Origin of the sequence: Hymenobacter sp. 15J16-1T3B (genome assembly GCF_020711235.1) — a bacterium.
GTDB lineage: Bacteria > Bacteroidota > Bacteroidia > Cytophagales > Hymenobacteraceae > Solirubrum.
In genome coordinates, this window is sequence record NZ_JAJFAV010000025.1 from 1 (window position 1) to 57,671 (window position 57,671).

38 protein-coding genes (1 of these 38 running past the window's edge) are annotated in these 57,671 nt (G+C 65.7%); 17 read left to right on the top strand and 21 right to left on the bottom strand.

Annotation, left to right across the window (positions count from 1 at the left end; translation table 11 throughout):
* Positions 1–334 precede the first annotated feature (334 nt).
* The 4 genes from LJ737_RS25730 to LJ737_RS25755 all read left to right on the top strand — a co-directional run bounded on the left by LJ737_RS25730 (position 335) and on the right by LJ737_RS25755 (position 11,073).
* The gene (locus LJ737_RS25730; RefSeq protein WP_227769650.1) at positions 335–3,190 is read left to right on the top strand and encodes a substrate-binding domain-containing protein; all 2,856 of its coding nucleotides are present in this window, start codon (positions 335–337) and stop codon (positions 3,188–3,190) included.
* Positions 3,191–4,069: 879 nt separating this feature from the next.
* Positions 4,070–5,035, top strand: a complete 966-nt coding sequence (locus LJ737_RS25735; RefSeq protein WP_227769651.1) for a helix-turn-helix transcriptional regulator — start codon at positions 4,070–4,072, stop codon at positions 5,033–5,035.
* A gap of 781 nt (positions 5,036–5,816) precedes the next feature.
* Entirely contained in the window at positions 5,817–9,527 is a 3,711-nt protein-coding gene (locus LJ737_RS27230) for a PKD domain-containing protein (RefSeq protein WP_317206671.1), read from the top strand.
* A gap of 220 nt (positions 9,528–9,747) precedes the next feature.
* On the top strand, positions 9,748–11,073 hold the full coding sequence (locus tag LJ737_RS25755) for a glycoside hydrolase family 28 protein (protein WP_227769652.1): 1,326 nt from the start codon (positions 9,748–9,750) through the stop codon (positions 11,071–11,073).
* 177 nt (positions 11,074–11,250) lie between these two features.
* Here LJ737_RS25755 and LJ737_RS25760 read toward each other — a convergent pair whose 3' ends face one another.
* Positions 11,251–12,483: an NADP-dependent isocitrate dehydrogenase gene (locus LJ737_RS25760; protein ID WP_227769653.1), complete on the bottom strand. Its 1,233-nt coding sequence runs from the start codon at positions 12,481–12,483 to the stop codon at positions 11,251–11,253.
* 455 nt (positions 12,484–12,938) lie between these two features.
* On the opposite strand from LJ737_RS25760, the gene LJ737_RS25765 reads away from it, so the two are divergent.
* Together LJ737_RS25765 and LJ737_RS25770 are read left to right on the top strand one after the other, a co-directional pair.
* On the top strand, positions 12,939–14,993 hold the full coding sequence (locus LJ737_RS25765) for a HelD family protein (RefSeq protein ID WP_227769654.1): 2,055 nt from the start codon (positions 12,939–12,941) through the stop codon (positions 14,991–14,993).
* A 183-nt stretch (positions 14,994–15,176) separates the two neighbouring features.
* Positions 15,177–15,530, top strand: a complete 354-nt coding sequence (locus LJ737_RS25770; RefSeq protein WP_227769655.1) for a hypothetical protein — start codon at positions 15,177–15,179, stop codon at positions 15,528–15,530.
* Between the two features lie 128 nt (positions 15,531–15,658).
* Here the strand turns inward: LJ737_RS25770 and LJ737_RS25775 are convergent, their stop codons facing one another.
* On the bottom strand, positions 15,659–16,252 hold the full coding sequence (locus LJ737_RS25775; protein WP_227769656.1) for a glutathione peroxidase: 594 nt from the start codon (positions 16,250–16,252) through the stop codon (positions 15,659–15,661).
* 66 nt (positions 16,253–16,318) lie between these two features.
* Positions 16,319–17,440, bottom strand: a complete 1,122-nt coding sequence (locus tag LJ737_RS25780) for a hypothetical protein (protein ID WP_227769657.1) — start codon at positions 17,438–17,440, stop codon at positions 16,319–16,321.
* A gap of 142 nt (positions 17,441–17,582) precedes the next feature.
* Here LJ737_RS25780 and LJ737_RS25785 point away from each other — a divergent pair, with 142 nt between their 5' ends.
* Both LJ737_RS25785 and LJ737_RS25790 read left to right on the top strand, forming a co-directional pair.
* Positions 17,583–18,296, top strand: coding sequence for a 3'-5' exonuclease (locus tag LJ737_RS25785; RefSeq protein ID WP_227769658.1), 714 nt, complete (start codon positions 17,583–17,585; stop codon positions 18,294–18,296).
* Positions 18,281–20,188, top strand: a complete 1,908-nt coding sequence (locus tag LJ737_RS25790; RefSeq protein ID WP_227769659.1) for a DUF294 nucleotidyltransferase-like domain-containing protein — start codon at positions 18,281–18,283, stop codon at positions 20,186–20,188. The genes LJ737_RS25785 and LJ737_RS25790 overlap by 16 nt, the downstream gene beginning before the upstream one ends.
* A gap of 125 nt (positions 20,189–20,313) precedes the next feature.
* On the opposite strand, the gene LJ737_RS25795 is transcribed toward LJ737_RS25790, so the two are convergent.
* Together LJ737_RS25795 and LJ737_RS25800 are read right to left on the bottom strand one after the other, a co-directional pair.
* A complete protein-coding gene (locus LJ737_RS25795) occupies positions 20,314–20,727 on the bottom strand; it encodes a hypothetical protein (protein WP_227769660.1) in 414 nt (137 codons plus the stop codon).
* Positions 20,715–21,638 carry a S41 family peptidase gene (locus tag LJ737_RS25800; RefSeq protein WP_227769661.1) on the bottom strand — a complete coding sequence of 308 codons (924 nt, stop codon included), beginning with the start codon at positions 21,636–21,638 and terminating at the stop codon, positions 20,715–20,717. Before LJ737_RS25800 ends, LJ737_RS25795 begins: the two co-directional genes overlap by 13 nt.
* Positions 21,639–22,080: 442 nt before the next feature.
* Here LJ737_RS25800 and LJ737_RS25805 point away from each other — a divergent pair, with 442 nt between their 5' ends.
* Positions 22,081–23,328 carry a galactokinase gene (locus LJ737_RS25805; RefSeq protein WP_227769662.1) on the top strand — a complete coding sequence of 416 codons (1,248 nt, stop codon included), beginning with the start codon at positions 22,081–22,083 and terminating at the stop codon, positions 23,326–23,328.
* A gap of 132 nt (positions 23,329–23,460) precedes the next feature.
* Here the strand turns inward: LJ737_RS25805 and LJ737_RS25810 are convergent, their stop codons facing one another.
* Positions 23,461–23,877 carry an EamA family transporter gene (locus LJ737_RS25810; protein ID WP_227769663.1) on the bottom strand — a complete coding sequence of 139 codons (417 nt, stop codon included), beginning with the start codon at positions 23,875–23,877 and terminating at the stop codon, positions 23,461–23,463.
* Positions 23,878–23,970: 93 nt separating this feature from the next.
* Positions 23,971–24,567 carry an HD domain-containing protein gene (locus tag LJ737_RS25815; RefSeq protein WP_227769664.1) on the bottom strand — a complete coding sequence of 199 codons (597 nt, stop codon included), beginning with the start codon at positions 24,565–24,567 and terminating at the stop codon, positions 23,971–23,973.
* Between the two features lie 118 nt (positions 24,568–24,685).
* On the opposite strand from LJ737_RS25815, the gene LJ737_RS25820 reads away from it, so the two are divergent.
* Positions 24,686–27,445 carry a cyclic nucleotide-binding domain-containing protein gene (locus tag LJ737_RS25820; RefSeq protein WP_227769665.1) on the top strand — a complete coding sequence of 920 codons (2,760 nt, stop codon included), beginning with the start codon at positions 24,686–24,688 and terminating at the stop codon, positions 27,443–27,445.
* A gap of 297 nt (positions 27,446–27,742) precedes the next feature.
* Here LJ737_RS25820 and LJ737_RS25825 read toward each other — a convergent pair whose 3' ends face one another.
* The 7 genes from LJ737_RS25825 to gltB all read right to left on the bottom strand — a co-directional run bounded on the left by LJ737_RS25825 (position 27,743) and on the right by gltB (position 39,457).
* Positions 27,743–28,789 (bottom strand): adenylate/guanylate cyclase domain-containing protein, encoded by a 1,047-nt coding sequence (locus LJ737_RS25825; protein ID WP_227769666.1) that lies wholly within the window; start codon positions 28,787–28,789, stop codon positions 27,743–27,745.
* Positions 28,779–29,168, bottom strand: coding sequence for a response regulator (locus LJ737_RS25830; protein ID WP_227769667.1), 390 nt, complete (start codon positions 29,166–29,168; stop codon positions 28,779–28,781). The genes LJ737_RS25825 and LJ737_RS25830 overlap by 11 nt, the downstream gene beginning before the upstream one ends.
* Positions 29,169–29,209: 41 nt before the next feature.
* A complete protein-coding gene (locus tag LJ737_RS25835) occupies positions 29,210–31,378 on the bottom strand; it encodes an ATP-binding protein (RefSeq protein WP_227769668.1) in 2,169 nt (722 codons plus the stop codon).
* 8 nt (positions 31,379–31,386) lie between these two features.
* A complete protein-coding gene (locus tag LJ737_RS25840; RefSeq protein WP_227769669.1) occupies positions 31,387–32,757 on the bottom strand; it encodes an ATP-binding protein in 1,371 nt (456 codons plus the stop codon).
* A 24-nt stretch (positions 32,758–32,781) separates the two neighbouring features.
* The gene (locus tag LJ737_RS25845) at positions 32,782–33,084 is read right to left on the bottom strand and encodes a hypothetical protein (RefSeq protein ID WP_227769670.1); all 303 of its coding nucleotides are present in this window, start codon (positions 33,082–33,084) and stop codon (positions 32,782–32,784) included.
* A 140-nt stretch (positions 33,085–33,224) separates the two neighbouring features.
* Positions 33,225–34,697, bottom strand: coding sequence for a glutamate synthase subunit beta (locus LJ737_RS25850; RefSeq protein ID WP_227769671.1), 1,473 nt, complete (start codon positions 34,695–34,697; stop codon positions 33,225–33,227).
* Positions 34,698–34,933: 236 nt separating this feature from the next.
* Positions 34,934–39,457 carry a glutamate synthase large subunit gene (gene gltB, locus LJ737_RS25855; RefSeq protein WP_227769672.1) on the bottom strand — a complete coding sequence of 1,508 codons (4,524 nt, stop codon included), beginning with the start codon at positions 39,455–39,457 and terminating at the stop codon, positions 34,934–34,936.
* 288 nt (positions 39,458–39,745) lie between these two features.
* Here gltB and LJ737_RS25860 point away from each other — a divergent pair, with 288 nt between their 5' ends.
* From LJ737_RS25860 to preA, 7 genes are all read left to right on the top strand, one after another.
* The gene (locus LJ737_RS25860) at positions 39,746–41,218 is read left to right on the top strand and encodes a CoA-acylating methylmalonate-semialdehyde dehydrogenase (RefSeq protein ID WP_227769673.1); all 1,473 of its coding nucleotides are present in this window, start codon (positions 39,746–39,748) and stop codon (positions 41,216–41,218) included.
* A 207-nt stretch (positions 41,219–41,425) separates the two neighbouring features.
* Positions 41,426–42,778: an aminotransferase class III-fold pyridoxal phosphate-dependent enzyme gene (locus LJ737_RS25865; protein WP_227769674.1), complete on the top strand. Its 1,353-nt coding sequence runs from the start codon at positions 41,426–41,428 to the stop codon at positions 42,776–42,778.
* A gap of 206 nt (positions 42,779–42,984) precedes the next feature.
* A complete protein-coding gene (gene hydA, locus LJ737_RS25870) occupies positions 42,985–44,361 on the top strand; it encodes a dihydropyrimidinase (RefSeq protein WP_227769675.1) in 1,377 nt (458 codons plus the stop codon).
* A gap of 265 nt (positions 44,362–44,626) precedes the next feature.
* Positions 44,627–45,484 (top strand): nitrilase-related carbon-nitrogen hydrolase, encoded by an 858-nt coding sequence (locus LJ737_RS25875; RefSeq protein ID WP_227769676.1) that lies wholly within the window; start codon positions 44,627–44,629, stop codon positions 45,482–45,484.
* Positions 45,485–45,514: 30 nt separating this feature from the next.
* Positions 45,515–45,814 (top strand): hypothetical protein, encoded by a 300-nt coding sequence (locus tag LJ737_RS25880; protein WP_227769677.1) that lies wholly within the window; start codon positions 45,515–45,517, stop codon positions 45,812–45,814.
* 92 nt (positions 45,815–45,906) lie between these two features.
* On the top strand, positions 45,907–47,247 hold the full coding sequence (locus LJ737_RS25885) for an FAD-dependent oxidoreductase (RefSeq protein ID WP_227769678.1): 1,341 nt from the start codon (positions 45,907–45,909) through the stop codon (positions 47,245–47,247).
* A gap of 111 nt (positions 47,248–47,358) precedes the next feature.
* On the top strand, positions 47,359–48,771 hold the full coding sequence (gene preA / locus LJ737_RS25890) for an NAD-dependent dihydropyrimidine dehydrogenase subunit PreA (protein WP_227769679.1): 1,413 nt from the start codon (positions 47,359–47,361) through the stop codon (positions 48,769–48,771).
* A 152-nt stretch (positions 48,772–48,923) separates the two neighbouring features.
* Here preA and LJ737_RS25895 read toward each other — a convergent pair whose 3' ends face one another.
* The 7 genes from LJ737_RS25895 to LJ737_RS25925 all read right to left on the bottom strand — a co-directional run.
* Complete coding sequence (locus LJ737_RS25895; RefSeq protein ID WP_227769680.1) at positions 48,924–50,861, bottom strand: T9SS type B sorting domain-containing protein; 1,938 nt, start codon at positions 50,859–50,861, stop codon at positions 48,924–48,926.
* Positions 50,862–51,006: 145 nt separating this feature from the next.
* The gene (locus tag LJ737_RS25900; protein ID WP_227769681.1) at positions 51,007–51,177 is read right to left on the bottom strand and encodes a hypothetical protein; all 171 of its coding nucleotides are present in this window, start codon (positions 51,175–51,177) and stop codon (positions 51,007–51,009) included.
* 83 nt (positions 51,178–51,260) lie between these two features.
* Positions 51,261–52,454, bottom strand: coding sequence for a cytochrome-c peroxidase (locus tag LJ737_RS25905; protein ID WP_227769682.1), 1,194 nt, complete (start codon positions 52,452–52,454; stop codon positions 51,261–51,263).
* A 446-nt stretch (positions 52,455–52,900) separates the two neighbouring features.
* Positions 52,901–53,512, bottom strand: a complete 612-nt coding sequence (locus LJ737_RS25910) for a tetratricopeptide repeat protein (RefSeq protein WP_227769683.1) — start codon at positions 53,510–53,512, stop codon at positions 52,901–52,903.
* Positions 53,500–54,879 (bottom strand): tetratricopeptide repeat protein, encoded by a 1,380-nt coding sequence (locus LJ737_RS25915; RefSeq protein WP_227769684.1) that lies wholly within the window; start codon positions 54,877–54,879, stop codon positions 53,500–53,502. The genes LJ737_RS25910 and LJ737_RS25915 overlap by 13 nt, the downstream gene beginning before the upstream one ends.
* Positions 54,861–57,053, bottom strand: coding sequence for an urea transporter (locus LJ737_RS25920; protein WP_227769685.1), 2,193 nt, complete (start codon positions 57,051–57,053; stop codon positions 54,861–54,863). Before LJ737_RS25920 ends, LJ737_RS25915 begins: the two co-directional genes overlap by 19 nt.
* Positions 57,054–57,201: 148 nt before the next feature.
* Positions 57,202–57,671: the 3' portion of a type III PLP-dependent enzyme domain-containing protein gene (locus tag LJ737_RS25925; protein WP_227769686.1), read on the bottom strand. 937 nt of this gene lie beyond the right edge of the window; only the last 470 of its 1,407 coding nucleotides appear in the window; the start codon falls outside the window, past its right edge; its stop codon occupies positions 57,202–57,204.

Consider the following 57,671-nt stretch of genomic DNA (forward strand, 5'->3'; position numbering starts at 1 on the left):
CGAGCCTCCTGCATCAAGCGGCGGGTAGGCTCGCCGGCGGCGTGGCCGGGTTGCCGCCGGATGGTCACGCACAAGCGGTTGTGGCAGCACTATAAGGTAGCCGCCCGCATCGTGGAAGCTGCCAGCAAGGTCGCCACGAAATAAGCGGCCGCTGATTCGGCGTTGCCTTGGCAGTCGGCAAGGCCAGCAGGTAAGTTGTCTGTCATCCTTTGGCTAGCAGCGAAAGGGACTGGCCAAGCCGCTAATCACGCAGCCCTAACCCGCATTGGCTATATTTGGTAGGCAGGGCCAGTCGCTCAGTTGCCGAGTCGCGCCCCCTATTTTACTGGCAGAAATGGCTTTACCTCGCTTCTTGTGGTGCCTGGCACCCTTGCTGTTGTTGCTGCTGTCGGCTTGCAGCGGGCCGTCGACACCGCGCGTCTACCGCGTCGGGTTTGCGCAGTGCAGCACCGCGGGCACCTGGCGGCAGGCCGTGTCGGCGGGCATGGAGCGGGAGCTGAACTTTCACCCCGAGCTGCAGCTGCGGGTGATGGACGCGCGCGACAACAGCCAGCGGCAGCAGCAGCAGATTCGGCAGCTGCTGCGCGAGGGCATCGATTTGCTTATCGTCTCGCCCTACGAATCGGCCTCCCTGACCCCGGTTATCGAGGAGGTGTACCAGCGCGGCATCCCGGTGGTGCTGCTCGACCGGCGCATCAACTCCGACCACTACACCGCGTTTGTGGGCGGCGACAACCTCGACGTGGGGCGCACGGCTGCCCGGTACGCGGCGCGCCTGCTCCACGAGCGGGGCGGCGTCATCGAAATCCTGGGCGCGGCCCGCTCGCCAACGACGATAAACCGCCACAAAGGCTTCAGCCAGGCCCTGGCCGCGTTTCCCGCCATGCCCCTGGTGGCCCAAATCGACGGCGACTGGAACCAAAAGGGCCTGCAACTCCCGCTGGCCAAGGCCCTGCAGGCCCACCCCGAGACGACGCTCATCTTCGCCCACAACGACCGGATGGGCCAAGGCGCGGCCGAAGTGCTGCGGCGCCTGGGCCGCACCCGGCAAGTGCGCATCATCGGCGTCGACGGGCTCGAGCCGGTGCTGGTGCAGCAAGGCGAGCTGACGGCTTCGCTCTTGTTTCCGCCCGCGGGCGAAGACGCCATCCGCACGGCCGCCAGCATCCTGAACCACCAGCCCTTCAAGCGGGAAAACATCCTGGGCACCATGGTCATCGACTCGACCAACGCGGCGACGATGCGGCACCAAGTGGGGCGCATGATGAGCCAGCAGCACGACATCGAGCGGCAGCAGCAGCTGTTGCAGCGCCTGCAGCACACCTACGCCGCGCAGCAAACGGCCCTCTACGGCTTGCTGGCGTCGCTGATCGGGGCCCTGGCCCTGGGCGCAGTGGCTTGGCGCTCGGCCCGCCACAACCGGCAAATCAACCGCCAGCTGGCTCTGCAGAACGCGGAAAACGACAACATCAACCGGGAGCTGGCCAGCCAGAACCAGGAGAATGACCGCATCAACCGGCAGCTGGTCAGCCAGAACGCGGAAAACGACCGGATCAACCGCCAGCTGCTGCTGCAAAACGAGGAAATCCGGGCCCAGCGCAACCAGCTCGAAGCCCTGGCCCAGCAGGCGCAGGCCGACACGGAAGCCAAGCTGCGCTTCTTCACCAACCTGTCGCACGAGCTGCGCACCCCGCTGACCCTCATTCTGGGGCCGGTGGAAGAGCTGCTCACCAGCGGCGCCGTGCTCAGCGAGGCACAGCGCCAGGACCTGGCGCTAGTGCGCCGCAACACCCAGCGGCTGCTGCAACTGGTGGCGCAACTGCTGGACTTCCGCAAAATGGAAGTGGGCAAAACGGCCGTGCGCGCCACGCAGGGGGATTTGGTGGGCTTCGTGCGCGAGATTGTCGAGCTGTTCGAAAAGCCCGCCCAGCTGCGCGGCGTCGAGTTGCGGCTCGTCAGTCCCGAGCCGCAGCTCGTGGCTTGGTTCGACGGCAACATCCTGGACAAGGTGTTCTTCAACCTGCTCTCCAACGCCGTGAAATTCACCCCCGACCGCGGCACGATTACCATCAGCCTGCAGCCCGCCGAGGGCGGCCGGGCGGTGGCGGTGAGCATCGCCGACACCGGGCGCGGCATCTCGGAGCAGGACCGGGCGCACATTTTCGAGTGGTTTTACCAGGGCGAGCCGGCGGCCGGGGCCAAGGGCTCGGGCATCGGGCTGGCGCTGGCCCACGGGCTGGTGCGCCTTCACCAGGGCCAGCTCACGTTCAGCAGCCTGGCGGGCAAGGGCAGCACCTTCACCGTGACGCTGCCGCGCGAACTGCCCGCCGAGCTGCTGGCCAGCCACGCCACCGAGGCAGCGCCCGGGCTCCACGAACCGGCGGACGCGCTGGTGGAGCTGCTGCCGGCCGCCGAAACGCCGGCCAGCGCCGACAGTGAAACGCTGGTGCTCGTCATCGAAGACAACCAGGAAGTCAACGACTTTCTGGTGCGTAAGCTGGGCGCGGATTTCCGGGTGCAGAGCGCCACCGACGGCCACACGGGCTTCCGGCTGGCCACCGAGCTGCTGCCCGACCTGGTGGTGTGCGACGTGATGATGCCGGGCCTGAGCGGGCTGCAGGTGGTGCAGCAGTTGCGCGCCGATTGGCGCACCTCGCACATCCCGGTCATCCTGCTCACGGCGCGCGGCGCGGCCGAGCAGCAGGTGGAAGGCGTGCAGGCCGGCGCCGACGTGTACCTGACCAAGCCCTTCAACCCCGCCTTTTTGCTCGAAAGCGTGCGCACCTTGCTGGCCAACCGCGCCCGGCAGCGCGAGCATTTCCGCCGGGAGTTCCGCCTGGATGAGCCCGCCCTGACGCCCGATGAGCAGTTCGTCGTGAACCTGACGGCCACCGTGGAGGCGCACCTGAACGACGCCAGCCTGGGCGTGGAGGACGTGGCCCGCCTGCTGGGCCTGACGCGCATGCAGCTCTACCGCAAGGTGAAAGCCCTGCTGGGCACGGGCGTGACGGAGTTTATCCAAGGCCGGCGCCTGGTGAAGGCCGCGGAGCTGCTGCTCGACGAGTCCCGCTCCATCACCGACGTGGCCTACGAGCTGGGCTACTCCACGCCGTCGTATTTCTCCAGCAGCTTCCGGGCCCGCTACAACCTCTCGCCCTCTGAATACCGCTCCCAGCACACCGCCCAGTAACGCCAGTACGCGGAGCCGCTTGGGGCAAAGCCCGACTAGGCGCAGCAGTGGTCCGTCACTGGGATGGGGTAGTAGCCACAAGCTCAAACCACGGTTACATCGGCCCGGCCCCGCGGCAAAAGTGGCGCGGGGCCGGGCTGTTTGTTGACCCAGTAAGAACCGTTCACGACCAGCCGCGGCCAGGCGCCGTAGCGCCCGGGTGTCGTGCCCCGACGGGCTGCTGTATAGGTTTTTGAAACAGCACAGGTGCAGCGCCGCGCCTGTCTTGCGCGGCGCGGGGCACGCTCCACGACGAGACCTGCACATACGTTTCTGCATCAGGCCTGAGTCCGCCAGAATAGGCGGGGCAACGGCTGCTCACGCCAGCTGGTGCGGCCGTAGCTGGCCCCGGCACGAGGACGGGCATCGGTAAGCGGGGGTGGGAAGCCGGGGTTGTGTGATTGGGGCGTACGTGCGCTAAAAGTTTTGTGACAGTCTTGTTCTAAAAACGAAAACGGGTGCTTGGATGCACAAATGGTGTGGTTAGTAAACTACTGATTTGTAAAGCGCTACAAAATAAGTGGCGAATGAACGGCCTCTGTTGAAAATCAGAAAGAGGAATACCGGACCCGCTAAGACATTTGATAGGCTGGCACTTCGCCGATGCCACTCCAACACTTGGAAACCCCGGGCAGCAGCTAAGCCCGCCCGCGGTAACCCCAGCGACGTGGGCCGCAAGCAGGTAGCCGGGCTGGCTGCGCTACGCGGGCCCGAGTCACCAGTCAGGCCGACAGCATTCGGGCGCGGCAACCAGCTCCTGGAACGCCACCGCTGCCGGGTCGTGCTGGGCCCACCAACCCGAGCCCGCGCTTTCGTCTTCCATTTCCCACCCTTCCCTTGATGATGTATTCCGCTCTCGAAGCTCCCCGGGTGGCCTCGCTGCCGCCGCTTCGCTTTGCTCCGCACACTCTACCTGCCGTGGAGCCGCCGCACGGCCAGCCCGCGGCCGAAGTAGTTGAACTGCACCGGCACGCCGACTTCTTGCTGCGCTGGCAGGCGCTACCCAGCACCCGCCGCCCCCCGCTCTACCTGGTGTTTATGGTGACGGAAGGGGAGGGGCTGCACCGCATCGGCGGCGAAACCTTCTACGTGCGCGACCAGGCGCTCTGCTTTCTGGGCCCGGCGGCGCTGGCGACCTGGCAGCCGGGTCCGGCCGCCCGGCAGGGCTACTTCTGCGCGTTCACCGAGGCCTTTCTGCTGGCCGACCGCGAAGACAAAACCCTGCTGCGCAGCCTGCCTTTCTTCGCGGGCCCCAGCGCCGCCACGGCGCTGACCCTGCCCGCCGAGGCGGGGCGCTATTTTCTGGAGTTGTTCGAGCACATGGCCGACGATGCCCAAGCCGAGCCCGCCGAAGCGGCCCCCTTGCTGCGGGCGCAACTGAGCCTGTTGCTGCTGCGCGCGGCGTTCTTCTACCGCGAAGGCCTGCCGGCCGGCCCGCTGCACTCCGCCGGCCAGCGCCTGACGGCTGCTTTCCTGGCGCTGCTCGAGGAGGACCTGGCGCCGGCACGCGCGGGCGAGCCCGTCCGCCAGGGCAGCATCCGCGCCTACGCCCGCCGGCTGGGCGTGAGCCAGAACCACCTCAACGACGCGGTGCGCCGCCACACCGGCCGCTCGGCCGGCACCCTGGCCCACGACGCGCTGGCCCGCGCCGCCGCCGAGCTGCTGGCGCGCGACGGGCGGCCCGTGCACGCGCTGGCCCGCCTGCTCGGCTTCGCCAGCGCTACCTATTTCGCCCGCTTTTTCCGCCTCCGCACCGGGTACAGTCCCTCCCAGCAACGCCGTCACCTCAATCGAGAAACGGCGTGAGAGCGGCTGACAGCCGCGGATCAGGGAGGATTCCGCTGTACCCGCTCAGTTGCTCGTCCCCATGTGGTTAGCGCCAGCATGATTAAACACCCCATTTCTGCAGCAGAGATGGGGCGTTTTTTTGAGCCGAAGGATAGAAGAACACGCACCGAAGACTAGCGGCCAGGCTTTTGCTAGGTTGGGATTCAAGCAGACGAATAATGCGCGGCCCGATGGCGAGTGAGGAAAAGGCGGAGGGCTTGCAAGCGGGTCTGGTGAGCCAGAAACACCCCTTGCCTGGCCAGGCTGGTTGAATGCAGACGCAGAATACGTACACGGCTGGTTCCCAGGCAACTTCGGCGTGGAGCCTCTAGCTCAGCTTGTTGAGGGCCACGTGGTTTGCGTTTTGCAGGGAATGTGGCTGCCGGTTCGTGCGAAGTACGCTGTGCGGACGTTAGTGCTTCTTTGAATTATAAAATAATACGAATAAAAAATTATAAATAATCAAGGTATTCCGTCGGTGTTTTGATATCTTATCCCGCTCACTGCGGCGGCTTGTAGATGCTTGGCTTGGCCCCACTAGGAAGCCGTTGCTACAACCCGCTGCTATCTGGTTGCCCTCCACCGCCTCCAGATGATGCATCTGCGTTCTGTGCGTCCGGAAAAACGCAGGAACCAGGCTTGCGACGAGCAGAATACGCTTTGCCACCGATTTGCTGAATCGGAGGGTCGGTTCGTCAATGCCTTCTTGGGCTGCTGACGGCTTTGTGTTTGTGGAGTCTGACTTTTTACGGGAAACGCGATGAAACACACGTACTTGCTTTGCTTGTTACTGGGGTGTCTGCTGGCCGGGCGGGTGCCGCTGCGGGCCCAGGCGCCGCCCGCCGGGTTTGTTTCCACCACGGTATCCACCCAGTGGAACGAGGTGGTGGGCATGGCCTTCAATAACGCGGGCACGCAGATGTTTGTCTGGGAACGACCGGGCAAGGTGTGGGTGGTTGAAAACGGCCAGCGCCAGTTGCTGCTCGACATCAGCGAGGAGGTGGGCGGCTGGAACGACCACGGCCTGCTGGGCTTTGCCTTGCACCCGCAGTTCGACTCCAACGGCTACTTCTACCTGCTGTATCTGGTAGACCGGCACCACCTGATGAACTACGGCACCGCTGCCTACAGCCCGACCACCAACGACTACTTCAGTGCCACCATCGGCCGGCTCACGCGCTACACGGCCACGCGCACCACAGGCGGTTACACCGTCAATCCGGCCAGCCGCACCATTCTTATCGGCGCTACCAAAACCACCGGCATTCCGTCGACGGACCGCAGCCACGTTACCGGCTCGCTGGTGTTCGGCACCGACGGCACGCTGCTCATCTCCACCGGCGACGGGGCCTACGGCGGCGACACGGATTTTGGCAGCTACGGGGCCACGTCCTACGCCCAGGCCCTGGCCGACGGCATCATCCTGCCCCGCGAAAACGTGGGGTCGTTTCGGGCGCAGATGGTCACCTGCCTCAGCGGCAAAATCCTGCGCATCGACCCCCTCAGCGGCGCCGGCCTGCCCAGCAACCCGTTCTACGACGCGGCCGCGCCCAGCTCGCCCAAGTCGCGCGTCTGGGCGCTGGGGCTGCGCAACCCCTTCCGCATGAGTCTGAAGCCCGGCACCGGCAGCACCGACCCGACGGCCGGCAACCCCGGCATCCTCTACATCGGCGACGTGGGCTACCGGACCTGGGAGGAAATCAGCGTGGTGAGCCGCAAGGGCCAGAACCTGGGCTGGCCGCTCTTCGAGGGCCTCACCGAGCACACCCCGTTCATGAACCACCCCACCGCCAACCAGGAGGCGCCCAACCCCCTCTACAATACCGGCGGCTGCAATCAGCAATACTTCAACTTTCAGGACCTGATCAAGCAGGCCACCCCGACGGGTACGGCCACGTTTAGCAACCCGTGCAAACGGGCCCGAACCATTCCGTCCTCCATTCCCACCTTCGTGCACACCCGGCCGCTGATCGACTGGGGCCACACCGAAGGGCCTTCGCGCACGGGCATCTTCAGCGGCAGCACGGCCGCCACGGTTAACATCGGCGCGGCGGGCTCCCCGGTTACGGGGCCGCAATTCGGGGGCAGCGCCTCGGTGGGCGGCTTTTTTTACCCGTTCAGCAACTTCCCGGGCTACCAGAATACCTACTTTTTCGGGGACTACGTCAGCGGATGGATGCGCAACCTGACCGTGGACGGCGCCGACAACCCCACGGCGGTGCGGGACTTCGTCAACACCGGGGCCGTGGTGGTGGGCATGGCCGTGCACCCCACCGAGCAGGCCCTGTACTACGCCAACTTCCCCGATGAAATTCGGAAGATTACCTACAGCGCCACCAGCAACCGGGCGCCGCTGGCCGTGGCTACGGCCGACAAGCGCTACGGCCCCGCCCCGCTGAGCGTGGCGTTTCGCGGCGACACTTCGTCGGATCCGGACGGGCAGACCCTGAGCTACTTGTGGAACTTCGGCGACGGCAGCACCAGCACCCTGCAGAACCCCAGCCACGTCTTCTCGCCGGGCACCAGCGCGCCCACCAGCTACACCATCACGCTCACCGTGACCGATCCGCAGGGCGCCACCGGGCAGGCCACGCTAGCCGTGTCGGTGAACAACACCCCGCCGCAGGTGACCATCACCAGCCCGGCCAACAACACGCTGTATCCGCTTACCGGCCCCACCACCTACAACCTGCGCGCCACCGTGACCGATGCCGAGCACAGCGCCAGCCAGCTGAGCTACGCCTGGCAAACCTTTCTGCACCACGAAAGCCACGAGCACCCCGAGCCCATCGACACGGCGCCCCAAACCACGACGACCATCGAGCCGCTGGGCTGCGGGGCCGAGACGTACTACTACCGCATCGAGCTGACGGTGACCGACGCCGGCGGCCTCTCGACCAAGCAGGAAGTGCGCCTGAACCCCGACTGCAGCACGGTGCCGGCCTACACGTTTTACCGGGCCGTGAACCTGAACGGCGGCGCGCTGACGCTGGACGGCAACGCCTGGGCCGGCTCGACGGCGCCCAACTACACCACCAACGGCAGCACCTGGAGCAACCAATCGGTGACGCTGATACCGGCCACCGACGCGACGCGCGCCTCCATGATCCGCGACATGGTGTACCGCGCCGGCAGCCTCACCGCCTCGTTTACGGCCGTGCCGGCGGGCTCGTACCAGGCCTACGTGTACGTGTGGGAGGACAACAACCCGGAAGTGTTCAGCCTGGCCGTGAACGGGCAAACCGTGCTCAGCAACTACAACAGCGGCCCGGCCGGCACCTGGGCCCGGCTCGGGCCGTACCCGGTTACGCTCAGCGCCACCGGCGCGGTGCAGTTCACCGCCACCGGCGGCACGGCCAACTTCTCCGGCATGGAACTGTGGCAGCAGGGCGGCACGGCCCCAGCCAACCAGCCGCCGGTGCTGGCCGCCATCGGCAACCGAAGCGCCGTGGTGGGCCAGCCGCTCACCTTCACCGCCTCGGCCACCGACCCCGACGCCGGGCAGAGCCTGACGTACACCCTGACCGGCACGGTGCCCGCCGGGGCCAGCATCAACGCCAGCACCGGCGCCTTCAGCTGGACGCCCGCCGCTACGGGCAGCTTCCCGGTCACGGTGCGCGTGAGCGACAACGGCGCGCCCGTGCTGACCGATGAGGAAACCTTCACCGTGACCGTCACCTCGACGCCGCCCACCGGCAGCTACGTCTTCTACCGGGCGGTGAACCTGAACGGCTCGGCCATCACGCTGGACGGCAACGCCTGGGCCGGCTCGACGGCACCCAACTACTCGTACGTGGGCACGCCGCTGAGCACGCCTTCGGTGACGCTGATACCCGCCACCGACGCGACGCGGGCAGCCATGATCCGGTCGTTTGTGTACAACTACCCGGGCAGCGTGAGCGTGACGCTGACGGCCGTGCCCGCGGGCAATTACCAGGTGTACGCTTACGTGTTCGAGGACAACAACGCGGAGGTGTACTCGCTGCTGCTCAACGGGCAAACCGTGGTGAGCAACCGCAACAGCGGCCCGGCCGGCACCTGGGCCCGGCTCGGGCCCTGGCCGGTGGCCGTCGGCGGCGGGCAGGTGCAGCTGGCCAGCACCGGGGGCACGGCCAATATTTCGGGCATTGAACTCTGGCAGCAAAGCGCCGCCAACCGGGGCACCCAGCCGGCCGCCGGCACGACGGCCCGGGAAACGGGGCTGTCAGCCGAGGCCGGGCTACAGCTGTACCCCAATCCGTCCGCCGACGGGCGCTTCAGCTTGGTGCTGCCGCCGGCCTTTGCCGAGGACGTGCGCTACACCCTGGTGTCGGCCCTAGGCACCCAACTCGCCGCGGGCAAGCTTCCCCGCCGGCCGGCCGGCACCGTCGTGGCGCTGGACTTGGCGCCGCAGCTGCGCACGGCCGGCGTGTATTACCTGCGGCTGGAATGCGCTGGCCGGCCGCTGCACATCAAGTTGCTGCGCGAGTAGCTATTCAGAATAGGAAGGAACGGCCGCACCCGAGGAGTTTTGGGTAACTCCCTGGGTGCGGCCGTACGTGCAACTGGAGCCGTTAGCTGGCAGCGCTGTTGGGGCCGGCGGCACCCGCGCCGTCCGCAGCGCGTTTGGTTTTCGCTTCTGGCAGGTCAGTACAGAACAGTCGCGCGCGGCGAAACTGCTTTTTTGCGCCGTCCACCCACCGACCTGCGCCATGAAAGCACTGCTTGCCCTGTTCCCGCTGGCCCTCACGGCCTTTGCTCTGCCCTTCCGGCCCGACCTGCCGACCCCGACCGGCGCGGCTCCCAAAGACTACGTCATCACCAACTACGGGGCGGGCTCTGACAGCACCCAGCTCAGCACCGCCGCCATTCAGCGCGCCATCGACCAGGCCAGCGCCGGCGGCGGGGGCACGGTGGTGATTCCCAAGGGCGTGTTTCTCAGCGGGGCGTTGTTTTTCAAGCCCAACACCCAGCTGCGCCTGCAGGCCGGCGCCAAGCTCAAGGGCTCCGACAACATTGCCCACTACCCGCTGATTCCGTCGCGCATGGAGGGGCAGAGCCTGGATTACTACGCGGCGCTGGTCAACGCCTACAAGGTCAACAACTTCCGGGTGACGGGTCCGGGCACCATCGACGGCAACGGGCTGCGCTTTTGGAAAAACTTCTGGGCGCACCGCGACTCAATGAAGCAAGTCGGCAAGTCGTCGACCAACCTGGAAGTGCACCGCCCGCGCCTGCTCTTTATCTGGGGCTGCAAGGACGTCACCATCAAGGACGTGAAGCTGCACAACGCGGGCTTCTGGACCACCCACCTCTACCAGTGCACCAACGTGCTCGTGGAGGGCTGCGACATTCGCTCCCCGTTTCGGCCGGTGAAGGCCCCGAGTACCGACGCGGTGGACATCGACGCGTGCCGGAAAGTGACCGTGCGCAACTGCTACATTTCCGTCAACGACGACGGCATCGTGATGAAGGGCGGCAAAGGGCCCACGGCCCAGAAACTGCCGGAAAACGGGCCCGTCGAGGACGTGCTGATTGAGGGCTGCACCTTCGGGGAAGTGCACGCGGCCGTCACCTGCGGCAGCGAGTGTATCCACGCCAACCGCATCACCGTGCGCAACTGCAAGGTGGACAACGACCGGCCGCTGCTGCTCTTCAAAATGCGCCCCGATACCTACCAGCTCTACGAAAACATCACCGTGGACAACGTCACCGGCAAGTGCGGCACCATCGTCACGCTCTCGCCCTGGACGCAGTTTTTCGACATGAAAGGCAGCACGGAAAAGCCTTTCGGCACCATTCGCAACGTCAGCGTTTCCAACGTGAAGGTGCAGTGCAAGCAGTTCGCGGTGCTCAACGGCAACCCCGCCGATAAGGTCTCGAACATCAGCTTCAACCACGTGGACGCCACGGCCCAGACGGCGGCCTTCGTGAACAAGTACCCGCAGGTGAAATTCAACGACGTCACCCTCAACGGCGCGCCGCTCACGGCCGCCCCGGCCGAAGGCGCGGCCGTAACGCCCCTGAAGCCGGACTAGGGGCACCTCGCCCCCGGCCCCCTATCTGAAAAAGGAGAGGGGGCGCTTGGCGTCAGCACGCAAGAGTCCTCGACTGCGCTCGGAATGACGTTCCGGTAAACTGATTTGGTGCACCTCAAACCAAAAGCGGCCCACCCGATTACCGGGTGGGCCGCTTTTGGTTTGAGCGCCGGGGGCCTAGCGGCCGAGCTTGGCTTTCAGGTTGGTGTCCAGGGCTTCCAGGAACTCCTCGGTGTAGAGGTAGTCGCGACCGTGCTCCACTTTGTTGCCGTGGATGCAGACAGCCAGGTCCTTGGTCATCTTGCCGCTTTCCACGGTTTCGATGCACACTTGCTCCAGGGCGTGGCAGAAGTCGATGAGCTCCTGGTTGCCGTCGAGCTTGCCGCGGAACTCCAGGCCGCGCGTCCAGGCGAAGATGGAGGCAATCGGGTTGGTGGAGGTGGGCTTACCTTTCTGATGGTCGCGGTAGTGGCGCGTCACGGTGCCGTGGGCGGCTTCGGCTTCCATGGTCTTGCCGTCGGGCGTCACCAGCGTGGAGGTCATCAGGCCCAAGGAGCCGAAGCCCTGCGCCACGGTGTCGCTCTGCACGTCGCCGTCGTAGTTTTTGCAGGCCCACACGAAGTTGCCGTTCCACTTCAGCGCCGAGGCCACCATGTCGTCGATCAGGCGGTGCTCGTAGGTGATGCCGGCGGCCTTGAACTTCTCCTGGTAGTCCTGCTCGTAGATTTCCTGGAAGATGTCCTTGAAGCGGCCGTCGTACTTTTTCAGGATGGTGTTCTTGGTCGAGAGGTACAGGGGCCAGCCTTTCATCAGGGCCTGGTTGAAGCAGGCGTGCGCGAAGCCGCGGATGCTCTCGTCGGTGTTGTACATGGCCAGGGCCACGCCGTCGCCTTTGAAGTTGTACACCTCAAACGATTGCGCATCGCCGCCGTCCTCGGGCTGGAAGGTGATGGTGAGCTTGCCCTTGCCCTTGGTCACGAAGTCGGTGGCGCGGTACTGGTCGCCGAAGGCGTGGCGGCCGATGCAGATGGGGGCGGTCCAGTTCGGCACCAGGCGCGGCACGTTCTGCGTCACGATAGGCTCGCGGAACACGGTGCCGTCGAGGATGTTGCGGATGGTGCCGTTCGGCGACTTCCACATCTGCTTCAGGCCAAACTCCTTCACGCGCTCCTCGTCGGGGGTGATGGTGGCGCACTTGATGCCCACGCCGTACTGCTTGATGGCGTTGGCCGCGTCGATGGTTACTTGGTCGTTGGTTTCATCGCGGTACTCGATGCCCAGGTCGTAGTACTTGATGTCCAGGTCCAGGTACGGGGTAATCAGCTTGTCTTTGATGAATTTCCAGATGATGCGCGTCATTTCGTCGCCATCCAGTTCCACTACGGGGTTTGCAACCTTGATTTTGGACATGAGCTTTGAGCTGTGGCTGAGGTTCATCCCAACCGTTGAGTTTCGGTGAGCAGCGGCGCACGCGCCGTTTGCGGGGCTAAACTTAAGGCAGAATTGCCGCCCGACCGCGCCCGCGCGCACAATAGAAGCGCCAAGCCCTGATAGCCAACGTGCAAGCCGCGCGGCCGGATGTTAGGATAGGGTCTAGCCGGAAGCCTTAGAACGTCATGTTGAGCGAAGCCGAGACATCTCGCGTGTTTCATTGCGCCCAATGTGCGCCTCACCCCTGGCCCCCTCTCCGAAAAGAGAGGGGGAGCCGGACGAAGCGGTAGAGATGCTTCGACAAGCTCAGCAGGACGCCCTTATTATTGCGAGCGACTTTCCAGCTAACCGGCGAATCCGGCGCTGTCGGCACCAGTTGAGCGCCAAACGGCAATTTTGCGCCACCTTTGAGGTCCATTTCCTTAGCGTCACCCGTGCAACACGCCACCGAACCCGAAGAACGAGCCTACCTGGAAGAGGTCAAGGAAAGCATCACGCTGGCCATCCGCCGCGTCGACGACGCCGTGCGGCAGTTTTCCGACGAGCTGCGGCAGAAAAAGCAGTACCTGCACGAGCACCAGTCCAGCCTCGACGACGCGGACATGGTGGCCGCCGAGCAGTCCATCAACCGCATGGCCTACACCGGCGAGGGCGCCGTGGCCCGCAAGCGCCGCCTGCTCAAGCTGCTGCAGTCCCCGTACTTCGGCCGCGTCGACTTTGGCGCCCGGGGGCAGGCGGCCGCGCCGGTTTACATCGGCGTGCACTCCTTCCTCGACGAGACGCAGCGCCGCAACCTGATTTACGACTGGCGCGCCCCGATTTCCTCCCTGTTCTACGACTTCGAGCTGGGCGAGGCCTCGTTCACGTCGCCTTCGGGCGAGGTGCCGGGCCGCATCGAGCTGAAGCGGCAGTACAAGATCCGGGACGGCAAAATGGAGTTTATGCTCGACAGCGGCGTGAACATCCACGACGACGTGCTGCAGCGCGAGCTGGCCAAGGCCGCCGACGACAAGATGAAGACCATCGTGGCCACGATTCAGCGCGACCAGAACGCGGTGATTCGCAACGAAACGGCGCCGGTGATGGTCATTCAGGGCGTGGCCGGCTCGGGCAAGACCTCCATTGCCCTGCACCGCATTGCGTTTCTGCTCTACCGCTTCCGCGACACCATCCGGGCCCAGGACATTCTGATCATTTCTCCCAACAAGGTCTTCGCCGACTACATTTCCAACGTGCTGCCCGAGCTGGGTGAGGAGCACATTCCGGAAACGGGCATGGAGGAACTGGCGGCCGATTTGCTGGGGCCCCAGCAGCCGTTTCAGACCTTTTTCGAGCAGGTGACGTCCCTGCTGGAAACCCACGACGCGGCCTTTATCGAGCGGATGCAGTTTAAGTCCTCGTTTGAGTTTCTGGCCCAGCTCAACCAGTACCTGCTCCACATCGAAAACAACTACTTCAGCGTGGCCGACCTGCGGGTGGGCCGCACCGTGGTGCCGGGCGTGTTTATTCAGCAGAAGTTCAAGGCTTACCACCGCGTGCCGCTGCTGAAGCGCTTCGGGCAGGTGGCCAACGACGTGCGGGCCTACGTGCGCGACAAAGCCGACCGCAAGCTCACCGGCGGCGAAAAAGCCGCCATCGGGGAGGGCATTCCGCGCATGTTCCGCTTCAACAACGTGCTGGACTTCTACCGCGACTTTTACCGCTGGGTTGGCCGGCCCGAGCTGCTCAAATTCGACCACGGGCGGCCCCTGGAGTACGCCGACGTGTTTGCCTTGATCTACCTGCGCATCCGGCTGGAAGGCCTCAGCGGCTACGAGCACGTGAAGCACCTGCTGGTGGACGAAATGCAGGACTACACCCCGGTGCAGTACGCGGTGCTCTCGCGCCTCTTCCACTGCCGCAAGACCATCCTGGGCGACGTGAGCCAGACGGTGAACCCGTACAGCTCCTCGTCGGCCGAAACCATTGAGCGCGTGTTTCCGCAGGCCGAGGTGGTCAAGCTCTACCGCAGCTACCGATCCACGCTGGAAATTACAGCCTTTGCCCAGCGCATCACCCCGAACCCGCACATCATCCCGCTGGAGCGGCACGGCGCGGCGCCGGCCATGCGGGGCTTCGGCAGCCGCGAGGAAGAGGTGGCGGCCGTGCGGCAGCTCGTGGCCGACTTTGCCGGCTCGGGCAACCATTCCCTCGGTATCATCTGCAAAACCCTGCGGCAGGCTCGGCAGCTGCACCAGGCGCTGCAAGCCGACGACGTGCACCTGCTCACGGCCGACTCCACCTTGTTCAAGGAGGGCGCGGTCATCACCACGGCGCATTTGGCCAAGGGCCTGGAATTCGACGCGGTGGTGGTGCCCTTCGCGTCGGCCCGGAATTACCAGTCGGAAGTCGACCGGAGCATGCTCTACGTGGCCTGCACCCGCGCCATGCACCAGCTCACGCTGACGTACACGGGCGAGCTGACCGCGTTGTTGACGGCCGCCGGGTAGGGCCGGCGCGGGCCCCGGCAGTAGCCCGGGTGGCGGCGGGGCGGTCGGGGGCGCGGCAACCAAGGCGGCGGCGGGCGGCCGTGTAGCCAAGCTCGGCATTGGCCCGTATGAGGAGTACCGGCCGGGCGGTGTTGCCTCGGCAGCCGCCGGCGGTAGTTCTTCGTACCACACCCTCCTTCGCTCATGGCTACCACGCCCGATAACCCCCAGCCCACCCCGACCAACGAACCGCAGCGCGCCAACCCCCATAACAGCGGCGCCAACGATAACCCCGACGAGTTCAGCGAGTTTCGCAAGCCCAATGCCCCGCCCACCGAAAACTACGCCCAGGAAAGCCGGCAGGCCAACCCCGCCGAGCAGCCCGGCCACGTGGAGCAAAACCAGAACCCCGACGCCGTAGCCGCCGCCCAAAACGCCGATGACGACGAGCAGCGCGCCGCCTGGAAGTCTGACGACCCGCGCTACGGCAGCGGCCACCGCCCCGGCACCCAGCGCAGCCCCGCCGACGGCGGCGCTGACGCGGACGCCGAGCAGTAGACTCTCATAGCAGCGTTTTAGCACGTTGCCGATGCAGCCCGCCGCAGCCTGCGGCCCGGACTGAAAGCCAAAACGGCCCGCCGACAGCAAGTCGGCGGGCCGTTGTGCATGGGCGGCAAGCGGCGGAATCAGCGGGTCTTGAGGTGGCTGGTCACCTCCGGGCTCAGCGGCGACACGGCCGGGCCGAAGTAGTGGGTCAGGCGGCCGTCGGGCCCGACGAGGTACTTGGCGAAGTTCCAGTCGGGGGCCTGCTCGTTCCAGCCGTTGCGGCGGGCGTCGCTGAGCCACTGGTACACGGCGTTTTGCTGGGGCTGCTTCACCACCACGCTCTTCTTCATCAGCGGGAACGACACGCCGAAGTTGACTTGGCAAAACTGGTTGATGGCCTGGTCGTCGGCCTTTTCCTGCTCGGCAAAGTCGTTGGCCGGAAAGCCGAGCACTACGAGCTGGTCGGCGTACTGCTCCTGCAGCTGCTGCAGCTCCTCGTACTGCCCGGTGTAGCCGCAGTTCGAGGCCGTGTTCACCAGCAGGACCTGCTTGCCTTTCAGCTCGCGAAAGGGCAGGGGCTGGCCCGAGTTGAGCGTGCCGGCCAGGTCGTAGAACGAGGCCGGGGCCGCGGCGCCCTGCTTGTTTTCGAGCACCTTGCCGCGGCTGCTGGACTTGCTCAGGCGCATGATCAGGGGGTAGAGCAGCTTCAGGAGTTTTTGGCGGAACGTGGGCATGGCAAAATCAGAAGGTGTGGAAAAACCCTGCAAGGTACTGCCACCGCGCGGTCCGGGTTGCCCGCGCTACTGGTCGCGCTTGGGCGTCTGAAAGCTGGCCGTGTCGCGGTAGTAGAAGCCGGCCAGCGTGGTCACGAAGGCGTACTTGCCGCAGGTGTTGACGGAGGTAATCTGGTTGGTGGCCAGCCCGTCATTGTCCAGCTCCTTGAGCACGAGGCTGTTGGCGCTGAGCGTCACGCGCCAGAGCTGGGCCTGAAACGTGGCGTAAAGCGCCGCGCCCACGTTGTGGAAGGTGAGCAGGCCCAGGTTGGTGCCGCTCAGGTTCAGCAGCGGCGCCCAGGTTTCACCCTGGTCGTCGGAGACAAACAGCGTGGAGTTGCCCACGGCAAACAGCCGGTTTTGCAGGGTAAACATCTGCGTGACGTAGGCGTTGGTGCCGGGCACCGGGCTGTAGCCGAAGGCCTTGACGCGCCCGGTGGTATCGACCCGGAAAAACTGCCCGCCCATCGACACGAAGAACTTGTGGTGGTAGGCCGCCGCGAAGTAGCCCGCCTGCACAAACCGGGCCCCGGCCGGCGCGGGCGTCAGGGTAAACAGGCGGGTGTTTTTCAGCTCCAGCGACTCGCCGGGGCGGAAGCCCGCAATGGGGCCCACCCGCAGCACGCTGCCCAGCTGCCAGTAGCTGTTGCCCTCGGTCGGGGCCAGCACGTAGCGCCCGTCGACGACGGGGTAGCCGGAATTGCCCTGGATGGGCAGCGGAAAGGCCTTGTTGGTGTTCGGGTCGGTGGAATAAGTGGGGGCGTAGGTGAAGCGGCCGAAGTTGGAAATCGGCGAGGCCGTCAGGAATATGCCGAGGCGGTTGGCGTCGTAGAGAATGGTGCCCACGGCGGGGGTGATGGTGGGCGCCACCAGGTAGCCGTAGGTGGGAATGCCCTGCAGGAAGGCGCCGTTGATGCCGCGGTTGAGCCCACGGGGCCTTACATACCACAGCGCCGTGTTGCTGGCCACCACCAGGGTCGAGTCGTCTTGGCGGGCGGAGGTGAGCAGGATGCGGTTGTAGCTCGTCAGCGAGGAGTCCAGCGTCCAGGACCGGGCGCGGGCGGGCTCGGTCACGACCTTGATGCGTTCCTTGGTGCAGGCGCCGGCCAGCAGCGCGAGCAAAACCAATAGCCACGAAATGCGATGCATGCGAATCGGAGGTAAGGTGGTAAACGGATAGAAGCGGCCGCAATATCCACCCAAGCCGGCATTTTTAGACCCCGGCCGGGCGGGGCGGCCGCGCGGCGCGTACCTTTAGCCGGCCTGCCGACCGACTACCCCAGCTCCCTGCGTGGACGACTACCTGCTCTTCCTAGACACCGAAACCACCGGCCTGCCGCGCCGCTGGGACCAGCCCTACGCCGCGGGCCCGTGGCCCCACGTGGCGCAGTTGGCCTGGCAGGTCTACACCGGCGCGGGCGAGCTGGTGAAGGAGGAAAACCACTTCCTGCAGATTCCCGCGGGCTCGATGCCGGCGTCGGCGGTGGCCGTGCACGGCATCACGCCTGCGTTTCTGCGGCAGCACGGTCAGCCGCCCGGTCCGGTGCTGCAGCGCCTGCTGGCCGATTTGGCGCAATTTCAGCCGCGGGTCGTCGGCTACTTTCTGCAGCTCGATTTCCACGTCATCGGGGCCGCACTGCAGCGCGCTGGGCTGCCCAATCCACTGCCCGCGCTGCCGCAGTTTTGCACCATGAAAGTCAGCGGCCGACCCGACGACGGCACCCACCGCCGGTACCGCCGCCTCTCCGAGCTGCACGAGCAGCTGCTGGGCCAACCCTTGCCCCGCCTGCACGACGCCCGCGAAGACGCCGCCGCCACTGCCCGCTGCTTTTTCGAGCTGCGGCGCCTCGGCCGCATTCCGCCCGCCGTCCTCAGTGGCCAGCCGCCGCTGCGCCCGCCCACCGGACGGCGGCCCGCCGTCCGGCTGCCCCGCTCGTTGCTGTTGGCGGGCGGCGCCTTGCTTCTTGTTCTGCTCTTACTTGCCCTGCTATGGATACTCGTTTAGCCTTCCTGCGCACCGTGGAGCCCTTTGCCTTCCTGCCCGACGAGGTGCTGGCCGGCGTGGTGGAGCTCCTGGAAGAAGTGAAATACCCCCAGGAAACCCTGCTCTACCAGCAAGACGTGTCCAAGCTACGCCACCTCGACATCGTGGTGGAAGGCGCTTACGACACGTTTTTCCTCGACAGCGAGCAGCGCCAGCGCCTGCCCGAGGTCTACGGCCCGGGCACCTGCTACGGGGGCATGTCCATCTTGCTCAACAAAAAGCGCAGCCTGCGCACGGTGGTGGCCCGCGCCGGCACCCGGGTGCTGCAGCTGCCGCGCCGCGACTTCCGGGCCCTGTGCTTGGCCTACGAGCCGTTTTTCCAGTACTTCACCCACCGCTTCGGCCAGCGCATGCTCGACGACGAGTACGCGCACTTCGTCAAGCCCGCCTCGCCGCCGGAGGAAAACTTCCTCGTCGCCGACCAGCTCTTCTCGCGCCGCATCGACTCCTTGGAAGTACGGCCCATCGTGGCGGCGCCGGCCAGCACGCCCATTTTTCAGGCGGCCCGTCGCATGGGCACGGCCAAGGTCAGCTGCCTGTTTGTGACCGACGAAAGCGGCGACAACCTCGTCGGCTACTGCACCGACATCACCCTGCGCGACGCGGTGGTGGCCAAGTGCCTCGACGCGACGCGGCCGGTGGGGGAGGTGGCGGCCACGCCGCTGGTGTCCATTGCCAGCTCGGCCTACGTGCACGAGGCCATCCTGCTCATGTTTCAAACCAAGACGCGCTACCTGCTGGTGGAGCGCGAGGGGCGCTACGTGGGCTTTCTGAGCCGCAACAAGCTGCTTTCGGACCTGGCCCAGTCGCCGTTTATGTTCATTCAGGCCGTGAAGCTGGCCCAGAGCACCCGCGAGCTGAAGCGCCGCTGGGACATGGTGCCCGACATGGTGAACCAGCTGCTGACCCGCGGCGTGCGGCCCGAAATCGTTAACCAGGTCATCAGCACCGTGGCCGATACCATTGCCCTCAAGGTCATCGAGCACGTGCTGGAGGCCCAGGGCCCTGCCCCGGCGCGCTTCGCCTTCATGGTGCTCGGCAGCGAAGGCCGGCAGGAGCAGACCCTGGTGACCGACCAAGACAACGCCATCATCTACGAGGACAAGGCCAACGAGCAGCGCGAGAAGGTAAGGGCCTACTTCCTGCGCTTCGCCGAGGCCGTGTCCGACGAGCTGAACCACATCGGGCTGCACTACTGCACGGGCGGCTTCATGGCCAAGAATCCGAAGTGGACGCACTCCCTCTCGCACTGGAAGCGCAACTACCAGGCGTGGATCCGCGAGTCGGTGCCCGAGACGGTGATGCAGTTCGCCACCTTCTTCGATTGCCGCCACCTCTACGGCGACGCCTCGCTGGTGCAGGAGCTGCAGGCCTTCGTGCGCGACGAGCTGCAGGCCGGCAAGTCGGAGCGCTTCCTGTTTTTCATGGCCAAAAACGCCCTGCAGTACGAGCCCCCGCTGACCTTCTTCCGCGGCTTCCGCACCTTCGCCCAGGAAGGCCAGCAGGTGTTCGACCTGAAGAAAGCCATGACCCCGATCGTGGATTTGGTGCGCGTGTACGCCCTGCAGCGCCAGGTGCCGGGCACCAACACCGGCGAGCGGCTGGCCCGCCTGCGGGAACTGGGCGTGTTCAAGGAGCGCGAGTACGAAGAGCTATTGCAGGCCTACTACTACCTGATGGGCATGCGCCTCAAAAAGCAGGCCCGCCAGCTCATCTCGGACCGCCGCGCCGCCACCAACTACCTCGACCCCAAGGCACTGACGCAGGTGGAGCAGGTGACGCTCAAGGAAATCTTCAAGGTCATCGGCGACTTCCAGGTGAAAATAAAGGTGGCCTTCACCAAGGCGCTGTGAGGCGCTGGCGTCAGGGTGAAATATGCCATGCGGGCCCGGGGAAGCCAAGAAGCAGAATTGCTTGGACGAGAAGCACAAGGCTCTGCAGCCGCTTCCCAGCCAGCAAACCGGGAAGAGCTGTCGGGTTAGTTGGCCGCTTTCCTCCGTTCCTCAAATACATTTCCGTCGCTCACGTAGAGCTTAATCAGCGAATAAACGCCCCAGTTGTCCTTCAGGAATTCGACGTGCGCATTGTCATCCAGGACAAACCGATTGGGGGCAATCGGCGTGAGGCGAGTAATCAGATTGCCGGCGTCCTTATTCTTGCACAGCAGCTTGTTGTGGGCCACGTAAATCGTCAGCGGCCCGTACGTGCCGGTGTAGGGCTGTAGCAGGCGTAGCGGCGGGGGCGCTGTTGGCCGCTGCGCCGCCAGCTCATCCAGCAAGTAATCCAGCTGGCGTTTTTCTTGCTCACCGGCCGCCGTCTGGCGCTGTGCCTGCAAGGCCAGCTCCTGGGCTTTCGACAACGCCTGCTTGGCGGCCACTTTTACATCGGGCACGACCCCGGTGCCTTCCCGTCCGTGTGCGTGACCGGGTTCAGCGAGCGGGCAAACGGAATGGAAACGACGAAGCCCTGCCCCACCGATACGGGCTTGGTCGGGTGCGCGCCGCCCCCGGTGGCCTCGCCCACCACGACGGCGCGGTTGGCTGCCTGCATGGCGTACGCAAAGTCCTCGGCGCCGGAAAACGTCCCGCGGCTGGTCAGGATATAGAGGGGCATCGAGAGGGTAAGATGCCCCGCCTTGGCCGGGTCGGTGTAGAACACCGTGGTGTCGTTGGTCGACCGGTTAACCAAGTCGTTCATGTGCGTCTTTTCCTTGAAAAAGTAGCTTTCCAACAAATTCACCATGTCCGGGCTGCCGCCCATGTTGTCGCGCAAATCGATGACGAGGGCAGCCGTATTGGCCAGAAACTGCAGGCCCGCGCTGATGGTAGGTCGGGCGCCGGCCAGATCCGGCACGAAGCCCGTGAAGGGGAAGTAGCCGATATTGCCGGGCAGCACCTCGGCCTTCTTGAAGAGGTAGTTGTTGGCTATCCAGTACTTTTTGGCTTGGGCCATTTCTGCTGCGGTCGGCTGCGGGTTCAGCCGACTTTTTTGGGCCAGGGCCGGGTTGTACTCCACAAACAGGTGCGGGTCACGGTGAGCGGCCTGCAGGTCGGCCTGCAATTGCTTCACCAGCAGGGCCGGATTGGCGGTTAGCGCCGCGTAGGCGTGCTTGTCGGCCTGGGCTTGCACGTACGCGGCCATGCGGCGTGCTTCTTCTGGAAATAGGTAGTGCTGGTTCAGGCGCAGGGCCACCGAATCCACCAACTGGACGATATTCACCGGAGGAGTTGCCGTGCTTTGCGCCCGACAAAGCGCAGGAACAATAAAGGCCCATAGCAGAGCCAACAGGCGGAAATGTGTCATACTAGGATAACGCAAACTTGAGAGCTGCCTCCGAAGCAGCGCAGCATACGAATTATTTCGTAGTCGCAATCATACGAACTTATTCGTATATGTGGCCACTGTAGAATGAGTTGGCTGAGAAAAAAGGGTGGTTTTCCAGCGCTACCGAATTGGCAAACATGCCGGGAAGATGCTGCGCAGGTTCGCCTTAATTATTTCTTGATGACCACCGAGCCGTTAATAACCAGCATGTTGCGGCGCGGTAGTTTACCAAATTCATCAGCTTTTCGCCGTCGAGCTGTGCGCCGCACATAGCCGGCTACTGATTTTCTTGTTATTTTTCCCCTGGAGAGTTGCACAGCGCCCCGGCGGCGCTGCGCTGGCTGCTTCCTCGCGCCCCCTTCGTCCGAGCCCACCCCCGAAGGTTGTTACCGTCTCTTGTTCGGCTTTCAACCCCTTCGCCTTGCTGAGCAGCTGCGCCTTGCGCGCCGCCAGTACCGGCTTCGACTCCGACCTACTCATGGGTGTTACCTCGTTGGCCGCCGACCTGGCGGCCGATTTTCAACTGCACTTCGGCGCTGCGCCCGTGGTGGTGCGCGCCCCGGCCCGCGTGACGTTGCTCGGCAAGCACCTGGAGCACTACGAGGGCTGGGTGCTGCCCGCCGCCCTCGACCGCGAAGCGGTAGTAGCCGTGGCCCTGAACCCGACCGGCCGCGCCCGTCTCTATTCCTACGACTCCGACGTGGTGGTGGAAGCCCCGCTGGCCGCCACCGGCCCGCCCGGTGCTAAGTCGTGGATGTACCGCCTGCTGGGCGTGGCCGCCGGCTTCCAGCAGCTGGGCTACGCCTTGCCGGGTTTCGACTGCATGTTTGGCGGCAACATTCCGGTGGGGGCGGGCCTCTCGCCGGCCGCCGCCGTAGCCTGCGGCCTGGCCTACGCCCTGAATCAGCTGCTCGACGCCCGCCTCGACGGCCTGGCCCTGGCCCGCCTGGCCCAGCGCGCCGAGTACGCCGAAGTGGAGCACCCCGCCGGCCTAGTCGACTACGTAGCGGCGCTGTGCGGACAGCCGGGCTACCTGCCCCGCCTCGACTGCCGCAGCCTGCAGGTGGAACTGCTGCCCTTCGACGCCGCACAGTACCGCTTCGTGCTCTGCGACGCGGGCATTTCGCGCAGCCGGGCCAGCGCCGGCTACGCCGTGCGCCACGACGAATGCGCCCGCGGCCTGGCCGTGCTGCGCCGCCACTACCCCGAGCTGCGCAGCCTGCGCGACGTGACGCCCATGCAGCTGCACCGCTACCGCCAGGAAATGGGGGAATCGGTGTACCGGCGCTGCGCCTTCGTGCTGGCCGAACACCAACGCGCGGAGCTGGCCGCCATGCACCTGCAGGCCGGCAACGTGCGGGCCCTGGGGCAGCAGATGTACGCCGCCCACGCCGGGCTGCGCAACGATTACGCCGTGAGTTGCCCCGAGCTGGACGAGCTGGTGCTCATTGCCCAGGACTTCGCCGGCACGCTAGGTGCCTGCATGCTCGGCGGCCTGAGCAGCTGCACCCTGAACCTGCTGCCCGCCGCCGCCGCCGACGCCTTCGTGCGCCACGTGGGCGGGGCCTACCAGCAGCGCCGCGAAGGAGCCTTGGTAACCTACCAGGCCGGCATCAGCCCCGGCGTGGTGCGGGTAGATGAAGCCGAGCTGGCCGCGGCAGAACGCTGACCGAGGTTGGTTGCCGGCGGCCCCGGCGCCCGGCCTGGGTTTCCGGTTCGATACTGGAGCACGGGACGCAGGCATCCGGCGCCAGCAGCCGCTGCGCGTGGCCCGCGAAACCGTCGCTTGCCCCCTTCGGCCTCAGCCCCAGATCAGCACCACCGTGCCCGTGATGATGAGCCCCGCGCCCAGGCCCGCCTGCCAGCTCAGCCGCTCGCCCAGAAACACCACCGACAAGATGATGGCCAGGGCCACGCTCAGTTTGTCGACGGGGGCCACCTGCGTGACTCGGCCCAGCTGCAAGGCCCGGAAGTAGAAAATCCATGACAAGCCGGTGGCCAGACCCGAGAGGCCGAGGAACAGCAGGTTTTGGCGCGTGAGCGTGTGCACCTGCCCGAGGCCGCCGCGGAACAACACGATGCCCCAGGCCAGCACCAGCACCACCGCGGTGCGCACGGCCGTGGCCAGGTTGGAATCGACGCCCTTGATGCCGATTTTGGCCAGTACGGCGGTGAGGGCGGCGAAGAAAGCGGAGAGCAGGGCGTAGGTCCACCACATAGGTCAGGGCGCGAAAACGGGTACGGCAGGTGTGTACGGCCGCCGCGCGCCGGATGGTACTCAGCGGCCGGAGCGCGGCGGCGGTGGGGCGGCTCAGGAGGCGGTCAGTTGCGCCAGTTGCGCCCGCACTTCGGCCAGACGGGCCTGCTTCGGGGCTTCGCGCCGGGCGGTGGCGGCCGGCGTCCAGTAGCGGTGGCCGGTTAGAAACTCTTCCTGCAGCCGCAGCCAGGCCGCCTCGTCGTAGTGCTGCCCGCGGGCGGCCAGCTCGGCGCGCAGGGTCTGGCTGATGGGCCAGTAGTCGGGGCGGCCGAGGTAGTCCAAGTCGGCGTCGCAGAGGATGCGGGCCAGTGGCTCCTCGCCCGGCGCCTGGGGCATCTGCGTGGCCATGATCAGGCAGCAGATCCGCTCGACGTGGGCCTCGGCGTAGCCGAAGCCGGGCAGCACCCGGCGGGCCAGCGCGCAGCCGGCTTCTTCGTGGCCTTTGTAGGTCGTCAGAAAGCCCGCGTCGTGGTAGTGGGCGGCGGTCCGCAGCAGGGCCAGCTGCTCGGCGTCGGCAATGCCTTCCGCGGCGGCCAGGGCGGCGGCGGCCGTGACCACGTCGAGGGTGTGGTGCCGGCCGTGGTAGCTGAGGTCGGCGGGCAGGTGGCAAAGGAGGTCGAGCACGTGGGTTTCGGCGCGCGGGCAATCCATCGGCGGGAGAGGGGGCTAAACGGGCGTAATTACCGGAAAAATCCGCGCCGGGCCGCGCCAGCCGCTATCTTGCAGCTTTCATTGGGGACGTGAGCCCGCTTAGATTCAGCTACCCGGAATGACACTACTTGCACGCTGGCGCCAGTTGCTGGGCATTCGCGCCGAGGAAGGGCGCACGGTGGGCTTGTTCTTCCTGCACAACTTCCTGCTCGGCATCGGCACCATCTTGGTGTACGTGTCGGCCAACGTTATCCTGCTCGAAAACAACCCCGAGCGCAACCTGCCGCTGGCTTACGTAGCCGCCGCGGCGGCCATGATTGGGGCCGGCAAGGTCTACGCCCACTTCGAGCACCACCTTGGGCTGCAGCGCGTGGCCGTGCGGGTGCTGCTGGCCACCCTGGCGCTAACCGGGGTGCTGGCCGCGCTGGTCGTCTGGGGCCACTCGGTGGCCGCCGCGGTGGCCATCATGACGGGCTACCGCGTCATCTACCTGCTCACCAACCTGGAATTTTGGGGCGTGTCGGCAGTGGTGTTCGACGTGCGCCAGGGCCGGCGGCTCTTCGGCGTCATCAGCTCCGGCGACATGCCTGCCAAGGCCCTGGGCGCGGTGCTGGCCATTCTCATTCACCACCACTCCGAGCTGCTCTGGCTGCTGCTGACGGCCTTTGGCGCTTACCTGGGGGCCTTGCTGGTGCTGCAAGCCACCGGCCGCGGCCACGCTGTGGAAGTGCGCGAAGCCGCCCGCGCCGCCCGGCAGCAGGCCGTGGCGCCGGCCCTGCAGCGCTGGTTTGGTTCCAGCCGCCTCGTGCTGACGATGTGCCTGAGCATGCTGGCCATTGCAGCCGTCACCACCGGCATCGAGTACTCGTTTTTCGTCAACGTCAAGCACAAGTTCCACGACCAGGCCACGGTGATGCGCTACGTGGGTTCGGTGCTCGTCGTCACCTACCTGCTGGCCCTGGGCTTCAAGCTGCTGCTCTCGCGCGCCGCCACCGACCAGGTGGGCGTGCGCCGCATGCTGGTGGCCCTGCCCGGCGTGATGGCCGCGGGCATGCTGTTGGCCGGCTCGCTGTGGTACGTGCAGGCCGACGAAGAAACCCTGCTGCTCTACTTCTGCGGGCTGTTTCTGACCCTGGAAGTGCTGCGCCGCGCCCTGTTCGATCCGCTGTTCCTGACCTTGTTTCAGCCCCTCTCGCCGCCCGAGCGCCTGCAGGCCCACACCCTGGCCAAGGGCGTGTACGAGCCGCTGGGCCTGGGCCTGGCCGGGTTGCTGCTGCTGGTTCTGCACCTGCAGCCCGACCTCTCGGCCTGGGCGCCCTTCGCCTGGATGAGCCTGTTCGTGCTCGTGGCCTGGTACTTTCTGCACCGCACCCACGCGCACTACCTGGCCGAGCTGCAGCACGCGCTGAGCCGCCGCTTCTCCAGCAGCTCGGACACGGCCAGCTCCCTGCGCTGGGCCGATACCGTCGACGCCGGCGGCAGCGCCTACCCCGATTTCGATCCGGCGGCGTTTGACTCCAGCAGCTTCGCGCCCGCCGAACCCGGGCAGCTCATCGAGGCCCTGCGCGACAAAGCCACCCGGCCCGCGGCCACGCAGGCCCTGCTACAGCGCGGCCCCGCCGCCGTGCCGGCCCTGGCCAGCGCCCTGGACAGCCCCGACGCCGACGACGCCCTGGTGCGCCGCGTGGCCCTGCTCTGCGGCCGCTTGCCTTTGCCCGGCAGCCGGCAGGCCCTGGTAGCTCTGGCCTGGCAGCCCAACCTGTTCCGCCGCGAAACAGCCCTGCGCGCCCTGCGCAGCTTCGCGCCCGACGCGGCCGACGCGCCGGTGTTCGAGGCCCTGGTGCAGGAGGAGCTGGAGCTGGCCCGGCACTTGCTCACCGGCCTGACGGAGCTGGACCCCGCCGCGCCGCTGGCCCGCAGCCTGGAGTACGAGCTGACGCGGGTGCAGCAGCGCCTGTTCGGCCTGCTCTTGCAGCTCTACCCGCCCCAACTCATTGCCGATGCCCAGCGCGGCGTGGCTCAGGCCGCCCGCGAGCGGCAGGCCAACGCCCTCGAAATCCTCGACAACCTCATTCCGCAGCCCGTTTACCAGGCCCTGCAGGCGCTGCTGGAAGTGGCGCCGGCCGCCGCGCGCCTGCGCACCTTCGAGCGGCTGCTCTCCTACGACGAGCCCCTGGCCGACGTGGTGCCCACCGTAGTGCGCCGCGGCGAAGCGGCCTTCACCGACTGGACCATTGCCCAGGCCCTCGGCCAGTGGGAGCCCACCGCCGCCCTCGCCGACGCGGCCGCCCTGCTCGCCCGCCTCGGCAGCCCCAGCCCGCTGGTGCGCGAAGCCGCCGAGGCCCTGGCCCGGCGGCTGCAGCAGCAGGCGCCCGCGCTGTACCAGCAGCTGCAGGCCCACCAGCCCACCCTCGATTCCGTCCTCATGAGCCATTCTGCCCCCGAATCCCGCATTTCCGCCGCCGAGCGGGTGGCCCTGCTGAAGCACACCGCCCTCTTCGCCGCCACCCCCGAAAACGTGCTCAGCAGCATCGTGCCCATCATGAAAGAAGTGAGCTTTCCGGCCGGGGAGCAGATTTTTGCCAAGGGCGACCTGGGCACCTCGCTGTTCATCGTGCACGAGGGCGAAGTCGGCATCTTCTCCGGCCCGCAGCAGCTGGCCACTTTCGGCCCCGGCGACTTTTTCGGCGAGCTGGCCCTGCTCGACGCCGAGCCCCGCTCCGCCTCGGCCGTCACCCAGGTCCCCGTCACTGCCTTCCGCCTCGACCAGGACGACTTCTACGATGTGATGGAGGAGCGCCCCGAAGTGCTGCGCAACATTTTGCGGGTGCTTTGCCAACGCCTGCGCCGCCAAAACGAGAAGTCGGTGGTGCGGTAGGGGTTCGTTTAGCGTTGTTCGTCTTACCGGCTTCCCAGGTCGTCATCCTCATCTGGCGTACGCACAGGGAAGGACCTTCCTTAACCCCTGCACAAACTGAAAGCGCAGCCACCAGCGCCCAATCGCCCGGGCCGCGGTGGCTGCGCTTCAATGTTATTGGTAACACGTCTGTACTTCGTAGGCAGTGGCGGTGCAGGGTTCGAGGAAGGTCCTGAGCTGTGCGTACGCCAGATGAGGATGACGTTCTTTTTGTTGGTCGGCCGCTCGAAAAACAACCCACAACCAAAACCACTCCTCCTACGCCACGACCTCGTAGAGCATTACCGGCTGGGCCTTGTTCTTCAGCGTCACTTCGTGCAAGGGGCGGCACTGGAAGGATTCCTTCACCAGCTCGTAGGTCGATTCGGTGATGATGACCTGCCCGGGCTGGGCCACCGACTGCAGGCGCTGGCTCACGTTCACCGTGTCGCCGATGACGGTGTAATCCAGGCGCTTGAGCGAGGCCGAGCCGATGTTGCCGGACACCATTTCGCCGGTGTTCACGCCGATGCTCACCTGCGGCTGGTACCGCTTGCCGTCGGGCAGGGTGTACTCGTTGGCCTGCACGGTGGCGCGCACGGCCAAGGCCGCGTCGATGGCGCGGTCGAGGTGAAAGTCGCCGCGGAACACGGCCATGACGGCGTCGCCCATGAACTTGTCGACGCGGCCGCCCTGGGCAATGATTTCCTTCACCATCTGGTCGAAGTAGGTGTTGAGCATGCCCACGATGTCGGCCGGGGGCAGCACTTCCGACAGCGAAGTGAAGCCGCAGATGTCGACGAAGAGCACGCTGGCCTGCACCGTTTCGCTTACCATCAGCGTGTGCTCGAACTCGGGCCGGGCCATCACGTTGAGCACCGTCTCGTCCACGTACATCTTCAGGATGTTGTTTTCCTGGATGGCGCGCAGCGTTTCGCGCAGCTGCTGCACGTGCTGGGCGGTTTTCTCCATGGTGGTTTCCAGGTCGGTGAAGTCCACCGGCTTGGTCACGAAGTCGAAAGCCCCGCGGTTCATGGCCGTGCGGATGTTCTGCAGGTCGCCGTAGGCCGACACCATCACGGCCTTGACCACCGGGTTGGCCTCCTGCAGCTTCGAGAGCAGCGTGAGCCCGTCCATCACCGGCATGTTGATGTCGGAGAGGATGATGTCGGTATCGGGGTGCTGGGCCAGCACCGACAGGGCTTCCTGCCCGTTGCTGGCAAAGACGAACTCGTAGACGTTTTCGCGGATTTTGCGCCGAAACTTCTGCTTGATGAGCAGCTCCAGGTCCGCTTCGTCGTCGACGACGAGGATTTTAGTTTTCATGCGTTTCCATGGCGGCCAGCTTGGCCTTGAGAGCGACAAAGTCGACGGGCTTGGTCAGGAAATCGTCGGCGCCGAGGCGCAGGGCTTGGTCGTGGCTGTCCTGGTCGCCGTAGGCCGTAATCATCATCACCTGCGGGGGCGGCGGGGCGGGGTACTCCTCGCGGATGTGGCGCAGCAGCTCCAGGCCGCTCATGCCGGGCATGTTGATGTCGCTGAGAATCAGCACTACTTCGGAGGCGTGCGCGTGCAGGTAATCGAGGGCCTCTTCGCCGGAATACGCGAAGGAAAAGGAAAACTGCCCGTTGCGGATTTCGCGCCGGAAGCGCTGCTCGAAAAGCGTGCGCACGTCCATCTCGTCGTCGACTACTAGTATTTTCATCGTAAGCAAAGCTAAGGGAAAGCCCAGGCCCGGCGGCGGCCTCAGGCCGGCAAGGTGATAATAAATTCGGTGCCCTGGTTGACTTCGGAGTCGACGTCGAGCGTGCCGCCGTGGCCCTTGGTGACGATGTCGTAGCTGAGCGAGAGGCCCAGGCCGGTGCCCTCGCCGGTGGGCTTGGTGGTGAAGAAGGGCTGGAAGATCTTCTGCCGCACCTCCTCGGGAATGCCCGTCCCGTTGTCGCGCACCCGGATTTTGACCGCGCCCGCGGCCAGCCGGGTTGATACGCCAACCGTGGGCTGGTAGCCCGGCTCGGTGCCCCGCTGCTGGCGCTGCTGCACGGCGTAGAAGGCGTTGTTGAGCAGGTTCAGCAACACCCGGCCCAGGTCGGCGGCGCTGGCCGGCACCAGCGGCAGGCCCAGGGCCAAGTCCGTATCGAGCGTGGCATTGAAGGTCTTGTCCTTGGCGCGCAGACCGTGGTAGGCCAGGCGCAGGTATTCCTCGCAGAGCGCGTTGAGGTCCGTCGGGGCCCGTTCGCCCGAGCTCTGGCGGGAGTGCTCCAGCATGCCGCGCACAATGCCGGCCGCGCGCTGCCCGTGTTGGTGAATGCGGCCCAGGTTCTGCGCCAGGTCCTCGGCCAGGGCCTCCACTTCTTCGGCGTCGCCGGCGGCCTGGGCTTCTTTCAGCTCCTGCACCAGCTCCTGGCTTACATCGGCGAAGTTGTTGACGAAGTTGAGCGGGTTCTGGATTTCGTGGGCAATGCCGGCGGTCAGCTCGCCCAGGGAGGCCATCTTCTCGCTCTGGATCAGCTGGGCCTGGGTGGCGCGCAGCTCGGTGAGGGAGCGTTGCAGCGCGTCGGTGCGCTGCTGCACCTGGGTTTCGAGGGTTTCGTTCTGGCGCGCCAGCAGGGCCTGCTTTTCCTGCTCCTGCGCCAAGGTTTGGGCCGAGAGACGCTCCACTTCGCCAAGCTTGAGCTGCAGCAATCGGGCGTCGAGGGCAAACTCCCGGGCCAGGTACAGCGAGATGCCCAGCGCCGGGAAAAAGAACAGCAGCGACCCGGCAAAGGCGTTGGTAATGGCCGGCAGCTGCTGCGTCACGAAGACGGCCGAGAACAGGTAAAACAACAAGCAGAGCAGGCTCAGCGCAAAGCCGGCCCCAATCAGCCGGGCGCCGCGCCGGCGCCGGCGGGCGGCCTGCACCGTCAGCCGCAGCTGCTCGCCGCCGACCAGCACCACAAACGCCACCAGGCCCGCCGTGCCCCACGCCGAGCCCCGGGCGTACTCGGCCGTGATAAACGGCACCAGCAGCAGCGTAGCCGCCCAAAGGCTTTTGTACAACCAGCCGGGCCGGACTTCAAACAGGGCGTAGAGGGCGCGCAAGCCCCAGAGGCAGCCCGCGCACAAAAACACGTAGCTCAGGAAATACTCGCGCAGGGCGCCCCCGAGGTCCGGCGAAGTCAGGTTCAGGACGGGCAGGTAGCCGATGGCCAGCAGCAGGGCGTAGAGGGCGAAGTAGCGGTTGGCGGGCTGGGCCCGGTTGTAGCGGTAAAACGTGAGGTGCAGCAGCCCGAGCAGCAGAAACACCCCTCCTTGCACGGCGTAAATGGCCATGGACATGCTTTGGCCCACTTCCTGAAACCGGATACGCGGCTGCGGCAGCAGCGTCAGCTTCACGTTTAGCAGTCGGCTCTGGCTGATGTAGCGGGCCAGCGGCGCCGGCGGCTGCCAGGGCGCGAAGCGCACGGCCAGCAGCAACTCGCCCCGCTCGGCCACCGGCAAGTCCAGCGGGTCGGGCCTGAAGCCGCCGGGCCGCACCCGGGCTGGGTCGGCGCTGAGCGTGCCGTACTGGCCCAAGCGCCGGCCGTTGCAGTACACCTCGGCGGCGCCCAGCGCGCGGGCCATGACGCAGCCCAGGGCTTGGTAGCGCAGGCTGTCGGTCAGGCGCAGGCGCAGCCGAAACCAACCGATGCCGCCGAGGGCGCGGGTTGGCAGCGCCGCGCCCGGTCGGGCCACGCCGATGGTGTCCCAGGCGCGGTCGTCGAACTCCGGCCGGGCCCAGGCGGGGTTGTCGCCGGGGTGGTAGCGCCAGTCCTGCCGCAGCACTAGGCCGGCGGCCGGCAGGCGGCGCAGCGCCAGGGCCGCCGTATCGGGCACCTGCGCCGGGACCGGCCGTAGCCCGAACAAGAGGAAAAGCAGCGGGAGCAGGCGTCGCATAGGGCGGCCTAGCTGGGCAAGGTGATAATAAATTCGGTGCCCTGGTTGACTTCGGAGTCGACGTCGAGCGTGCCGCCGTGGCCCTTGGTGACGATGTCGTAGCTGAGCGAGAGGCCCAGGCCGGTGCCCTCGCCGGTGGGCTTGGTGGTGAAGAAGGGCTGGAAGATCTTCTGCCGCACCTCCTCGGCAATGCCCGTCCCGTTGTCGCGCACCCGGATTTCCACGTCGCCGGCCGCGTTGCGGCGCGTCGTCACCCCCACGGTGGGCACGAAGCCGGCGCCGGCCGTTTCCTGGCGCTTTTGCACGGCGTAAAAGGCGTTGGTAAACAGGTTCAGCAGCACTCGGCCCAGGTCCTGCGACACGGCCTCGATCTTGCCCACCGACGGGTCGAAGAAGGTATTGATGGTGGCGTTGAAGGCCTTGTTTTTGGCGCGCAGGCCGTGGTAGGCCAGGCGCAGGTACTCGTCGGCGAGGGTGTTGACGTCGGTGGGCTGCCGCTCGCCCGAGCTCTGGCGGGAGTGCTCCAGCATGCCGCGCACAATGCTGGCGGCCCGCTGCCCGTGGTGGGTAATCTTCTCCAGGTTCTGCTTGAGGTCGGCCAGCAATTCGGCTTCCAGGTCCGGGTCGCGGTCGGGGCGCTGCTGCTCCTCCAGCAGCTCCTGCACCAGCTCGGCCGACACGTCCGAGAAATTGGTGACGAAGTTGAGCGGATTCTGGATTTCGTGGGCAATACCGGCGGTCAGCTCGCCCAGCGAGGCCATCTTCTCGCTTTGGATGAGCTGGTCCTGGGTGGTTTTCAGCTCGTCGAGGGCGTGCTGCAGCTCCTGGGCCTGCTGGGTGAGCGTGGCGGTGCGCTCGGCCACCATGCGTTCGAGCTGGGAGTTTTCGGCCTCGATGCGGCGCTTTTCCTGCACCTCTTTCTCGCGCTCCAGCCGCTCCCGCTCCAGGTGTTTTTTCTGGTTGCGGGCAATGAGCACGAAGGTCACGAGCCAGATGATGGTAAAGCCTTGCGAAGTGTCAAACACCTCGTTGTAGCTCTTGAGCAGGCTTTTGCCGAAAAAAGCCACCAGCAATTCTATCAACGAATAGGCCACAAACGGCGCCAAAGCCAGCATCATGGTGCGGGCCGGGCGGTAGTCCTGGCAGCGCAGCAGCACGTAGAGCACCACCCCGAACACGAACAGCTGGTAGACCTCGTCGAGCAGGTTGGAGTCCCAGCCGTAGGAGAGGACCAGCAGGGCCACGCCCGGCGCCCAGATAAAGTCGAGCAGGCGGTTGAGCCTGGGCAGGCGGGTGGGCAGGTCCAGGAGCTGCCGCATCCAGCGCACGGCCAGCATGCTGAACGCAATGGGAATGATGAGGGAGGTGTTGACGTCCATACGAGCCGGGCAGGGGCGGGGAAGTTAGTCGTTTTTCGGGGCGGGAGCGGGTTTTTTGCTGGTCAGCAGCTGCGGCAGCGGCACGGTAAAGACCAGCACCGGGTTGTTGGTGCGCGGCGCGGTCTTCGCCGCGGCATCGGCCGGTTTATCGTCCTTGCTGAGCAGGCGCATGGCGTAGCCCACCGCCGTGGGCAGCGTGACGCGGAGCGTCATGACCTGCTGCGGCGCCGGCGCGGCAGCCGGCTCGGCTCGGGTTTGCGCTTGGGCCGCCGTGGCCGTCAGCGCAAGCAAGGTAAGCACTAGGAACAGGCGGAAACTAACGGGCATCAACAAGCAATTGGCGGCCAAAGATGCGACTAGAAGCGTAGCGGCACCAAAGCCGAAGCCCGGTGCCGCCAAATTAGATTCGAAACAGGGGCCCGCCGTTGCCTGGCCGCCGGGCCGATTCCGGCAATTGCGCCTTCGGCTTACGCCTCCCACATGGCCACCGCGTTTTTGCTCGGCAGCGCCGTTTTGCCGGTCAGCCACAGGTCCACCTGCCGGGCGGCTTCGCGGCCTTCCGAAATGGCCCACACCACCAAAGACTGCCCACGGCGCATGTCGCCGGCCACGAACACCTTGTCGACCGTGGTGCGGTAGTTGTGCTCCGCGGCCAGCACGTGGCCACGCTCGTCCAGCCCCACACCCAGCTGCGCGAGCAGGCCGCCCGGCTCCGGGCCGGTGAAGCCCAGGGCCAGCAGCACCCGCTGAGCCGGAATTTCGCGCTCCGAGCCCTCGATTTCCTGGTAGCCCAGGCGGCGGCCCAGCACGTCGGTTTCCCAGGTGATGTCCGACACCAACAGGGCACGTACCCGGCCTTCGGCGTCGCCCAGGAAGGCCTTGGTTTTGATGCCCCAGTAGCGCTGGCAGCCTTCCTCGTGCGAGGTGCTCGTGCGGAAAATGGCTGGTTCCAGCGGCCAAGGCGTGTGGGCGGGCCGCTCGGCGGTGGGTTCGTGCATCTGGGCAAACTGCGTGACCGAGCGCGCCCCTTGCCGGTTGGCCGTGCCTACGCAGTCGGAGCCCGTGTCGCCGCTGCCGATAACCACCACGTCTTCGCCCGTCACCAGCAGCTCTTCGCCCTCCAGGGGCAAGCCGGCCACGCGGCGGTTGTGCTGGGTGAGGTAGGGCATGGCGAAATGAACGCCGTGCAGCTCCCGGCCGGGCATGGGCAAATCCCGCGGGGCCAGGGCGCCGCCGGCCAGCACCACCGCGTCGAAGTCGCGGAGCAGCGCGTCGGCGGGCAGGTCGCGGCCGATTTCCACGCCGCAGCGAAACTGCACGCCGTCGGCTTCGAGCAGCTCGAGGCGGCGGTCAATCACCCACTTTTCGAGCTTGAAGTCGGGCACGCCGTAGCGCAGCAAGCCGCCGGGCCGCTCGTCGCGCTCAAACACCGTGACGGAGTGCCCGGCTTTGGCCAGCTGGGCCGCCGCGGCTAGCCCCGCCGGCCCCGAGCCCACCACCGCCACCGTCTTGCCCGACTTGAGCACTGGGGCCGTGGGCCGCACGTACCCCTTGGCGAAGGCCAGCTCGATGATGTGCTTCTCGATTTCCTCGATGGCCACCGGTGCCCGGTTGATGCTCAGCACGCAAGCCGCCTCGCAGGGCGCGGGGCAGATGCGGCCGGTGAATTCGGGGAAGTTGTTGGTGGAGGCCAGAATCTGGTAGGCCTGCTCCCAATCCTGCCGGTGCACGGCTTCGTTGAACTCCGGGATGATGTTGCCCAGCGGGCAGCCCGCGTGGCAGAACGGGATGCCGCAGTTCATGCAACGGGCCGCCTGCGTGGTGAGTTGGGCTTCGTCGTACATGCCCACAAACTCCTGGTTATGCCGCACGCGCTCCTGCGGCGCCGCCTTCGGGGGCAGCTGCCGCTCGTATTCCTTGAAACCGGTGATGTGTCCCATATGGTCGCCTCGTGTGCGCCTCGCCCCCCGGCCCCCTCTCCGAAAAAGGAGAGGGGGAGCCTGACGACTGCGGGCGGTTGGCTTTGATGCGTTGATAATTGTTTCTGGTTGGTTTGAATCCGCTCCTGCTGCCATCCTCTACTTTGCCTGCCGATACTACACGACGCCGTTGCTGACGCCAGGCTCCCCCTCTCCTTTTTCGAAGAGGGGGCCGGGGGTGAGGCGCCCGGCAGGCGCTACGTCCGAGCCGGCTCGAACCGCGCTGCCAGCAGCACCTTCTTGTACTCGGAGGGAAACACCTTCACGAAGCGCCCGGCTTCTTCGGCCCAGTTGTCGAGCAGGAAGGCGGCCAGCCGGGAGCCGGTGAGCTGTTGGTGCTGGTGCAACAAGGCGCGTATCTGGTCCTCGTCGTCGGCGGCTAGCGGGTCCAGTTCCACCATTTCCCGGTTGCAGTTGGCGGGGAAGGAGCCGTCCGGATCGTACACCCAGGCAATGCCCCCGCTCATGCCGGCGGCGAAGTTGCGCCCCGTGCGGCCCAGGATGAGGGCGCGGCCGCCGGTCATGTACTCGCAGCCGTGGTCCCCCACGCCCTCCACCACCGCCGTGGCGCCGGAGTTGCGCACCGCAAACCGCTCCCCGGCCTGCCCGCGCACGAACAGCTCGCCGGAGGTGGCGCCGTACAGGGCCACGTTGCCGATGATGATGTTCTGCTCGGGCACAAAGCGGGCTTCGGCGGCCGGGTAAATCACCAGCTGCGCCCCGCTCAGTCCCTTGCCGACGTAGTCATTGGCCTCGCCTTCGAGCTTGAATGCCAGGCCCTTCGCGCAAAACGCGCCAAAGCTCTGCCCGGCCGAGCCGCGGAAGGTAAAGTTGATGGTATCCGCGGGCAGGCCGGCGCCCTGGTAGCGCTTGGTCACCTCGTTGCTGAGCAAGGTGCCGATGGTGCGGTTGGTGTTGTGCACCGCGAAGGTGGCAAACACCGGCGTGCGCGCCTGCAGCGCCGGGCGGGCGTGCTTGACGAGCTGCCAGTCCAGGATTTGGCGCAGGCCGTGGTCTTGCTCCTCGCTCTGGTGCAGGGTGCCGCCCGAGGGGTTGGGCACGGGCTGCAGCAGGTCAGTCAGGTCCAGGGTGCGGGCTTTCCAGTGCGTGAGGTTGTCGCGCACCTTCAGAAACTGCGGCCGACCCACCATTTCACTGACCGTGCGGAAGCCCAGCCCGGCCATGATTTCGCGCAGCTCCTCCGCCAGGAAGCGGAACAGGTTCACGATGTGCTCGGGCTGTCCGGTGAACAGCTTGCGCAGTTCCGGGTCCTGCGTCGCCACGCCCACCGGGCAGGTGTTCAGGTGGCATTTGCGCATCAGGATGCAGCCGCCGGCAATGAGGGCGGCCGTGGCCACGCCCCATTCTTCGGCGCCGAGCAACGCGGCCACGGCCAGGTCGCGGCCGGTTTTCACCTGCCCGTCGGCCTGCAGCACGACGCGGCTGCGCAGCTGGTTGCGCACCAAAGTCTGGTGGGCTTCGGCCAGGCCCAGCTCCCAGGGCAGCCCGGCGTGCTTGATGGAGGAAATGGGGGAGGCGCCGGTGCCGCCGTCGTAGCCCGCAATGAGGATGACGTCGGCGTGGGCCTTGGCGACGCCCGCCGCAATGGTGCCCACCCCGGCCTTCGACACCAGCTTCACGCTGATGCGAGCCGCCCGGTTGGCGTTTTTCAGGTCGAAGATGAGCTGGGCCAGATCCTCGATGGAGTAGATGTCGTGGTGGGGCGGGGGCGAAATCAGCCCGACGCCGGGCGTGGCGTGGCGCACCCGGGCAATCCACTCGTCCACCTTGTGGCCCGGCAATTGGCCTCCTTCGCCCGGCTTGGCGCCCTGGGCCATCTTGATTTGCAGCTCGTCGGCGTTGGTCAGGTACTGGGCCGTCACGCCGAAGCGGGCCGAAGCCACCTGCTTGATGGCCGAGCGCATGGAGTCGCCGTTCGGCAGCCGTTCGTAGCGCATCGGGTCCTCGCCGCCCTCGCCGGTGTTGCTCTTGCCCCCGATGCGGTTCATGGCAATGGCCAGGGTGCTGTGCGCCTCGTGCGAGATGGAGCCGAACGACATGGCCCCGGTGGCAAAACGCCGCATGATGGTTTCGGCCGGCTCTACCTCTTCCAGCGGAATGGCCGGGCGGTGCCGGGCGAAGTCCAGCAGCCCGCGCAGCGAAAACAGCCGCTCCTGCTGCTCGTTCACCAGCCGGGCATAGCGCCGGTACACCGCGTAGTCGTTGGTGCGGGTGGCGTGCTGCAGCAGGTGCACGGTTTCGGGGTTGAACATGTGCGCCTCCCCGCGCCGCCGCCACTGGTACACCCCGCCCTCCGGCAGCAGCGGCTGCTCCTCCGCCGAAGACGATTTGAAGCCCTGAAACTGCTTGTAGAGCGTTTCCCGGGCAATTTCATCCAGCCCCAGCCCGCCAATGCGCGTCACCGCCCCGGTGAAATACTGGTCGACTACCGCCTGGTTGATGCCCAGGATTTCGAACACCTGCGCGCCCTGGTACGACTGCAGGGTGCTGATGCCCATCTTCGAGAAAATCTTCAGCAGCCCGTCGCACACGGCCTTGATGTAGTTCTGCCGCAGCTTGTCGGCGTCCAGGCTGGTGCGCAGCTGCCCGCCCGCGTGCATGGTCTGCACCGTCGACAGCGCGAGGTAGGGGTTGATGGCCGAGGCCCCGAAGGCCAGCAAACAGGCAAAATGGTGCACTTCCCACACGTCGCCGGCCTCCACCACCAAGCCCACCGAAGCGCGCACGCCCAGCCGGATCAGGTGGTGGTGCACCGCCGACACGGCCAGCAGGGACGGAATCGGCGCGTGCTTGGAGTCCACGGCCCGGTCGGAGAGGATGAGCACCTCGAAGCCGTCCCGCACCGCGTCCTCGGCGTAGCGGCACAGGCGCGCCAGCCCGTCGGCTAGGGCGCCGGGCTGCCCGTCGGCCTTGAAGTAGGTCTGCAGCGTCTTGGCGTTGAACAGCCCTGTGTCGATGCTGCGCAGCTTTTCCAGCTCGTGGTTGGTCAGCACCGGCTGGCGCAGCGCCACGCAGTGGCAGTGCATCTTGTCTTCGTCGAGGATGTTGCCGTTGTTGCCGATAAAGGTGGCCAGGCTCATCACCAGCCGCTCCCGGATCGGGTCGATGGGCGGGTTGGTCACCTGGGCGAAGAACTGCTTGAAGTAGCTGCTCAGGTGCTGCGGCTGATCCGACAATACCGCCAGCGGCACGTCCACGCCCATGGAGCCAATTGGCTCTTTGCCCTCCAAGGCCATCGGCGTGATTATCGTATCGATGTCCTCGCGGGTGTAGCCAAACACCTGGTGGTACTTGAACACGGCGTCGGCCGCCAAGTCGGTGAATACCTGCCGGGGTTCGGGCAACTCCTCCAGCCGGATCTGGTACTCGTCCAGCCACTGCCCGTAGGGCTGCTGCCGGGCCGCTTGGGCCTTCAGCTCCTCGTCCGTCACGATGTTGCCCGCCCGCGTGTCGATGAGCAGCATCTTGCCCGGCTGCAGGCGACCTTTCTTCGTGATGATGGCTTCGTCAATGGGCAGCACGCCGGTTTCGGAGGCCACCAGCACCCGCCCGTCGTCGGTGAGGGTGTAGCGCAGCGGGCGCAGGCCGTTGCGGTCCAGCATGGCCCCGAGCAGGTGCCCGTCGGTGAAGAGCAGCGCCGCCGGGCCGTCCCAGGGCTCCATAAACGTGGCGTGGAACTCGTAGAAGGCCTTTTTCAGCGGGTCCATCTGCTCGTTGCCGTCCCAGGCCTCGGGCACCAGCATCATCATCACGTGCGGCAAGGGCCGGCCCGAGTGCAAAAGCACCTCCACGATGTTATCCAGGCAGGCCGAGTCCGACTGCTGGCTGTCGATAACCGGCAGCAGCATGTCCATTTCCGCCCGCGTGAAGTAGGGCGACACGTAGGAGCGCACCCCGGCGTAAAACCAGTTCAGATTGCCCCGCAGGGTGTTGATTTCGCCGTTATGGGCCAAATGCCGGAAGGGCTGGGCCAGCTTCCAACTCGGCAGCGTGTTGGTGGAAAAGCGCGAATGCACCATCCCAAACGCCGACGTCACCCGCGCATCCGACAAATCCGGGAAGTAGCCGCGCACCTGGTAAGTGGTCAGCTGCCCCTTGTACACGATGGTCTGGCTCGACAACGAGGCGAAATAGAAGTCTTCACCCGCCGCCGGCACCGCCTCTGCCACCATCTTGGTGATGAAGCGCCGCAGCACGTACAGCTTCCGCTCGAAGTCTTCGGTCGTAGCCAAGCCCGGCGGGCGCAGCACGAACACCTGCTCGATGGCCGGCTCGGCCGCCAAGGCCGTCGGCCCAATGCCGGCCGGGTTCACAGGCACCGGGCGGTAGCCCAGGATGGGCAGGCCCAACTGCTTACCGGCCGCGTTGATGACTTGGCGACAGGCCGTTTGGGCGGCCACATCCTTGGGCAGAAACAGCATGCCCACGCCGTAGCCGCCGGGCTCGGGCAGGCGGATGCTCAGGGCGGTGCATTCTTCGAGGAAAAACCAGTGGGGGAGTTGCAGCAGCAGCCCGGCGCCGTCGCCGGAATCTGCGTCACAGCCGCAGGCGCCGCGGTGCTCCATGTTTTCCAACATGGTCAGCGCGTCGCTGATGATCTGGTGCGACTTCTGCCCGTTCAGGTACGCGATGAATCCCGTCCCACAGGCGTCATGCTCGAACTCCGGGCGGTACAGGCCCAGGGAAGGAGTTGGCGTCATTGGTAGCTAGTGCTAAGCGGGAATGCGGTAGGGAAGCAGCGGAGCGAATCAGTAAGGTAGGTAATAATCCGGTTCGGATGGCGAACAACTCCCGCAAAAAAATATTCGCCTGCCGCTGCACTAGAATCAGCCCGAAAACTGCGTTGTTGCTACTCGCAGGGCCTTCCGCAAACGATTGTTATGGCAAACTTGGCCGTTACTGACGGCTGTTTATTGCCAATCTTTCAATCCCGGACTTGCACATATGCATCAAACCCATTACTTGCATCGGCTTAACAATTTGGTAACATGGAAGTCGAAGTTTTGAAGTACCCAGCGGTGCGCAACTACGTCGCTGGTCAGTTTGTCGAAGACGCCGGGGCGCGCACCCTGGATGTGTTCAGCCCGCTCACCGGCGCGGTGATTTCCACGGTGCCCTTGTCCGGTGCAGCCGCGTTGGACCAAGCCGTGCAGGCTGCCCAAGCCGCTTTCCCCGCCTGGTCGGCCATGCCCATCAAGGAGCGGGTGCAGATTTTCTACCGCTACAAAACGCTGCTGGAGCGCGACATGAAAGCCCTGGCCGAACTGGTGCGCGAGGAAAACGGCAAAACTTTCGACGAAGCCCGGGCCGAGGTCGAAAAGGCCGTCGAGCTGACCGAGTTTGCCTGCTCCATGCCCCAGCTGATTCAGGGCGAGTTTCTGGAAGTGAGCAAGGGCGTGGAAGCCCGCGTGGAGCGCAAGCCCTTGGGCGTGGTGGCCAGCATTGCGCCCTTCAACTTCCCCAACATGGTCCCGCACTGGACCATTCCGAACGCCCTGGTGCTCGGCAACTGCATGATTCTGAAGCCCTCGGAAGTAGTGCCGCTCAGTGCCGGCAAGATTGCCGAGTTGCTTAAGGAAGCCGGCCTGCCCGACGGCGTGCTCAACATCGTGCACGGCGACCGGGAAATTGTGGAAGCCATCTGCGACCATCCCGGCATCGAGGCTGTGTCGTTCGTGGGCTCCACCAAGATTGCCAAAGTCGTTTACATCCGCGCCACTTCCAATCTGAAGCGCTGCGTGGCTTTGGGCGGAGCCAAAAACCACCTGATGGTGCTGCCCGACGCCCACCCCGACATGACGGCTTCCAATGTGGCCGCCTCCATGTCGGGCTGCGCGGGCCAGCGCTGCATGGCCGGCTCCACCATGGTAGGCGTCGGCGCCGTCGACCACATCGTGCAGAAGCTGGTGGACGAGGCCAAAAAAATCGTGCCCGGCCAGAACTTGGGCTCGGTTATCAGCAAGGAAGCCAAAGCGCGCATCGAAGAGCACATTACCGAGGCCGAAGCCGCTGGTGCCAAGGTGCTGCTCGACGGCCGCGGCGCCCAAGTGGCCGGCCACGAAGACGGCTACTACGTGGGCCCCACCGTCATCGACTACGTGACGCCCGACATGCGCATTGCCCAGGAAGAGGTGTTCGGCCCGGTGCTGGCCATCTTGCGCACCAACACGCTGGACGAGGCCCTGGCCATCGAAAACGCCAACCCCTACGGCAACGCGGCGGCCGTGTTCACGCAGAGCGGCAGCATGGCCCGCTACGTGATGGACCACGCCAACGCCGGCATGATTGGCGTCAACATTGGCGTGCCGGTGCCCCGGGAGCCGTTTTCCTTCGGTGGCTGGAACGAGTCTAAGTTCGGCGCCTGCGACATCACCGGCAAAAGCTCCATTGAATTCTGGACCCAGCTCAAGAAAACCACGACCAAGTGGAACCCCGAGTCGCGGGTGAACTGGATGAGCTAGGATCTGGCTGGCACCGCATGCTTGATCCGGCGGACGTTTGTCGAAGCCGCTCTACCGCACAATACAACGAAGCGGTAGAGCGGCTTCGGCTGACGCCCTGAATTATTGCCTAATAATCTTGATCGGCAATAATTATTCGCTGCCTTTTTGCCTATATTTAAAGGACGCAGAAATGCGCCCTGCTTCCCCTTTCTTTCCCACCCCACAATGGAAACGTTTACCGAAACCGACAAGGAGCAAATCCTGCGGGATAACCTGGAGCATACCCTGTTTTCCTGGTCCAAACAGGCCGGATTGAACCCCATCAATGCGGAGCGCGCCGAGGGCGTGTATTTGTGGGACCGGGACGGCAAGCGCTACATCGATTTCTCGTCGCAGCTGATGAACGTCAACATCGGCCACGGCAACCAGAAAGTGACCGAAGCGGTGGCCGCGCAGATGCGGGAGCTGAGCTACGTGTACCCCGGCATGATTACCAAGGCCCGCGGCGACCTGGGCAAGCGGCTGGCGGAAATCACCGCGCCGAACCTGACCAAGGCGTTTTTCACCCTGGGCGGGGCCGAGGCCATTGAAAACGCCATCAAGCTGGCCCGCATCTACACCGGCCGGCATAAGATCGTGTCGCTGTACCAGTCGTTTCACGGCGCTTCCTACGGGGCCATCAGCGTAGGCGGCGACCCGCGCAAGTTCGCCGTCGATTCGCAGGCTATGCCCGGCACGGTGCACGTCGAAAACCCCTACTTCTACCGCTGCCCCTGGTACAGCACCACGCCCGAAGAGTGCGCCGAGCGCGCCGCCGCGGCCATGGAGCGCATCATCGGCTACGAAAACCCCGGCAGCGTGGCAGCCATCATTCTGGAGGGCGAGTCGGGTACCTCGGGCTGCATCAAGTACCCGCCCGGCTACTGGAAATTGGTGCGCGAAATCTGTGATAAACACGGTATTCTGCTCATCGCCGACGAGGTCATGTCGGGCTTCGGGCGCACCGGCAAGTGGTTTGGCTCCGACCACCACGGCGTGAAAGTCGACCTGATGTGCATGGCCAAGGGCATCACCGCCGGCTACCTGCCCCTGGGCGCGGTGATGGTGGACGACAAAATCGCGCACTACTTCGACGAGCGCGCCCTGCCGCTGGGCCTCACGTACTCGGCCCACCCGGTGTCCTGCGCCGCCGCCGTGGCCGTGCTCGACATCTACGAGGAGGAAAACATGCTCGAAAACGTGCGGGAGCTGGGCCACTATCTCGACGCCCGCATCTGCGACCTGATGGCCGAGCACCCGAGCATCGGCGACTGGCGCAACACCGGCTTGTTCGGTTGCCTGGAGCTGGTGAAGAACCGCGACACCAAGGAACCGATGGCGCCCTGGAACGCCGCCCCCGACCAAATGGCGGTGATGAACCAGGTAGCGGCCAAAATCCGCGAGCTGGGCATGTACACCTTCGTGCGCTGGAATTACATTTTCATTGCGCCCCCGCTCAACATCACCAAAGATGAGCTGGACGAAGGCCTCGCCATTATTTCGGAGGCCATCCGCATTGCCGACCAGCACGTGCATTAACTGGTGGTGCAATTAGCTTTAAAAGCAGCCGGTAATAGCTGCTTTTAAGCGCATGCAAATTATTACAGAGGGTTTGTTCACCTCGCATTACGCGGGGTAGGGTGACTATTTTCTGAATAGTAATAATTCTGCTGTTTGATAAATTGAAATCAGCGAGGAAAAGCCTATATTTTCCCTCTGATTACGGTCTTTCTTTTTCCTGCTGAATGGCGTCTTTGCTTCTTAAAAATGGCCGGGTAGTTACGGCCGATTCCGACAGCGTCTGCGACATCCTGATTGACGGCGAAACCATCGTTGCCATCGGGAAGAACCTGCCGGTGCAGGCCGACGAAGTCATCGACGCCACCGGCAAAATCGTGGTGCCCGGCGGCATCGACCCGCACGTGCACCTGGACATGCCCTTCATGGGCACCTTCAGCTCCGATACGCACGAGACGGGCACCCGCGCCGCCCTGCACGGCGGCACCACCACCGTCATCGACTTCGTGCTGCAGAAGCAAGGCCACTCCTTGCGCGAGGCGCTGACCGAGTGGCAGGGACGGGCCACCGGCACCGCAGTGGGCGACTACTCGTTCCACATGGCCGTGACGGATTTCAACCCGAGCACCAAGGAGGAAATCAAGGACATGGTGGCCGAGGGCATTACTTCCTTTAAAACCTTCATGGCCTATAAGGGCGCGCTCATGATTGACGACGCGCAGATGGTGGGCCTGATGCAGGAAGTGAAAAAGCACGGCGGGCTGGTGACGGCCCACGCCACCAACGGCGACATGATTGACACGCTCATTGCCCAGCACCGGGCCGCGGGCAAGCTCACGCCGCGCTACCACTACCTCTCGCAACCGGAGGTAACCGAAGCCGAAGCCTCGGGCCGCTTCGCCGACATTGCCAACTACACCGGCGTCAACGCCTACATCGTGCACCTGACCTGCGAGGGCGCCCTGAACCAGGTGCGCCGCGCCACTGAGCGCAACCAGCGCGTGTTCGTGGAAACCTGCATTCAGTACCTGCTGCTCGACGCCTCGCTCTATGGCGACGATTTTGAAGGCGCCAAGTGGGTAATGTCGCCGCCGCTGCGGGAGAAAAAGGACCAGCAGACGCTCTGGGCCGGCATCAACCAGGGCCTGGTGCAGGTGGTGGGTACCGACCACTGCCCCTTTATGTGGGAGCAGAAAAAGATGGGTGCCGACGACTTTTCCAAGATTCCGAACGGTCACCCGGCCATCGAGCACCGCATGGAGCTGCTCTTCTCAGAAGGCGTAAATAAAGGCCGCATCTCGCTGCAAAAGTTCGTGGAGGTGTCGAGCACGAACGCAGCCAAAATCTTCGGCATGTTTCCGCGCAAAGGCACCATTAGCATCGGTGCCGACGCGGATTTGGTGCTCATCGACCCCACGAAAAAGCACACGATTTCGGCCGAGACCCACCACATGAACGTGGACTACTCCGGCTACGAAGGCTGGGAGCTGACCGGCAAAATCGAGACGGTGCTACTGCGCGGCAAGGTTGCCGTGGACGCGGGCGAGACGAAGGTAGGCCGCGGCTACGGGCAGTTTATCCGCAGAGGACCAGTTAATTACTAACTTAAGACAGAGAAGGGGACAAGGTCATTCAGGAACGATAACCCTGAAGGTCTTCTTTCATCTGGGGTTCGGCATAGCCAAAGGGCCTGCTTCACCCCTGACTGCTGCCTGAGCGCAGCTACATGTTGAATACCAAAGACTTGTCCGTCTGTAATAAGACGAAGGAAGGACTTTCCTTCGTCAGAATGACAGTTCTTGTTGGACTGTCACTTGAAGCCTTTGAACCCTTTCCCAACCAAATAACCGCGTACCCACAATGCCCAGAATGATTAAATCTGGCTTGATCCAGATGAGCTTGCCCATGACCGAGGGCGAAGGCACGATTGAGGAAATCAAGGAGGCCATGATGCAGAAGCATATTCCCCTGATCGAAGAAGCTGGTCGGCAGGGCGTGCAGATTCTGTGTCTGCAGGAAATCTTCAACACGCCCTATTTCTGCCCCGGCCAGGACAAAGCCTGGTACGCCTCGGCCGAATCGGTGCCCGGCCCCACGACCGAGCGCATGGCCGAGTACGCCAAGAAGTACAACATGGTGATGATTGTGCCGATTTACGAGAAGGAGCAAGCCGGCTTCCTCTACAACACGGCCGCCGTCATCGACGCCGATGGAACCTACCTCGGCAAGTATCGCAAGAACCACATTCCGCACACCTCGGGCTTCTGGGAGAAGTACTTCTTCAAGCCCGGTAACCTGGGCTACCCGGTGTTCCAGACCAAGTACGCCAAGGTGGGCGTGTACATCTGCTACGACCGGCACTTCCCCGATGGCGCCCGCGTGCTGGGCCTGAACGGGGCCGAAATCGTGTACAACCCCTCGGCCACGGTGGCCGGCCTCTCGCAGTACCTCTGGAAGCTGGAGCAACCCGCCCACGCGGCGGCCAACGGCTACTTCATGGGCTGCATCAACCGCGTCGGGGAAGAAAAGCCCTGGAACCTGGGCCGCTTCTACGGCACCAGCTACTTCGTGGACCCGCGCGGGCAGATCATTGCTGAGGCCGACGAATACAAGGACGAGCTGCTGGTGGCCGAATTCGACCTGGACATGATTGACGAGGTGCGCGCCACCTGGCAGTTCTTCCGCGACCGGCGCCCCGAAACCTACGAGAAACTGGTGGAGCTGTAAGCCGGCCGCCCCAGTAAATTCCAAGACGAAGTGTCAACCCGTCGAGCCGAAATAGTCAAGCAATACCAACGCGCGACTTACAGCTACGCATTGCCGTTCGGGCTGCTACTGCTCGGGTTCGTTGTCGAGGTCTTGTTGCCCCTGGCCCTGCTTGTCTGGGTGCCGCTCGGCGTTGCAGGCCTGTACTTCTCGAAGCGCGGCCTGACCCTGGCGGTCAGCAGCGGCGACCAGGAAAAGCAGGACGTGGGCTACGCGAATCTGCTGCTCGGAGCCATTGTCCTCGGGCTGGGGCTGCTTGGGTGGGCGCTGGCCTACGTCATGACGGCCTAGACCGGCCAAACCAGCTACTGCACGGCGCAGCCGGGTCACTCCGGCTGCGCTAGCCATGATTTTCTTCTCTCTGCAACCAACGCCATACCCCCATGGCCGAGTACCCGACCCCCACGACCGAGCAGGAGTTTGCGGCGAATTTCGCCCAGATCAAGCCCCTGATGAGCAACACCGAGGCGCTGTACGAAAGCTCCCGCTGCCTGTTCTGCTTTGATGCGCCCTGTATCAAGGCCTGCCCCTCGGGCATCGACATTCCGCAGTTTATCCGGCAGATCAACACCGGCAACGCCACCGGCGCGGCCAAGACCATCTACGAGGCCAACTACTTCGGCAACGCCTGCGGCAAGGTGTGCCCCACCGAGGTGCTCTGCGAGGGCGCCTGCGTGTACAACCTCAACGAACAGAAGCCCATCGAAATCGGGCGGCTGCAGAGCCATGCTACCCGTAAGGTGATTGACAGCGGGCACAAGCTGTTCGGTCCGGGCCCGGCCAACGGGCGCAAGGTGGCCGTTATCGGCGCCGGGCCCGCGGGCATTTCGGCGGCCTGCGAACTGCGCGCCCTGGGCTACGAGGTGGACGTGTTTGAGGCCCGTGAGCAGCCCTCGGGGCTGACGCTGTACGGCGTGGCGCCCTACAAAATCACCAACGCCGAGACGCTGGCCGAAATGGACTACTTGGAGCAGCAGTTTGGCTACCGGGTGCATTACAACCGGCGCATCAATTCCCGCGAGGAGCTGCAGGCGCTGGAAGAGGCCTACGACGCCATCTTCCTCGGCATCGGGCTGGGCGCGACCAATGCCCTGTTGCTGCCCGGCGAGGAGCGGCAGAACTGCGTGGGCGCGGTGGAGTTTATCGAGCAGCTGCGCATGGCCCACCAGCACGTGGCCGTGGGCAAGAAAGTCATCGTGCTCGGCGGCGGCAACACGGCCATGGATGCGGCGTCGGAATCTTCGCGCCTCGGGGCCGAAGACGTGATTCTGGCCTACCGCCGCGGCAAAGACGAAATGGGCGCCTACGAATTCGAGTACGACCTGGCCAAGAGCGTGGGCGTGAAGGGGCTGTTCAACGTGGCGCCGGTAGAAATCGTGGGCAACGGCAAGGTGGAGGGCGTGAAGTTCATCCGCACGGCCACGCGCGACGGGCAGGTGCAGATTGTGCCCGGCTCGGAGTTCGTGGAGCCCTGCGACATGGTCATCAAAGCCACGGGCCAAGCCAAGCAAACCGGCTTTTTGCACCTGATTCCGGGCCTGCAACTCGACGGCAAGGGCCGCATCGTGGCCGATGCCCGCACCGGGCAGACCTCGAATCCGAAGTATTTCGCCTCCGGCGACGCGCTGAACGGCGGGGCCGAGGTCGTCAACGCCGCCGCCGAAGCCAAGCAGACGGCGCGGGGCATGCACGCATTTTTAACCGAAAACGGTCTGTCATCCTGAGTGCTGCGAAGGACCTCCTCACGCCCGAACGATGAGCTTAACAGCGGCTCGTTCAGCGGTAATAAGGCCCTTCGCGTTGCTCAGCATGACAGGACCACCTGATCCTGTACCATGCCTGACCTTTCCATAAATTTTGCCGGCATCAAGTCGCCGAACCCGTTCTGGTTGGCGTCGGCGCCGCCCACTAACTCCGGCTACCAGGTAATGAAAGCCTTCGACGCGGGCTGGGGCGGGGCCGTGTGGAAGACCCTGGGCGTGCCCGTGGTGAACGTATCGAGCCGCTACGGCGGGGTGAACTACCGCGACAAACGCCTGGTGGGCTTCAACAACATCGAGCTGATTTCGGACCGCCCGCTGGCCGACAACCTGCGCGAAATCGAGGAAGTCAAGAAGTTCTTCCCGAACAACGCCGTCATTGCCTCGCTGATGGTGCAGAGCCGGCAGGAGTGGCACGACATCGTGCGCGACGTGACCAACGCCGGCGCCGACGGCATCGAGCTGAACTTCGGCTGCCCGCACGGCATGTGCGAGCGGGGTATGGGCTCGGCCGTGGGCCAGGAGCCGGAGGTGCTCAAGACCATCGTGGAGTGGGTGATGGAAGTGGCCCGTATTCCGGTTATCGTCAAGCTCACGCCCAACATCTCGGACATCACCGAGCCGGCCCGGGCGGCCCGCGCCGGCGGCGCCGACGCCATTTCGCTGATCAACACGATTCAGAGCATCGTGGGGGTAGATCTGGACAAATTCGCGCCGTACCCAATCGTGGATGGCAAGGGCACCAACGGCGGCTACTGCGGCCCGGCGGTGAAGCCCATTGCGCTGAACATGGTGAAGAACTGCGCCCAGGACCCGGACGTACGCCTGCCCATTTCGGGCATCGGTGGTATTGAGAACTGGCGCGACGCGGTGGAGCACATTCTGCTCGGCGCCTCCTCGGTGCAGGTGTGCACGGCGGCCATGCACTTCGGCTTCGGCATCATCCGCGAAATGACGGCCGGGTTGGAGCAGTACATGACCGAAAAGGGCTTCAACACGATTTATGACTTCGTGGGCAAGGCCCTGCCGAACGTGAAGCACTGGGAAGACCTGAACCTGAAGTACCAGGTGAAGGCCCACATCAACGAGGACAAGTGCATCGGCTGCCAGCTGTGCTACACGGCCTGCGAAGACGGCGCCCACCAGGCCATCGGACTGCAGGAGGGCACGCGCACGCCGGTCATCATCGAGGACAACTGCGTGGGCTGCAACCTTTGCTCCCTGGTGTGCCCGGTGGAGCAGTGCATCACGATGGAGCGCCGCGACGACGGCACCGAGCACCGCACCTGGAAGGAGCGCACCAAGGCCAACGACATTCCGGTGACCTTCAACGACGACCGGGCCGGCGGCTTGCACCACTGGGTGCCCGAGCCCGCCGCGGCCTTGGGCAAGGAGCGGCACAAGACCCTGCCCGGCAAAGCCCGCGCCCTAGGCAGCCCGCAGGAAGTCATTGCGCCCAAGGCCTCGGATGTGCTTAGCGCCTCCTGAAACTGATAACCAGGAGTAATACTAGAGCTGTCATCCTGAGCAACGCGAAGGACCTTATCCCGTCAGAACATTGTCGTTCAAGCGTGGTAAGGTCCTTCGCGTTGCTCAGGATGACAGCCAACTGTCCGACTAGCATTGGCTCTTTGGTTCGCTTACTTCAGCACCTCCAGCCAGCCCTTAAACTTGCGGCCGTTGGTATAGGTGACGAGGTAGTAGTAGGTGCCGGCCACGCTGCCGCCGGGCCAGGTGAACGTGCGTTCCGACGAGCGGTACACCTCGTTGCCCCAGCGTGAGAAGATGCGCACCCCGGCGAAGCGCTGGTCGCAGAAATCGGGCGGCAGGTTGGGCAGCGTGAAGGTATCATTCAACCCGTCGCCGTTGGGCGTGATGACGTTGGGCGGCAGGAAGGCCACGGAATCCGGGGCGGGCACGAGCTGGAAGCGCACGGTGCGCTGCTGGGGCAGGGGCGTGCAGGTAGCCGTTTCCTGCAACTGGAACACCACCGTCAGCTCCGCTTTGCTGGCCGCGTCGCAGGTGGCCTGCCACTGGAAGGAGCCGTCGGCGCGGCCGGTGCCGTTGCGGGCGGCAAACTGCATGCCCATGGCGGGCAGGTCGAAGCCCTGGCCGGTGGCGGTGAGCGTCAGGCCGTTGTTGTCGGCGTCGGTGCCGAGCAGGGTAGCTATGTAGGCTTGCCCGGGCGAGAGCTGCACGAGCACCGGCGGTTCGGAGGCGTCGGCTGGGGCGGGCGGAAAGGAGGAGGTCAGCAGCGGGGCACGGTTTACGGCCGGGCGGGCGGTGAAGGCCAGGCGCACGGTGTCGCGCTTGGGCAAGGAGCAGCCGTTGTCGGCCACCACGAGGTCGAGCAAATATACCCGGCCCTGCGAGTCCATGCAATCGGGGAAGCAAAGCGTGGCGCGCAGCGTGTCGGGGGCGCCGGCCGTGCGCACGGCGCCGCTGGTGGCGGTGGTAAAAGTGGGGCCGGCCGCGCCGCTGGCCAGGGTATAGTTGACGGGCCGGGCCGTGAGGGTCAGCTGGGAAGCGGGGTCGGGGTCGGTGAAGACGAGCTGCACGCAGTGGTCGGTGCCGGGCGTGAGGCGCAGCGTGTCGCGGCCGGGCCGGTAGGCCCGCGGGCTGGCCGGGGTGTAGAGCTGCACCGTGGGCGCCGCGTTTTGCGGGCAGGCCAGCACCATGAGCTGAAAGTCGCGGCGCGTCTCGCCGATTTTGACGCCCCGGCGGTACTCCGCGCAGCGCACCCCGAACACGAACAGGCCCAGGCGGCTGGGGCGCACCGTCAGCCGGCCCGTGCGCGCGTCGATGCCCAGCGTGGGTGCGCCCGGTATCTGGTTCAGGGTGCTCAGGCCCGCGTTCCAGGTGATGGTGCTGTAGGGCGCCGGCTGGCTCAGCGTCAGCTCGGGCGCGGCGCTGGAGGTGTGGCCGTTGAGCGGCGTGACCATGTCGTAGGCCAGCGAGTCGCCGTCGGCGTCCTGCCCGCCGAAATCGTAGTAAAACAGCTCGCCCAGGCAGGCGTAGTCGCCCAGGGGCGGGAAGATGCGCGGGGTGGAATCGAGGAAGGGCTGTCCGCCCTGCACCACGGCCGGAAACTCCAGGTAGAACGTCTGGGCTGCCCCGCCGGGGTTCACGATGTTGCCGATGGCCAGGTTGCGGCAGCAGCGCTCCACCGCCGCGTAGTAGCCGGCGGGGCTGGTGTAGGTAGCCGCGTCGAGGATAATATCCTTGCTGTACACCAGCTTGCGGGTGCTCAGCGAGCCGGCCGCGCAGGCGGGGTTGGTGTAGTTGACGAAGGTGTTACTGGTCAGCGGCAGCGTCAGCTGTTGCAGGCGGGTGTTGGTGGCTTTGCTGAAGATGCCGGCCAGCATCTGCTGGTCCAGGGCGCCGGCGTTGCCGTTGACGGCGTCGAAGTACAGGTTCAGCGTGAGCGTGTAGGTGCTGCCGCTTTTGCGGGTCAGCTCCAGTTCGCCGCCCACAATGTGCGTGGCGCGGGCCGGCAGCAGCACCCCCAGCTGCAGGCAGAGCAGCAGCCCCCACAGGCGGCCGGCGCGGACCAAGAACGAAGAGCAGAAACGAGGCATAAGCAAAGCCAGGAAAAGCGGGTAAAACGAAGTAGCGGTTTGGCGATAAGGGCAGGGTTGGCGTGGGAAAAGAGGTCGGAAACGGGGCTGGGCGGCCCAAGCGCGGCGGCCGGAACCGGATTTCCGGCCGCCGCGCTAGCCGCGCTTAACTAGCGCCGCCCGTGCCGGTGCCCGAGGTGGTCGTGGTGCCGGTTTGGGTGCCGCAGCCGCCCTTGCCGCCTTTCGGGCTTACATCGGGCGTTTCGCAGCTGACAACGGAGAAGGCAAGGCCGGCCAGCAGCAGCAGGCCGGTGAGGCGAAGCGAAACAGTACGCATAGGCCAATCGGAAAAAAAGTGAAACAACGGCTGGAACAAGGCAGTATCCGAAGCGGCCAGCCGAGCCGGCCCCGGAGCAAAAGCTAGAGGCTGCCGCCCACGGGCAGGCCGCTGGGCACGCGCGCGGGCACGGTGCGGTCGAAGGAGCCGGCGCTAAGCGAGCCGAGAAAGGCCACGATGGCCTGCTGGTTGGTGACGCGGGTGGGCAGCAGCGGGTCGAGGCGGGCGTTGGGCACGTTGGGGTTCAGCGAGGCGCGCCCGCCGCGCGGCCCGGCGTCGTAGAAGCGCACCACCTCGGCCAGGGTGCTCATCGTGCCGTTGTGCATGTAGGGCGCGGTGGCGGCCACTTGGCGCAGGCTGGGCGTGCGGAAGGCGTAGGTGCCGTTCTGCCCGGCATCAGTCGCGCCCAGCTTGGCGTTGTCGGCCACGCCGAGCACGTGGGTCTGGTAATCGGAGAGCATGGGGCCGGTGTGGCACTTCGGGCAGCCGCTCTGCACGAAGGCCGTCAGGCCCTGCACCTGCTCGTCGGTAAGGGCAGCTTGCTCGCCGCGCAGGTAACGGTCATAGGGCGCGTCGGCGGTGGTCAGGCTGCGCTCGAAGCAGGCCAGGGCCCGGCCCAGGTTGGCGGCCGACACGGGCGCGACGCCCCCAAACACGGCCGCGAAGCGCTGCTGGTACTCCGGCACGCGGCGCAGCCGGGCCACCACCGAGTCGACGGCCGCCGCTTCCGAGTACTGACGGCCGCGCATCTCGGCCAAGGTGGCGATGGGCAGCAGGGTCTGCGCTTCCAACGATTGCGCCCGGCTGTCCCAGAACATGCTGGCCGTCGTCGGGTCGCAATGCCCGTCGGGGCCGATGCCATTGAAGGCCACGTTGAGCACGGTGGGGGCGTTGCGCTGGGCGAAGGGCAGGTCGTTGGGCTGACGGAAGCGGCGCTGGCTGCCCTGGCCCTGCCCGTTCGGGCCAATGGAGAGGTCCAGCCCGTCGGCGTAGGCGCTGGCGGGGTGGTGGCAGCTAGCGCAACTCACATCGCGCGGGCCGGAGAGGATGGGGTCCCAAAACAGCAGCCGCCCCAGCTCCACTTTGGCTGCCGACGAGGGGTTGTCGGCCGGCGCGGGAGCCGCTGTAGGCAGGGCGCTCAGGCCGTTGCTGGTAGCTTGACTCACGGTGTTGGGCGCGGGGCTGTCGGGCTGGCAGGCCACGACGGCGCCGAAGAGGCTGGTGGCAAGCAGACCAGCCAGGTGACGAACGGAAAAGCAAGTAAACCTCGGCGTCATAGCAGGCAGCACGGGCGGCGGGGCCGCGGAGACAAAGCACGCCCCGTCGGCGCGGCGGGGTCACGGCTCCAAAACAATAGCAAGGCGGGCGGGCCGCTAAACGCAATAGACGACCCGCCCGCGAATGCCGACGAATGGACCCGGTTCTGCGCTAACTAGCTCGGAGGGGAGGGCAAAAACGTTGCCTGCCAAGCGCCGCGCACCCACAAAAAAAGCCCGCCGCTGTCGGCCGACAGCGGCGGGCTTAGGGGCTCATTACCAGCTTTATTTCGAAGAGGAGGCAGGTGGAGCCTCCCATACGAAACGGTAGTGCTATTTCGCGGGGCTTCGTGCTGATTGAGTTGAGTTTCGAAGCACGCGAGATGTCTCGACTTCGCTCGACATGACGTTCATTTTTTACTCACCGCCTCACCGCCTCACCGCCTCACCGCCTCACCGCCTCACCGTCACTGCGTCCGTTTCAGGCCGGCGGTGGCGGTGGCGTCGCCGGGGCGGATAAGCAGGGCTTTGCCGTAGAGCAGGCGGGCTTCGGTTTTCTTGCCCAGGTTCAGGTAAGTCCAGGCCAGCGAGAGGGTGGCGTCGTAGTCGAAAGGGTAGAGGTTGACTACTTTTTCGAAGTAGCGGGCCGCGGCCTCGTAGCTTTTGCGGTTGAGGAAGATGACGCCCAGCCAGTAGTTGGCCTGGGTGTTTTGCGGGTCGATTTTGAGGATGGCCTGGTAGAGCTCCTGCATGCGGTCCACCTTGTTGAGTGCGTTGAGCGGCTTCACCAGACCCAGCTTGGGCTCGATGGCGTAGGGGCGCTGCTCCACGGCCTTTTGGTAGTAGGCCTCCGACACCGGGTAGTTTTTGGCCAGAAAGTACAGCCAGCCCAGCCGCAGGTTTTGCTCGTACGTGCCGGCGTAGCTCTTTTTCAAGGCCGCAATGGCGTCGGCGTATTCGCCCTTGGCTTCGGCGGCGTAGCTGCTGGCAAACGCAGCCTGCAAATCCTGGGCACGGGCGCCCAGGTGCACAACCAGGGCCAGCAGCAGCGTAGCGGTGAAGGGTTTTACCAGGTCCATGTGGCGGCAGCGGTCAGCGTATGTTGGGTGTAGAACGTAAGGGTCTGAATCTGGGTGCGAGCCTCGGCGCCGTAGTAGAGGCGGGCCTGCCAGTGGCCGCCGGGCAGCGGCACCAGCAGCCCCAGGCCCAGGCGGCGGCGCAGCGGGTCGAGCAGGTTGTACACGTAGGCGCCGTCCTGGTCGGCCAGCACGGGCACGCGGCCCCAGCCGGCGTAGCCCTCCGCCCAAAGGCGCGAGGCCAGGCGCCCGCCCGCGCCCACCAGCACGTGCGGGTAGGTGCGCCCGGCCGAATGCACGAAGGCCGCGCGCGTGAAGCCGTAGAGGCGCAAGGTGCCCAAGGGCAGCACCGTCAGCTGCAGCTCGGTCTGGGTGCGGCTGGTGTCGGTGAGGCGGCCGGCGTAGAGGCCGGCCTGCAGCTGCCAGGTGGGCCGCACGTAGCGCAGGGCCGCGTAGCCGAGGTGGCCGGGGTAGCGCGTCTCGTGGAAGCGGCTGCCCGTGAAGTGGTAGCCCAGGCGGCCCTGCAGCTGCAGCGGCAGCGGCACGGTGAGCAGGGCTTGGTAGTCGAACTGCCGCACCGACACCCAACTGGGCCGCCCCGGCTCGGGGCCCGGTAAGGGGCGTGGGTCGGGTGGGGGCAAGGCCACGCGCACCTGCTGGGCGTAGTGCGACACGGCCTGCCAGAGCGCCCAGCCCCCGCCCAGCTGGCTGCCCACGCCCAGGCGGGCGAAACTGGCGGCGCTGCGGTCGGCCGAGCTGGGCCACTGCCCGCCCAGCTCCACTTCGACGCGGGCCACGGCGCGCGGGCTCAGGTGCAGCGCCCGCCGCAGCGAGTCGGACACGGGCCGCGCCAGCTGGGCGGCGGTTTCGCGCTGGTTCAGGGCGAGCCAGCCGTAGGCCAGGCCCAGGCCGGTGAGCGGGTCGGCGGCGTTGGCCCGCCGGGCGCGTTCGTAGTGCCCGATGGCCTCGGCGGACCGGCCGCGCAGCGCCGCGGCGTAGCCCAGGCGCTGGCGCAGTCCCGGGTAGTCGAGGCCCAGCGCCAGGGCGCGGCGGCCCGCCGAATCCAGCGCCGCCCAGCGGCCCCGGGCCAGCAGCGCCGCCGTCAGGCTGTCGGCGTAGGCGTAGTCCGATAGGTCCTGGGGGCCGGTGCGCTGGGGCCGGCGCACCGAATCGGCGGCCGGCGCCGGCGCAGCGGGCTCTACCACCAGGCTGTCGGCCCCGGGGGCTTGAAGGGTATCGGGCGCGAGCGGCTCCACCACCAGGCTATCGGGCCGGGTGGGCGGCGTGGTTTGGGCCGCGGCGGGGCGCAGGCCGGGCCCGAGCAGCAAGCCGAGCCAGAGCAGGGGCAGGATCAGGCGACGGAGCGGCATACGAAGCGAAGGGGCGAAGACTGATCGGGAAGCAGCACGCTGAAGCCGGCCAGGGTGCCCGCGGCCAGCTCGAGGTCAGCCTGTTGCAGCGGGCGCACGCGGCCGAAGTAGCGCAGTTCGGCGCGGCTGCTGAGCTGCAGGCGGCGCGGGTGGTAGGCGTCGTCGGCGCCGTGGTAGCGCAGGGCAAAAGTCGGCCGGATGAAGCGCACAAACGGCGCCACCGCGTCCTGGGCCCACTTCAGCGCGGGGTTGCGCACCAGGGTCAGCGGGAAAGCGTCGAGCAGCTCGGCCTGGGGCTGGTAGCTGAGCAGCACGCGGTAGGCGGCGCGGTAAAACAGGTAGAGCCAGGCCGACTCCGGGCCGTAGTAGGCCGTGAAGTTGAAGGCCGCGGCAGTGCGCTCAAAGTAAGCCACGGCGCCCGAGTGGTGGCAGTACAGGTAGGTTTTGTTGTAGGCGTCGGTGAAAACTTCCCAGCGCTGGGCCGGCGCGGCGGCGTCGTTGGCATCGAGCACGTCGAGGCGGAAGCCGGGCGGCAGGTCGAAAGCTTGGTGGAGCAGCGGGCTGAGCGGTAGATTTTGCACGGTTTCGCCCTCGGCGGGCACCTGAAAGCTGCGCACCGCCGCGCCGCTGAGGTAGTAGGCCAGCGGGTAGGCCAGGGTACGCGAGCCGATGTAGGGCGTGGCCTGCACCTGGAAGTGCACGTGCGGCTCGGCCGAACGACCCGAGTTGCCGCAGGTGCCGAGCAGGTCGCCGCGGCGCACCCGGTCGCCGGGCTGCAGACTGGTGCTATGGGGCCGCAGGTGCGAGACCTTGCTGAACAGGCCCGGCTGGTGCTCCAGCACCACGGTATTGCCCCAGTTCTGGCGTGTGTTTACCTGCCCCACGGGGTTGTCGTCGATGTGCGAGACGACCACCACCACCACGCCGTCGGCCGGGGCCAGCACCGGCTTGTTGTAGCAGTAGTAGTCGGCCAGGTTGGCGCCGCTGCCGCGGTAGGTGCGCCCGTCTGCGTCGCGGATCATGAAGTCCAGGGCCTGGGCCCATTCGCCCTGGTGCGTGGGCAGGCCGTCGTAGCCCTGCGTCACCTGCCACTCGCCCAGGAAGGGGAGGCTCAGGTGCACGTACAGCTGACTTTGCAGCCGCTCCCGGTCGTTGGTGTAGGCGTAAAGGTTGCGCTCGGGCGAGTAGCGCTGAATGGGCGTGAGCGGCAGCCAGTGGCCGTGCTGGCGCAGCAGCAGCACGTAGAGAAACAGCTGCGACACCAGGCAAAACGGCAGCGAAAACGCCGGCAGCCCCAGCCGGGCCAGCAGCGCCGTCAGCCCCGCCACCAGCACCGCCGTGATGGGCACGCTCAGCAGCGCCCACAGGTAGGAAGCCGCCGAGGGAATGACGAACACCCCGCCCACCGCCACGGCCGCCATAATGTAGTTGGCGCCGAGGTTGTAGTGGTTGATGCCGTCCTGGTACACGCCCGTGGCCATGCCGAAGGCGTAAGCCCCCAAAAACGCCACCACCGACAAGGAAAACGCAATGCGGGAATGCCACAGCAATCCGGCAGCCATGAGCAAGCCCACCAGCGGGCTGTCCTGAAAAAACACCGAACTCAGGGCCCGCAGGTAGGTGTCGGGCATGAGCGGCAGGTGCCAGCCGTTGAGCCAGTGAATGACGTGCAGCAGCGGCGCGCCGCCCACGGCGTACATTTCGTTGAGCCAGTAGATGCCCCGCTCGTTCAGGGCCAAGGCGTGAAACTGCTCGGCCGCGGGCGTGAGCAGCCAGATGACGCCCAAAAACGGCAAGGACAGCGGCGGGAGGCCTTTGTGCCCCAGCCAGCCGCCCAGGGCCACCGTCAGCAGCAGGGCAAACAGGGCCCCCACCAGCAACACCAGTCCGAAGGCCCAGCCCGGCTCGTAGAACGTACCCAGGGCCAGGCCCACCAGCAGGGCGTTGAAGCCGTAGCCGCCGGTGGCCAGCACTTCCCGATTAAAACCCATCAGCCAGCCCGCGCCCACCGCCAGCCCCGTTGCCGCCAGCCCGGCCGCGCCTGCGCCGGGATTGGCAAACGAGAGCAGCAGCAGCAGAGCCGCAAAGCCCCGGTGCTGGGAGAAGAAAACCAGGCTGTAGCTGCGCAACACGGCCAAAGCGAGGGTGCGCAGGGTCGTATTGGCTGGGAACATTGGCGGGCCTCGCCGCCCAGCTTCCGCTCAAAAGGAGCGAGGAAGCCGAAGCGGCGCGAATGATGATTATAGGTGGAAAAGCAAATGTAGAACGGGCGGGGCTGCGCAGCGCGAGCGGAGCAGCCCCGCGGGCGTCAGCACGACATCATCAGGGCCTCGTCGTGGCCTGTGAAGGACGCCCGCCCGCAGTCGGCGAGGTGCCCGGGGCGGAAGGGCTCAGGTGAGTCGGCATTTCCTCCAGCTGCTGCAGGTAGTCCAGCGTTTCGGCCTGCCGAATGCGGTGGGGGCGGCCCTGCTCGTCGAGCAGCACCACGGCCGGGCGCAGGGTGATAAACTGCATCCACTGCGTCATGTTGTAGGCGCCCACTTTGTGCACCACCACTTGGTCACCGCGGCTGAGCAGGGGCAGGTTCACGCTTTCGCGCAGCACGTCGATGTTCATGCACAGCGGGCCGTAGAGCACCGTGTCCTCGGTGTGCTGCGAGAAGTCCCCGGCCGGGCTGATTTTGTGGTCGTACCAGAAGGAGGTGAAGAGCACGTTCACCCCGAAGTCGAGGATGGTGGCGCGGCGGCCGTCGGCGAGGCGCTTGGTGGCCAGCACCGTGCCCAGCAGGTAGC

Bases quoted from the DNA above. Each gene is read 5' to 3' on its own strand.
- LJ737_RS25730 (WP_227769650.1), top strand. From the start codon at position 335: ATGGCTTTACCTCGCTTCTTGTGGTGCCTGGCACCCTTGCTGTTGTTG.
- LJ737_RS25735 (WP_227769651.1), top strand. From the start codon at position 4,070: ATGATGTATTCCGCTCTCGAAGCTCCCCGGGTGGCCTCGCTGCCGCCG.
- LJ737_RS27230 (WP_317206671.1), top strand. From the start codon at position 5,817: ATGAAACACACGTACTTGCTTTGCTTGTTACTGGGGTGTCTGCTGGCC.
- LJ737_RS25755 (WP_227769652.1), top strand. From the start codon at position 9,748: ATGAAAGCACTGCTTGCCCTGTTCCCGCTGGCCCTCACGGCCTTTGCT.
- LJ737_RS25760 (WP_227769653.1), bottom strand. From the start codon at position 12,483: ATGTCCAAAATCAAGGTTGCAAACCCCGTAGTGGAACTGGATGGCGAC.
- LJ737_RS25770 (WP_227769655.1), top strand. From the start codon at position 15,177: ATGGCTACCACGCCCGATAACCCCCAGCCCACCCCGACCAACGAACCG.
- LJ737_RS25775 (WP_227769656.1), bottom strand. From the start codon at position 16,252: ATGCCCACGTTCCGCCAAAAACTCCTGAAGCTGCTCTACCCCCTGATC.
- LJ737_RS25780 (WP_227769657.1), bottom strand. From the start codon at position 17,440: ATGCATCGCATTTCGTGGCTATTGGTTTTGCTCGCGCTGCTGGCCGGC.
- LJ737_RS25790 (WP_227769659.1), top strand. From the start codon at position 18,281: ATGGATACTCGTTTAGCCTTCCTGCGCACCGTGGAGCCCTTTGCCTTC.
- LJ737_RS25800 (WP_227769661.1), bottom strand. From the start codon at position 21,638: ATGACACATTTCCGCCTGTTGGCTCTGCTATGGGCCTTTATTGTTCCT.
- LJ737_RS25810 (WP_227769663.1), bottom strand. From the start codon at position 23,877: ATGTGGTGGACCTACGCCCTGCTCTCCGCTTTCTTCGCCGCCCTCACC.
- LJ737_RS25815 (WP_227769664.1), bottom strand. From the start codon at position 24,567: ATGGATTGCCCGCGCGCCGAAACCCACGTGCTCGACCTCCTTTGCCAC.
- LJ737_RS25820 (WP_227769665.1), top strand. From the start codon at position 24,686: ATGACACTACTTGCACGCTGGCGCCAGTTGCTGGGCATTCGCGCCGAG.
- LJ737_RS25825 (WP_227769666.1), bottom strand. From the start codon at position 28,789: ATGAAAACTAAAATCCTCGTCGTCGACGACGAAGCGGACCTGGAGCTG.
- LJ737_RS25830 (WP_227769667.1), bottom strand. From the start codon at position 29,168: ATGAAAATACTAGTAGTCGACGACGAGATGGACGTGCGCACGCTTTTC.
- LJ737_RS25835 (WP_227769668.1), bottom strand. From the start codon at position 31,378: ATGCGACGCCTGCTCCCGCTGCTTTTCCTCTTGTTCGGGCTACGGCCG.
- LJ737_RS25840 (WP_227769669.1), bottom strand. From the start codon at position 32,757: ATGGACGTCAACACCTCCCTCATCATTCCCATTGCGTTCAGCATGCTG.
- LJ737_RS25845 (WP_227769670.1), bottom strand. From the start codon at position 33,084: ATGCCCGTTAGTTTCCGCCTGTTCCTAGTGCTTACCTTGCTTGCGCTG.
- LJ737_RS25850 (WP_227769671.1), bottom strand. From the start codon at position 34,697: ATGGGACACATCACCGGTTTCAAGGAATACGAGCGGCAGCTGCCCCCG.
- gltB (WP_227769672.1), bottom strand. From the start codon at position 39,457: ATGACGCCAACTCCTTCCCTGGGCCTGTACCGCCCGGAGTTCGAGCAT.
- LJ737_RS25860 (WP_227769673.1), top strand. From the start codon at position 39,746: ATGGAAGTCGAAGTTTTGAAGTACCCAGCGGTGCGCAACTACGTCGCT.
- LJ737_RS25865 (WP_227769674.1), top strand. From the start codon at position 41,426: ATGGAAACGTTTACCGAAACCGACAAGGAGCAAATCCTGCGGGATAAC.
- hydA (WP_227769675.1), top strand. From the start codon at position 42,985: ATGGCGTCTTTGCTTCTTAAAAATGGCCGGGTAGTTACGGCCGATTCC.
- LJ737_RS25875 (WP_227769676.1), top strand. From the start codon at position 44,627: ATGATTAAATCTGGCTTGATCCAGATGAGCTTGCCCATGACCGAGGGC.
- LJ737_RS25885 (WP_227769678.1), top strand. From the start codon at position 45,907: ATGGCCGAGTACCCGACCCCCACGACCGAGCAGGAGTTTGCGGCGAAT.
- preA (WP_227769679.1), top strand. From the start codon at position 47,359: ATGCCTGACCTTTCCATAAATTTTGCCGGCATCAAGTCGCCGAACCCG.
- LJ737_RS25895 (WP_227769680.1), bottom strand. From the start codon at position 50,861: ATGCCTCGTTTCTGCTCTTCGTTCTTGGTCCGCGCCGGCCGCCTGTGG.
- LJ737_RS25900 (WP_227769681.1), bottom strand. From the start codon at position 51,177: ATGCGTACTGTTTCGCTTCGCCTCACCGGCCTGCTGCTGCTGGCCGGC.
- LJ737_RS25905 (WP_227769682.1), bottom strand. From the start codon at position 52,454: ATGACGCCGAGGTTTACTTGCTTTTCCGTTCGTCACCTGGCTGGTCTG.
- LJ737_RS25910 (WP_227769683.1), bottom strand. From the start codon at position 53,512: ATGGACCTGGTAAAACCCTTCACCGCTACGCTGCTGCTGGCCCTGGTT.
- LJ737_RS25915 (WP_227769684.1), bottom strand. From the start codon at position 54,879: ATGCCGCTCCGTCGCCTGATCCTGCCCCTGCTCTGGCTCGGCTTGCTG.
- LJ737_RS25920 (WP_227769685.1), bottom strand. From the start codon at position 57,053: ATGTTCCCAGCCAATACGACCCTGCGCACCCTCGCTTTGGCCGTGTTG.